This window comes from Pseudoalteromonas sp. BSi20429, assembly GCF_000238895.1.
GTDB classification, from domain to species: domain Bacteria; phylum Pseudomonadota; class Gammaproteobacteria; order Enterobacterales; family Alteromonadaceae; genus Pseudoalteromonas; species Pseudoalteromonas arctica.
On the sequence record NZ_BADV01000022.1, the window covers coordinates 1 to 57671 of the forward strand.

Genomic DNA, 57671 nt, shown 5'->3' on the forward strand with positions numbered 1-57671 from the left:
GACCAAGAATCTTTATATTGTGTGTGAAGATGTTGTCAGTGTGAAAGGCAACTCAAATCCGGTGGATTCACTTCCATAAAGAACGAGTTTGAGTTGTTTTTATTTCCTTTCAATGCCACGTAATGTAAACCAAAAATCTTTATATTGTGTGTGAAGATGTTGTCAGTGTGAAAGGCGGCTCAATTTCGGTGGTGACTGAATTTGAGCTGTTTTTATTTGTGCCACACAATTATTATTCCTTCCAAAAAACCTATAGTTTTATTAAATACTCTGCTTTAAATCATTTTTAATTCAAGCCAACTCAATGTTTTTTATATTGTTATGTTTTATTAACAAAATAGCTTCGAAAGCTTAACCCAAATTAATTGATTTTTAGTTGAACAGAAAATTCTCTTTGTTATACTCACGTTCGAACTTTCAGTAAGTTTTGAAAGTTTGATTGATACGGATCAATTTTCGCTAGGTAAATATGTGCTAGCTGGATTTGATTGTATTTAGCACCTGGTTTTAGGGCTTACAACAGCAATGTTTTTTAAATTTTTCCATTGCAAACTGTATTCCTCTAATTTTGTTATAGTCATTTTAGTAGGTTAATGTTTTTGAACACACTTTCTTTGCATCATACAAATACGGATCTTGCCTCTGGCGAGCCGCAGACGTGTGAGCGCTTGAATAAAGCAGGCAAGGGCGTGTGTGTAGCTATAACTTTATTAGTGTTTAATACTGTAATGTTGCTAAGCGGTGCACTAGAGGATGCCTTCAAGCTTGAAGCGCTATTAAGTGATGGGTTTATTGTAGAGCCGCTGTTACTTACTATTGTGCAATTTTTAGCTCATCCGATCATATCAAGTCAGTTACTTATTGGCCTTTGCTGGCTATTGTTCCATATTTTTCCAGCGCGTCGTGCTGGAATTATCCTCCGTAAAGCAGCCTTTGCTTTTAGCGAGGCTAAAGTTCTTCAGCCAGTGCAAGTTGCACACGGTTGTCGTGCTCCACCTAGCTTTACAGGTTGTCTGTAAGGCTGCATTTTGTTGCTGGTTTTAATTATTTGTTCTTGCTGTAAATAATTAAGGTTAGCTAAAACAAAGTAGCTCAGTGTTTTTTAAACACATTTCAGCCAACCACCACTCACCCAAGTTAACTTTTATTACGTTATATAAATGCGTTTAGAAAGCTGGGTTTGTTGCTAGGTCATTATTGGCATGAGCTTTAGGTTTTGAATAGCCCCCTTATTTTTTATAATTTAATTCCAGTTAACTTGGGTTTTTACCGAAAAATCGTTGCTTTGTTTTTTATTTAAAGCAGCAAATTAGAACTTTTAGGTTTGTAGGATACTCCCTTGTTAATTCGTAACCTTTGTAATATTGCTTTAGCTAGTACAGTGCTGGCGTTGTCAGGCTGTAAAGGCGGGATACTCGATCCAAAAGGGCAGATAGGCATAGATGAGAAAAATTTAATCATCATCGCAACCGTGCTTATGTTGCTTGTAGTCGTTCCCGTTATTGTGATGACTTTGTATTTCGCATGGAAATATAGAGACACGCAAACTCATGAAATTTACGCTCCAAAATGGGCTCATTCAAATAAAATTGAAGCCGCAGTTTGGGCTGTCCCTATTGTTATTGTGATTATTTTAGGTGTTATTACCTGGGTGTCTACCCAAGAGCTAGACCCTTACAAACCAATTGAAGGTAAAGGTAAGCATCTTACTGTTGAAGTGGTTTCATTAAACTGGAAGTGGCTATTTATTTATCCTGAGCAAGGTATTGCTACGGTTAATGAATTAGTGTTTCCGGCTAATGTACCTGTTGAATACAAAATCACTTCAGAGAGCACAATGAACTCGTTTTTCATTCCGCAATTGGGTAGTCAAATATACTCAATGGCCGGTATGGAAACCAAGCTTCACTTAATTGCTAATGAGCCAGGTACATTTAAAGGCTTTTCGGCAAATTACAGTGGTGCAGGCTTTACTGGTATGAAGTTTAATGCCATTGCTACACCTACTCAAGCTGGTTTTGATAAGTGGGTGAGTGATGTAAAAGCGAATTCAAGCGCTAGTAATCTTACTCATGCAAATTATGTTGAACTTGCAAAAGCAAGCGAAAATAACCCAGTTGCTTATTACGGTAAAGTTGATGACGGCTTATTTCATACCATCGTTATGAAATACATGCAGGCACATGGCGATATGAACAAAAAGCAACATGCAATGGGCGAACATGGGCAAATGAGTAAGCAGCATCAAGCAATGGATGAACACTCAATGCCATCATCTCACAGCCAGGGCGAGGAATAATAATGTCGTTATTAGGTAAACTAACAATAGACGCAATTCCGTTTCATGAGCCAATTCTTGTGTTCACGATGTCGGTTATTGCGATAGCTGGGCTTATTATTGCCGGGCTTATTACAAAGTATAAAAAATGGGGCGTGCTTTGGCGCGACTGGATCACGTCTGTTGATCATAAACGCTTAGGCGTAATGTATATTCTTTTAGCACTAATAATGCTGTTCCGTGGTTTTTCTGATGCCATTATGATGCGTGCTCAGTTAGCGCTTGCTACCAGTGGTGCGCCCGGTTATTTACCACCTGAACACTACGACCAAATATTTACTGCCCACGGCGTAATTATGATCATATTTATGGCTATGCCATTTATGATTGGTTTAATGAACATTGTTTTACCACTGCAAATTGGTGCTCGCGATGTTGCATTCCCATTTTTAAATAACTTAAGCTTTTGGTTTACAGCCAGCGGTGCCATTTTAATTAATATGTCGCTAGTGTTTGGTGAGTTTGCTAAAACAGGTTGGGTGGCCTATCCACCGCTTTCGGAGTTGACCTTTAGCCCTGGGGTGGGGGTAGATTATTATATTTGGGCCTTGCAAATATCCGGGCTCGGTACACTTCTAACAGCAGTAAACTTTTTAGCAACCGTGTTTAAAATGCGTGCACCAGGTATGACCCTAATGAAAATGCCAATTTTCACATGGACATGTACGTGGGCAAACATCTTAATTGCAGCATCATTCCCAATTTTAACTGCTGTACTTGCAATGCTAACGCTTGACCGTTATCTCGATTTCCACTTCTTTACCAATGAATTGGGCGGTAACGCCATGATGTACATTAACCTGTTTTGGGCATGGGGTCATCCTGAGGTATACATATTAGTATTACCAGCGTTTGGTATTTTCTCTGAGATTATTTCTACCTTTGCGGGTAAACGTTTATTTGGTTACAAATCGATGGTTTACGCCAGCGGTGCAATCTCAATTTTAGGCTTTATTGTTTGGTTACATCACTTCTTTACGATGGGGTCGAGTGCTAACGTTAACGCGTTCTTTGGGGTAATGACCATGGTTATTGCTGTACCAACTGGGGTTAAGTTGTTTAACTGGTTATTTACCATTTACCGAGGTCGCTTACGTATTAGCGTACCGGTACTTTGGACACTTGGCTTTATGGTTACCTTTACCGTAGGCGGTATGACCGGTGTATTACTTGCTATTCCTGGTGCCGATTACGTACTGCATAACAGCTTATTCTTAATTGCACATTTTCATAACACCATTATTGGTGGTGCTGTATTTGGCTACCTTGCTGGTTTTGTATTTTGGTTCCCTAAAGCAATGGGCTTTAAACTTAACGAAAAATGGGGCAAAGCATCATTCTGGTGTTGGATTATCGGTTTCTTCGTTGCATTTATGCCGTTGTACGTACTTGGTTTCTTAGGTATGACACGTCGTTTAAACCACACTAACAACCCAGATTGGAACATTTGGTTATACATTGCCGCAGGCGGTGCTGTAATTATTATGTTTGGTATTGTTAGCCAAGTAATTCAATTATATGTGAGCTTTAGAGACCGTGAAGCGCTTGACGATACAACAGGCGATCCGTGGAACGGCCACACACTTGAGTGGGCTACAAGTTCACCTCCGCAAATTTATAACTTTGCAACAATTCCACACATCGATGATATTGATGCATGGACCGACATGAAAGAAAAAGGCCAAGCATACCAAGATAAAGCAAACTATAGCCCTATTCATATGCCTAAAAACACATCAGCTGGCGTGTTAATGGCAGCAAGCTTAACAGTATTCTGTTTTGCAATGATTTGGCATATTTGGTGGTTAGCTGTTGTTGGGCTAGTAGGCGCAATTGCCATCTTTATCAAACGTTGTTACACCAGCGATGTTGATTACTATATTCAACCTGATGAAATTGCACGCACTGAAGCTGCGTATAATTCAAGTGGCATTAAGGAGCTAAAAGCGTGAGTACACTTTCTGCAAATTTAGAATCAGTATCGCACGATGATCATGCCCACGCGCATGATCATCACGATACATCGGGTGACACCATATTCGGTTTTTGGTTATACCTAATGACCGATTGCCTATTGTTTGCCTCGTTTTTTGCCACTTACGCTGTGTTATTTATGAACACAGCGGGTGGTGTATCGGGTAAAGATATTTTTGAACTCGACTTTGTAGCAGTAGAAACTGCTGCACTACTTATTAGTAGTATTACCTTTGGCTTTGCCATGATTGCCGCTCAAGGGCAAAAAAAGGCACTAACACTGACTTGGTTATTTGTTACGTTTTGTTTAGGTGCTGTGTTTATTGGTATGGAAGTATACGAATTTCATCACCTAATTGTGCACGGTAATGGCCCACAACAAAGTGCCTTTTTAACATCGTTTTTCTCATTAGTTGGCTTACATGGATTACATGTAACGGCTGGACTAATTTGGATGACCATAATGATGATAGAAGTTGCTAAACGTGGTTTAGGTAAAGCTACCGTAACGCGTTTAAGCTGCTTAAGCCTATTTTGGCACTTCTTAGACATTGTTTGGATTTGTGTATTTACCGTTGTTTATTTGATGGGAGCAATGTAATGAGCCACAGCGAAACGCATGCGTTAAAACAAGCGCAAAGTGATCATCATGATGAATCTCATGGAAGTGTTAAAACTTACTTAATTGGCTTTGTGCTATCGGTAATTTTAACTGCTATACCGTTTTATATGGTTATGGAAGGTGACTTCTCAAAAGCAACAACGCTTTGGAGTATCGTTACTTTAGCTATCGTACAAATTTGGGTGCATTTAAAATACTTTTTACACCTTAATTTTACGACCGAAGATGGTCGTGCAAGTACTTTCTCATTCCTATTCAGTGCTCTGATCATCGTAATGGTTGTTGGGTTATCTGTTTGGATCATTTATGAATCTAACGCAATGATGATGTACTAGGAGTTGAAGATGTTTCGTCGTTATTTATCAGTGACAAAGCCGGGTATTATTATGGGCAATTTAATCAGCGTAGCGGGCGGGTTTTTACTTGCCTCGCGCGGTGATATAGATCCATGGTTAATGATTGCCACATTAATTGGCTTGTCGCTAGTGGTTGCATCAGGTTGTGCTATCAACAATGTTATAGATAGAGACATTGATGTAGCCATGGCACGTACTCGTACGCGGGTAACAGTAACTGGCGAAATGTCGGCCTTTGCTGCACTTAGCCACGGTGTTTTATTGGGCGTTATTGGCTTTGGTTTACTTATCGCCTATACCACTCAAGCCGCGGTATTTTTTGCAGCCTTTGGCTACGTAATTTATGTAGGGGTTTATAGCCTCTACATGAAACGCAACTCAGTATATGGCACTTTTGTAGGCAGCCTTTCTGGCGCTGTACCGCCAGTAGTAGGGTACTGCGCCGTAACAGGGCAGTTCGATATGGGCGCATTAATACTGCTAGTTATGTTTAGCTTATGGCAAATGCCGCACTCTTACGCCATCGCTATTTTTCGCTTTAAAGATTACCAAGCTGCAGGTATTCCAGTATTACCTGTTGCGCAAGGTATCGACAAAGCAAAGCGCCACATTGTGCTTTATATTGCTGTATATGCCTTAGTTGTGATGTTACTGCCAATTACTGGCTACACAGGTGCTGCTTTTATGGCTGTTGCTTGTATTACCAGCTTTTGGTGGTTGCTAATGGCGCTACGTGGTTATCGTCGTAATATTGATATGAGCAGTTGGGCACGTAAAGTGTTCGCATTTTCAATTATTAATATTACAGCGTTAAGTATTGCTATGGCTGTTGATTATCATAGCGTTGCTCCACAGCTATTAACGCTTACCTAATTTAAAATTTTTAACTATTCCAAAGTTAATCCAAAGGCTCGAAAGAGCCTTTTTTTATGCCTAAAATAGCTGTGCAATAGAGCGCTTATTGGCAAGTTCTAGGCTTTGTTTTATACGTGCTCTTACCTCAGGTGATTTATTTTGGCTTAGCTTAAAGTTTCCACTCCAATGAGTGGGAGTAAATTCTATAAAGCTTAATTGTTGATACATTGCTTGGCGACTGCTTTTGGGCACGTCAGTAATATCCCACATTGGATTAAAGGGTTGCTCAAAATAGGTTGTTAGTTGCCGCATTATTTTGTCTTTCTCATTATCGCTTTCAATAATATTCACATTTGCAGTTACTTGTACTGATGAATAAAGCCAGCTCGGCAGTGTTTTATTATTACTATACGAGGGAGATAGATAACAGTTATCGCCACTAAATAGTAATTTCACTGACTGTTTATCACATTGCGTTAGCGGGTTATGTCTTGCTACGTGTGCAATAAATACATTACGTGAGGGCTCATATAATACAGGGACTTGGCATATCTTATTTAAGTCACTTTGCGAGCAGGGCATTAAAATACTCGCTAGAGGGAATTGCTCAACTAATGCCTGCAAACGTTCAATATTATGTTCTTGAAAATATATTGGTGGGTACATTAAAGCTTCTCCTCTAACTGCAACTTAATACTCTGCCAATGCTCGTCAATAATGCTAAATTTTGCAGTGCTTCTGTAACTTCCATCACTTAGCAATCTATCTTTATGGGCTATACCTTCAAATCGGGCGCCTAGTCGAGTAATTGCATTTCGAGATTTTTGATTTTGTTCGTGAGTATTAAATGTTATTCGCACTAAATTCAACGCGTCAAAAGCATAGCTAAGCTGTAAATATTTAGTGTGAGTATTAATATAAGTTTGCTGCCAGTGATGGCTTATAAATGTATGACCAATTTCAGCACTTAAGTTATGTGTATCTAATCTAAATAGTCGTGTAGTGCCTACAACCTCTTTGCTGGCTATGTCTATTATGGCAAATACAATTTGTTCTTTTTTATTAAATTGTGCACTTGTAGTAAACCATTTCTTTAACTGTTCGGGTGTTTTTGTATAGTTGCTTAATACCCATTCCCATATTTTTGGATGTTGCCCAGCTTTATATAAGCCGTTTAAATGCTCATAATTTAATGGCTCTAAAATGACCTTATTTGTTTTATGTATCTGTTGAGTAAACATGTTGCCTCTAAGCTTTGCTATTTACGAGCAACAAATGTACGCTTATTTGGTTTAGTAAAAACAACCAGAATTGGCTTTTTAGCTATACCAGTTTTAAAGGAATAACATGCAACCGCTTAATATTGAATTTAATAACTCAAACAAAGCTAAGTACTTACAAGTTGCAGATGCTTTGCGCGGTTCTATAGTAAAGGGAGATATTGCACCTGGTACAAAACTAAGTTCTGCTCGAGTTATGGCGCAAACGTATAAGTTAAACCGTCATACAATAATGAACGCATTGCAGTTATTAGTAGCCGAAGGATGGCTAGAGTCCCATGAACGCTCTGGGTATAGCGTCACTCAAACACTGCCAATTCAAAGCAGTGTTAACTGTGAGCACACGCCAGTTTTAACACCAAAACCTTATAAATTTGCTACAGAGTTAGCCGTGCCTGTTCCAGCAATGAATTTAAAAGACTACGTATATAATTTCGCAGGTGGACTTCCTGATTTAAATAGCTTTCCCTATAAAGAATTTAAACGCTCTATGAGCCATGTATTCAATCATTTAGATACCAGTAAACTTCATTATGGCGATATAGCTGGAGTGAGTGAGCTAAAAGCTCAGATAAGTGATTACTTACATAAAACTAGAAATTTAAAAGCATCAGACTTACTTGTATGTAATGGCTCACAAGAAGCTTTATTTTTAATTTCAAAGGCATTTATAAGTAAAGATGACTTCGTAGCCGTTGAAACTTTAGGTTACCCGCCAGCACGCAAAGCCTTTGCTGCTTGTGGCGCGCAATTAATAGATATAAAACAAGATGAATGTGGTTTATGTGTTGATGATTTAAAAGCGCAACTTAAACGATATCCAATAAAAATGCTCTACTTAACCCCGCTGCATCAATACCCAACTACCGTTACGCTTTCGCCTACAAGGCGCATGCAAATTTATCAATTATGTTATGAGTATGGCGTAATGATTGTAGAGGATGATTACGATCACGAGTTTCATTATCGCTGTCAGCCATTACAGCCTATGGCTGGGGACGATCCCGCTGGGATTATTATTTACTTATCTACATTTTCTAAAATCATGTTCTCAGGCGCTAGAATTGGCTACATTTGTGCAGCTCCTGAAGTATTAGCACAGTTAACCGCATGGAAGCAGTTAATGAATCATAAAAATGATGTGGTTATGCAGCTAGCCGTTGCGCACTTTATGCAAGAAGGTGGATTTGAGCGCCACTTAAAACGCATGACTAAACACTATAAACAACGTTATGAAGCAATGGACAACACGTTGGCGCTGCTGCAATCACAGGGTTTACCAATAGAGTATAAAAAGCCAGATGGCGGCATGGCAATGTGGGTTAACTTAAATAAAAATACGAGCAATATAAAACAAGCAATGCAAAGTAAAAGCCTATATTTACAAGCAGAATCTGAGTTTTACTTTGCTGATTCAGTAAGAAGTTTAATGCCTAAGCAATATAGTTATGTTCGCTTAGGCTTTGCAGGACAATCAGTTGAGGCAATGAAGCAAGGGCTCAAACTAATCACTGAATATAAGTAACTAGATACCATTAACTATTTCTTAAAATCATCAGCATTGTAATAAAGTGGTTTAAGGGTGCCGCAATTAATAAACTTATAGGTAAGCTCATTTTCAGCTGGGACACGTTTTGAGGTACGAAGCTTTTGCATACACGCATTAACTAAATCGACAAAAATAAGATGGTTATAGCTCGGCGCTTTTTGAATTTTATGAATATAAATACGCTCAGTACCGCTTAGTGTAATCATGTCGTAGTCTTGCCATTGCGATGATTCACTCAAATCTTTTAGTTCTCTGGCATACAGCTGCTTACTCAAGACCAACTCTTTTTTTGAATAAATTAAACTACCACCTTGTTGATAATCACCCTCGTAAATATCGGCAATAATCGTAATTTCTTCACCACGCATTAAATACTGAATATTAAACGCTTGTGGCTTTACGGTGATTAACTCGGCATTTCTAACAAAGCCTAAAAATGGAACATCGGGGTTTCCTATTTTATAAACAACTTGCACATCATTGGGTAAATTATAGGTGGGTAAATTCATTGCAATAATAGATGAGCCTTGATTAACCAAAGCCATAGGATGCTCAGCATTGTAAGCGGGGTCTACCGGTGGAAGTTCTGCTTTTTCTTCTTCAGCTGCGGCAAAGCCACTTAAAGTAATTAGTAATAAAGTAAGTAGTAGGCGCATTACAATCTCAATTAATTTATGAGCTTAAATTGTAGTATAAAAATATATATTACATTGAGTTAATTACACTTAATACTTAACTGCAAAGGATTGTATAAAAGGCTCAAATGAGCCTTTTATACAATTTCAAGGTAATTTCAAGATGGTTTCAAGGTAATCTCAAAGTGACATTAAAGTAATAGCGACTAAATAAGCACTACTTAATTGCTTTTTTTACTTCTCGCCAATCTATTATTTTAAAGTTTTGAGGCTGCTGCGGCATACGGTTATAACCATCTTGTACAACTAAAATACCTTCAGGATAACCCGGAAGGGACTTAGCTGTTACTGTTAACCCGTCGGTTTCTGATGAGCCATCAATACCATTAACCAAATCACTTATTACACTAAACTTACCTGCAAACTCTAAGCTAGGTGTTTTAATGCCCGCAGTACCATTCTTTATTTTATACAGTACGTAGCTGTTATCACCTTGGCTCGAAACAACTAAATAACGTGTTTTGTCGCTGTGGTAAATTTCCATACCTTCAACATCATCAACAAGTTGCTCATTTATGTCTTGTAGCATAACCGGTGTACTTCCTGCCGTTGGCTCTGCACCTATAAACCAAATACCGGCATCTTCTTCGCCTACAAATAATTGTCCTAGTTCATCATCTGCACTACAGCCTTCTGGTTGGCTTGGTAGGTTAAACTCGCGAACAAGTTTGCCTGTTGTTTTTTCGTTATCCTCACTGATTTTATATTGCTGATACAGCCCCGATTTATCATTTACAAATACATAGTTCCCCGTATTTGACGAGTACATACATAAGCCATAAATTTCATCAAGATTGGTAGGAATATCAGTAATGTACTTCACATTATTATTAGCTTGTACTGTAAATACACTAATACCGTTAAGTGTTCGGTTACTGGCGGTTATTAATGTATTGGTACTGTTTTTAATGGTGCTATTTTGTCGCAGGTCCACGTTATTTAAACGACCAACTTCAAGTGACTGTTCAAGCTTGCCATTTAGGCTATATACCATTAGTCCACGGCGTTTATCGGTGCCTAAAATTAAGCTGTTTGCTGCATTTTTAGGGTTAACCCAAATTGCCGGATCGTCTGCTGCATCACCAAATGCTTGAACGGGGGCAGTTTGTGCACTTGCCTTTATTTGAGTAAGTGATTGGGTGCTGGTTTTTAATGATTTTTTGATAGGTGTTACAGGTAATGTACTTTTAATATAAGCGCCTGTTTCGTCGTTATACAGCACTGCCGTTGCCGTGTTGTTACTTGTGTAATTTACCGCTACCGATTCCAAGCTCAAGTCACCATTTAACATCCAGTTATTAAACGCTTTGCCAATTGGATCATAAGCATACACAGTATTGTTTTTGGTACTAGTAAACCAAAGCATACCATCTTGCGAAGCCGAAATAGCTCCTAGTTCACTGTGTAACTCTCCAAAGGGGGCGACTAAAGCAATCGGTTTTTTATCTGCTTGCGATTCAGCGTTCGCGTTTATTGCCCAAATGCCTACTTCGCTTTCACTTACATATAAGGTATTTGTTGTTGTACTTACAGCACAACCCGACGCCTCACTAACGCCAGAAAATTCACGTACATTTACGTTAACCGCTTTATTATTCGCTGTATCAAAAACAATAGTTTCAGTAATTAGCCCGCGTACATCAGGTACAAATGCTGATATTGATTCACTCGCTTTATTAGCAAATAAACACACTGTATCGGGTTGTGCTTGTGGTGGATTAATACGTGTTAGTTCAGTTGTATTCCAGCCACTTTGAGTGTGTTCAAGATTAAATATAACAACGTTATCTTGATTGTTATCAATAGTTGCAACCAAAAATGAGTGTGCTGTTAGCTTAGTGACAGAAAGTGCTTCAAAGTTACCTTTTTTTATAATGCTGCTTTGTTGCGTTTCACTTTCAACTAACACTAAGCCTTTGCTTTCGCTTGCTAGCAACCAATTGTTATTATTTAACCATGCCGCTTGTGAGCCTTGCATGTTATCTGTTGGACCAAATTTAGTACTATTAATGACTACTTTATCGGGTGTGTTTTTTACTGCCGTATTTGTAGTCACGTTACTATTGCTACACGCACTTAATGTACTAAGCACTAAGCTACTTACAATTAAGCTAATAGATGTTTTTAATTTAAAGTTCATGTTGTAACCCTTTATTGGTCAAAGCGCTTTTGAGTGCTGTAACGCACTTTGCCTTTATAGTTAATAGCCGTTGCTTTTAGTGCTTCATTGTTAATCGAAAAGCTCAAAAATCCTGGAGTAGCTTCTGCAAAACGCGTAAATTCACGTTGTTTTACGTAACGCGCTTCGCTACCACCACCAGATACAAAGTGGTCGAGTTTACTGCCATCTATTTGGTTATGTTGCAGGTCATGTTCGTGTCCTGCTATGTATGCTTGCACACCATTTTGCTCAAATATGGGCTCGAGTAAATTACGTAAACCTTCAGTAAGTCCGTAACGTTTTCCACTGCTATAAAGTGGGTGATGACCAACCACTATTTTCCATCGTGCTTGGCTATTTTCGAGCTGGCTATTTAACCATGTTAATTGCGCTTGGCTGTTTTGCCCTTGAGTTGCTTTGTATTTTTCGCGTGTTTTGTATTCAGGATTTAAAGTATTAGTGTCTAAAAACACCATTAATATCTGCTCGCCACCTTTTAAAGTAAAGGTTTTGCTGTAATAGCGTGCAGGTAAATTCCAGCGCTGACTTTTTTTACTGTAATCAAGTTGTGCTTGCGCATTACCTAAATAATCATGGTTACCCAGTACTACATACCAAGGCTCGAATGTATGTGGGCCATGGTAAATATCTTCATAGGCACTTTGCCAAAGCGGGTCGTTAACACTTCCCACGCCATTGGGATAAAAGTTATCGCCAGTTGAAATAGTAAAATCACCATCCGTTTGAAACATCGCTATTTCTAACTGGTGTGCTACGTCTTTTTGATAAAAGTGCCCGTTATGACCCCAATCACCAATAACCGTAAAATTTAAGCTCTTAGGCAGCACCGTCAAGTTGGCAATTTTTTGTTGCTCGTATAATACATCGGTGTACGTTACGTTTGCCAATACGCTTTGTATACTGCATAAGCCAAGTGTTATTAGCAGTAATGTTTTTTTTATCATTATTGTTCTCCCATGTTTGGTAGCGCTAAATAAAGTAATTAGCACTACCTCATAAACTTATTTAAAACGCGTAACGCAGCATAAGTTGATAAACCGGACCCGCTTCTTCAGATTCAATTTCGTACTCATCAAAGCTTCTACTAAACTGATCTTCAACGGTATCAAATTTATTAAAGGTTTCGTCTTTACTTGCATCAAGTAGGTTTGAACCCACCAAGCGTAGCGTTACATCTTCCCAACGTTTTTCTAAAAACACTTCAAAGTCGGCACTGTAAGATGTAGTTATTTCTTCACCTACAATACGTCCATAGGCATCACCTTGCTTGCGGTAAGTTACGCCAAATGCAGCTTTGAGTTTGGGTAAGTCTTGAATAAACCCAACGTTATAAACGTAGTCTGATTGGTCGTTAAATTTGCGAGTTCCAAAAAAATCGGTTACTTCACTATCAAGCCATGAGTAGTTTAAAAATACCCCCGTATTAGGCATGCTAAATGCGCCAAGTGGAGTAGATAAATCAAGCTCAACGCCTTTAACATTACCATCGCCTGTGTTGCGTGGTTGCAGTACAAATGTACCTTCGCCCTCAGAGCCTTCTTGTCCTGTATTTGCTATTTCTATTAGGTCATTTACTTTGCGATAAAATAAATTAATACCTACAACGCCACTTTTTCCTAAGCGATACTCGTAGCCTAAGTCCATACTCCAAGCTGATTCTGGTTTTAATTCAGGGTTTCCTAGTTGGTCGTTATCGCCAAGCTCTTTTTCGATAAGTGCCGGCGTTAAAAAATCAAACTCAGGGCGGCGTAAACTACGCGCAATCGATGCACTTATACGCCCATTTTCGCTAACGTTATAACGAAAGTGTGCCGAGGGGAGGATAAAGTCGTAACTATTATTTTCGGTCACGCCAATTGTTTTATCATTAATTTCAGAATCGGTAGACTCCCAGCGAACGCCCAGCTCCCAAGCAAATAAATCATCTTTGTGCTTAACAAGGGCAAATAAGTCAAAGCGATCTTCTTCTAAAGTATTTACACCACCAGTAACCGCTTCGTACTCGCTATTAAATGCAGCAAGCGTTAAAGGTGTTGCTGCGTATTGATCCCAACTGGTAAGTGCAAGTTCTAATTCGTTTTGCGATTCTAAAATTTCACTGTCGCGTTTTTTATTTTGTAAAAATGCACCAAACTGAATTTCTTTGCTGTCACCCCAAGGTTGGCTGTGTTGCCACTGTAGAGTCCATTCTTTATCATCTATTTCACTTTTAGTTTGCTCTTCTTCAAATATCATGGGCAGCTCTGAGGTATCTAATTCGACTTCTTCCTCATAAACAGACTCTTCAAACCTAGCAAAGCCAAATTTAAACTTACTTGTGCCGCTTAGTAGTGGAAATTCATAAGCGGTATTGATGTTGTAATTAGTTTGGTCAATATATTTAACATTCGCATTATCTGTTTCTAAGTTACCGCCATTTACAATATCGTTATTGGTTGCAGTTGGGTCGTTGTATTCAAATGAACGTTCATCCTCAGTACGCTCTGTATCAACCCACATAGCGCTAATATTAAACTGACTATCGTCGTCAAAAACAATTTCGTAGCTGGAGTTAAGTGACGTGTCGTCGCCATCGCGAGTGTCAGATTGGTCTTCGCGGTTATCAAATTCTTCTGTTTGAAAATTTATATTGTTTTCTGGGCTATCACTGTAGCGCAGGCTGCTTTTTTGTTTTGGGTTATATCTGCCTTGTAAATTTGCACCAAGTAATAAACGTCCACCCGCAAATTCAGTACCGTACACAGCAGCCAAGCTTTCTTTAAATTCACCATCATCATAAAGCAAGCCACCAGCACGCAAGTAACCGCCATCTAAACTGTAACCATCGCGCAATACAATATTTAATGTGCCCGCAATAGCATCGGCTGAGCGGTTAGCACTTGATGAGCGAATAATTTCAACGCGTTCAATTAACTCTGCCGGAATGCGGTCAACAAAAAATGAACGGTCGGCACCTGCGCCAGGTACTTCTTCACCGTTTATAAGCACCTTTGTATAAGCAGGGCTTAACCCCCGCATACGTGCACCATCCGATTCAAGTACATCCGATAAAAATGTAACACTGGGTACTCGTTTTAATGCATCGCCTGCGGTTAAAGGTTCAAAACGTTGAAAATATTCTTGTGAATATTCTAAGGTTGGTGCGAGTTCGTCAGAACGGTTTCTGTAACCAATTTCACCATATACAACAATTTTGTCAGAAACTTCGATATCTTTTTTTGTAGTTTCTTTTGCATCATCTTCTGCATAAGCCGTTAAATTGCATAAGGTTAATGCGGCTACCAGTACTTTTATTTTAAAATGTTTCATTGTATTTGCTCTTGGATATTGCTGGGTTGTTTCTTGGTATGGCGAGCAAGCTAAAGATATTTGATTACGTAAATGTGACAGGGTTTAGGTTAAATACATGTATTTAGAGGTATTTGAGCAATATCTAGAGCGTATTGAGCTTTTATCACTCCTCGTAAAGTCAGGTGTTATGTACCGTGCAGGGCTGTTTTTAAAGTAGGTATCATCTCGTTGTCATATAGCTGAGCTAATATGACCCTGCTAACAAAAACTTGTATGAACTAACTTTAAAACTCATTTATAAACGAGATACCGCACATGCGATTTAACCCCTTTATCAGCCACCGATTATTAATAAACGCTATTATTGCGATGTTTTTTAGCGCTGTGTTTTTAAGTAGTTATTTAGGTGTATTAAAAACTTACGCCAGTATTCAGTGGCTCGATATTATGGGGGAGGGCGGTATTGTATTAATGACTCTTGTATGGATTGCCTCGTTATTAATTTCAAGACCACCGAGTAAAGTAACCACTTACTTAGTAATAGGTGTTGGGCTATTTATGTTCTCGGCAACCCTAGATTTACTTGATGAATGGCTAATGCATCCAGCGCATCAATGGCTCAGTTGGATTGAATCTCTGCCAGCACCTTTAGGCATGTTGTTAACGAGTGTGGGTTTGTATTATTGGCATCAAGAGCAGTACGTATTAAATCGTCAGCTACGCCGCCGTGAAGCGCATTTACGTGAGCACGATAAGGTGTGTTCAGTTACAGGTCTTTATAAGGCGCAGTACCTAGATTCAGCAATTAAAGAGCAACTTACGAGCAAACAACCACTCTGGCTTGGGGCTATTGATATTCGTGATTTTTCGCATTTTAATAGTGAGTTTGGCTTTAGTGAGGGCGACCGGTTACTGCGTGAAATTAGCGAGCTATTGTTAATGAATTGCCGACTAAGTGATGTAGTGTGCCGCTACGCAGGAGATTGCTTTATGGTATTGATGCCAGCCACCACAGAGCAGCAAGCTAAAGAGTTGATGGCACAAATTAAAGGAGCTCTAAAGCATTGTGCATTTAAAGTTGAAGCATCTAAAAAAGCAAAGTTTCAATATGTCACTACCGCCTTAATACAAGGTAATAAGCATAGCAGTACAGGTAAACTAACAAGCCAACTTCATAGTCAATTACAACAAAAAAAGCATCAACAAAAAGTAGCGCTCCGTGCACATGTTTGTTAGCCAAGACGACAAATATTTAAGCGCTCAAGGACTTATTACGTCAGCTGTAGAGCTTGCTCAAAGCCGAAACATAAATTTACATAAGCTGCTACGCGGTACCGGTATTTTTGAACAAGACTTACTTAATTTTCAGCATACATTTAGTGTGTCTCAGCAGGTGCGTTTATTAGCTCAATTTAAGTTGTTGATGAAAAGTACCGACAGTGGTTTTTTACTCGGTAGCCAACTTATTAACGACACTCGAGCCGAAGCTCAGGCATTAATATATAGCGATAATTTAGCTCAAGTATTAAAGCAATTATCACTTTTAAGAATGCAATTAGCGCCTTTGCTGTTTAGCCAAACGTATATTAAAAACGATAATGTTTATATTTATATTCAGCCAGCACATGGACTTGATGAAAGCCTTTACCACTATGTGCTAGAGATATACAGCACTGCATTTTATAGTTTACTTAAACGAGTGAGCGAAAGTTACCCGCATTGTCAGTTCGACTTTGCTTTTAAACGCCCTCGGCATATTCAAGAGTATGAACAAAATTTAGGGCTAAAGGTAAGTTTTGATAAGCCATGTACTCGCTGGGTATTAAATAAAACCATGTTAAGGGCTAAAAACCCGCATGCGAGTCAATTACGATTTATGCAAGCGCAGTCGCAGCTACATAATAAAAGCGTAGTTAGCATGACTTTTATTGAAGCCGTCTGCAGATACTTATACTCTCACCCAAGTGCTAATTTAGAGTGTACCGCAAAGCACTTTGCTATGAGCTCAGCTACATTTAAGCGCAGACTCAAACTCAATGGGGTACGCTTTTCAGCGTTAATAGATGAGCAAAATAAGCACAAAGCTATTTACCTACTTACTCTGTGCGCTAAACATAACGAACAAGTCGCTGAGCATTTAGCTTTTTACGATATACCTAACTTTCGGCGCGCCTTTAAGCGCTGGACAGGCTTAACACCTAATCAGTTAAAAGCGCAATAAGTTACTCAGTTGCCATGTCGATGGAGTGCAACAATGTTCGTGCCTTTAAATGTAGGTTTGCGTCCTCTGGATTTGACGTATTAGTCAGCCAAATTACATTGCCTTCTTTATTTACAAACAATGTAGTAGGTGTGCCTCGTATACCTAATTGCTGTGCTATTGCATCGGCTTTTACGGCTGTTTTAAAAGTATAACCTCTTTCGCTAAGTGCTTTAGCGGGAGTAGCATCGTCATCTTCTTTAAAGCTCACGGCAATAACTTGTAAGCCCATATCATCAATTTTTTGAAGTGCTGGCTGCAGCTTTTTACAGTACGGACACCACGTTGCCCAAAAGTGTAAAACGTAAGGTTGACCTAATAAATCTTGAGTATTGAGTGCAGATCCATCAGCCATTTGTAAATTTAATGTAGGCAGCTTAGGGTATATTTCTTGCGTGCTTTCTTCTTGAGAGTAGCTTGTAAAGCTTATAAAAATTAGTGCGATGGCAATAAATAGTTGCTTCATAATATGTTCGTTCTTATTTTACATATTGAATAAGAACGGGAATTTAACATTTTTATTTCAAACTAAAAGCGAGCGGCTTGCTCAACAACAATAGCATGGCGTTTAGCGAGGCGAAGATGGTCTTTATCATAGCCACCACCTATTACTGTAGCAACGGGTGTGTTGTGTTCAAGGCAGCGTTTTAGCACTAAATGGTCGCGCTTAACTATGCCATCCCAGCTGATATCTAATTTACCCAAGCCATCGCCTTGCCAAATATCAACGCCAGCATCGTAAAGTACCAAGCTTGGGTTTAGCTCTTTAAGTAAATAACTCAAGGTGTCGTCAACTACGGCAAGGTATTCGTCGTCTTTCATGTTATCGGCTAAGCCAACATCTAGATCGCTAGCGGATTTTCTAAAGGGGAAGTTTTTTTCACAATGGATAGAACAAGTATAAGCGTATGCTTGATGCTCTAACATTGCAGCTGTGCCATCACCTTGGTGCACGTCTAAATCAAAAATAAGTACGTTAGTTACTTCACCCGATTCAATTAAAGTTTGCGTGGTAAAGGCTAAATCATTAACCATGCAGTAGCCTGAGCCAAAATCGGTATGCGCATGGTGTGTACCACCGGCTAAGTGGCACGCTATACCGTGTTTGAGTGCTAAGCGGGCTGTTTGTAACGTCCCTTGAGGGGCTGTGAATGTTCGTGCCATAAGCTCTTTTGACCAAGGTAGGCCAATGCGACGCATTGCTTTTTCATCTAAGCGGTTATTCCACAAATCGTGTATGTAATTTTCGCAGTGTATTAGCTCAAGAGGCTCTGGCGTGCCTAATATTGGCTCAACCAGGTTATCGCCAATCAAGCCCAGCTTTGCTACATGCTGATATAAATGTGCAAACTTACTCATTGCAAAACGATGCTTTGGATCGAAATTAAACGAGTAGTTAGGGTGATACACCAAAGGTAAATGTGGATTTAAAGTCATGTTTGCACAAGTTAAAAAGTTTGCACTATGGTAATCAACTAATCCAAATGAGTCTATTCTTGCGTGTCGTGAATCAACATAGCGAGTTCGCGATGTAATAGTTCGTCATCAGCTAAGTTTAGCTCTATTAAACGCTTTAAATAAGTAATGCTGTCTATATCAATATGGTGGCACTTTAAACCAATATGATCCGCTTCTATATGGCACACCACAACCTCCATTTTTATTTCTATTTCGCTTTGAGGCAGCGAAAAACGCAGAACAGCTTGGCTATTTTGGTTGCCAATAAAAGCATCACATTTAGTGATTAATGCGCCATGCAAAGATACATCAAGTAATTTACATGGGTATTGGTGATCATTAAAAATCACTTGTGCATCGGTTGAAAATAAAACACGAGAAAACTGACGACGATTTTGCATAACCTAATTTAGCCTTACTGTTTTTATAATAAATTAAGCATAGCGGGTAATTCTCTACATGCTAGCAGGATATGCTCCTGTAATGCTGGTGGCATAAAAAAGCCCCGCATAAATGCAGGGCTTAGTATTACTGTAATAAATTAGCTCCAGTAAATATTAACCAATTTTTTTGTACTTAATACGTTTAGGTTCAGTTGCTGCTGCACCTAGTGTCTTTTTAAGCCACTCTTCGTATTCAGTATAGTTACCATCAAAGAAGTTAATTTGACCTTCGTCGCGGTAATCTAAAATGTGCGTAGCAATACGGTCAAGGAACCAACGGTCATGCGAGATACACATTACACAACCAGGGAACTCTAAAATAGCGTTCTCTAGTGCACGTAGTGTTTCAACGTCCAAGTCATTGGTTGGCTCATCGAGTAGTAACACATTGCCGCCAGCTTTTAATAACTTAGCAAGGTGTAAACGGTTACGCTCACCACCTGATAGGTCTTTAACAAATTTTTGCTGATCGTTACCTTTAAAGTTAAAGCGACTTACATACGCACGGCTTTGGAACTCAAAGTTACCAATTTTTAGTACGTCTTGACCGTCTGATATTTCTTGGAAAACAGTTTTGCTTTCGTCCATACCGTCGCGGAACTGATCAACAGTAGCAAGGTGTACGCTTTCGCCAACGGTAATGCTACCGCTGTCTTGCTTTTGCTCACCACTGATCATTTTAAACAGCGTTGATTTACCCGCGCCATTAGCACCAATAATGCCCACAATGGCACCTTTTGGCATACTAAAGCTTAAATCGTCAATTAAAACGCGATCGCCAAAACTCTTACGAAGGTTAGTTACTTCAAGCACTTGGTCGCCTAAACGCGGGCCAGGTGGAATAAACATCTCGTTAGTTTCGTTACGTTTTTGGTAATCAGACTGCTGCATTTCAGTAAACTGAGCCATACGTGCTTTTGACTTAGCTTGACGACCTTTAGGGTTTGAACGAACCCATTCAAGTTCTTGCGCAATTGATTTTTGACGTGCTTTTTCAGATTTTTGTTCTTGCTGTAAGCGCGCATCTTTTTGTTCAAGCCAAGAAGAGTAGTTACCTTCCCATGGAATACCTTCACCACGGTCGAGCTCTAATATCCAACCAGCTACATTATCAAGGAAGTAACGGTCATGCGTTACCGCCACAACAGTGCCTTCGTAATCGTGTAAAAAGCGCTCTAACCATGCAACCGACTCAGCATCCAAGTGGTTAGTTGGTTCATCGAGAATAAGCATGTCTGGTTTTTCAAGCAGTAATCGACATATAGCAACACGACGACGCTCACCACCTGAAAGGTGCTCAATTTTAGCATCCCATTCTGGCAGACGAAGTGCATCAGCAGCACGCTCTAAAACGTTATCAATGTTATGACCATCGTGCGCCTGGATAACAGCTTCAAGCTCGCCTTGCTCTTTTGCAAGTGCGTCAAAGTCAGCGTCTTCCATGGCGTATTCGTTATACACTTCGTCAAGGCGTTTAAGTGCGTGTTTAACTTCGCCAACAGCTTCTTCAACAATTTCACGAACTGTTTTGCTTTCGTCTAAAACAGGCTCTTGCGGTAAATAACCAATTTTTGTACCAGGCTGAGGATGTGCATCACCTTCAAAATCTTGGTCAACACCGGCCATAATACGTAGTAACGTAGATTTACCAGAACCGTTTAAACCAAGCACACCAATTTTAGCGCCAGGAAAAAAGTGTAACGAAATATCTTTTAAGATAGTGCGCTTAGGTGGCACAACCTTAGATACTCGACTCATCGAGAATATAAATTTATCAGGTAAAACCATGGAGGAAAGCCTTCAAATAATAATAAAAATTTCAATGTTGTATTGTAGTGGCTGACAGGTGAAACAGTCAACGAATGGCGGGTTTTAAAGCACTAAAGCATGCTTGTAAGTAAAGTATAAAATCATGAATAAATTTCATTTAGACATCTATACATCTAGAGGTTGATATTTTTTACTTTCAGTTCATAATTAAGCTTCGGTTTTTATGAGCAGGAGTAAAGTATGCCAATTACAGTAAAAGACGAGTTGCCGGCAATTGCACGTTTACGTCAAGAAAACGTATTTGTAATGCCAAAAACACGTGCAAAAACGCAAGAAATACGCCCAATGCGTTTGGCTATTTTAAACTTAATGCCTAATAAAGTAGAAACCGAAGTTCAGTTTATTCGCTTGCTTGCCAACTCGCCTTTGCAAGTTAACGTAGAGCTACTGCGCCTCGACACTCACCGCAGTAGCAGTAATTCAGAAGAGCACCTTGATACCTTTTATCGTTATTTTTCTGAGGTTAAAGACAACAATTACGATGCGTTAATTGTAACCGGTGCGCCACTTGCGCATTTAGAATACGACGATGTAGCGTACTGGGATGAGCTAAAAGTCATTATTGATTGGGCTGAGCAACACGTTACCTCTACGTTATTTTCGTGTTGGGCAGCACATGCAGCGTTATATCACCGTTACAATTTAAAGCGCGATTTAAAAGACGACAAACTGTGTGGCGTATTTACCCACCAATGTTACTTTGATCACGGCGCACTGACTCGCGGATTCGACGACACCTTTTTAGTACCGCACTCACGCTACGGCCACATTGATATAAATAAAATAAACGCCTGTGATGAGTTAGTAGTACTGGCAGGTTCTGAGCTAGTAGGGGCTTACTTACTTAAAAATAAATCAGGTAGCCAAGTGTTTATAACCGGCCACCCAGAGTACGACGCCGACTCGCTAAAAGCAGAATACGAGCGCGATTGTAAAAAGAGCCCTAATGCACCAAAACCCGAAAATTATTTTCCGGATGACGATGCAACCAAACAACCTTCAAAAACGTGGCAAAGCCATGCTTTTTTACTTTTTTCGAACTGGTTAAATTACTACGTGTACCAAACCACACCGTATGATATTAATTTAGTTAGCCAAGACGTGAGGACTAACAACTATGCCGAATAACGCTCCTACAAATAATAAGCAAGCCGAAATAAGCGCCGCATTAAAAGAACGCATTTTAATTTTAGATGGCGCTATGGGCACCATGATCCAAGATCATAAGCTAGAAGAAGAAGACTATCGCGGAGAGCGTTTTAAAGACTGGCATGTATTAATTAAAGGCAATAACGATTTATTAAGCCTAACCAAGCCCGATTTAATCACTGATATTCATCGTGGTTTTTTATCAGCGGGCGCCGATATTATCGAAACCAATACGTTTAACTCGACCACTATTTCGATGGAAGATTACGACATGGCAAGCCTAAGTCGTGAAATAAATCTAGAGTCGGCCAAATTAGCACGCGCCATTTGTGATGAATTTACGGCTAAAACGCCAGAAAAACCACGCTATGTAGCGGGTGTTTTAGGGCCAACCTCTAAAACCTGTTCAATTTCGCCAGACGTAAACGATCCGGGTTACCGAAATGTCACCTTTGATAAGCTGGTTACTGCGTATATTGAATCAACACTTGCATTAATGGAAGGCGGCGCCGATTTAATATTAATCGAAACTATATTCGACACCCTTAACGCAAAAGCGGCCTCGTTTGGCGTAGAAGAAGCCTTTGAGCAAGCAGGGCGCACATTACCAGTTATGATCTCGGGTACTATTACCGACGCCTCTGGTCGTACGCTTTCGGGGCAAACAACCGAAGCATTTTATAATTCTATTCGCCATATTAAGCCTATTTCAATTGGTCTAAACTGTGCGCTTGGTCCTGATTTACTGCGCCAGTATGTAGAAGAGTTATCGCGCGTGTGCGAAACCTTTACATCGGTACACCCTAATGCAGGCTTACCAAATGAGTTTGGTGAATACGACTTAGAAGCGGGCGATATGGCAACCGAAATTATCGATTGGGGTAAATCGGGCTTTATTAATATAGTAGGCGGATGCTGTGGCACCACGCCTGCGCATATTCGCGCTTTTGCAAAAGGTTTAGCGGGCGTTAAACCACGCCAACTACCAGAGCTTGAAGTACGCATGCGTTTATCAGGCCTTGAAGCCTGTAACTTAAATTAAGGAGCCAGCATGACCCAACAAATAGCAGTATTTACTAATGTCGGCGAACGTACCAATGTAACGGGTTCTGCCATGTTTAAACGTTTAATCATGGAAGAAGACTTTGAAGCCGCGCTAACAGTGGCACGCGAACAAGTAGAAAACGGCGCACAGGTTATTGATATAAACATGGACGAAGCCATGTTGGATTCAAAAGCCGCCATGGTTAAGTTTTTAAACTTAATAGCCTCAGAGCCTGATATTTCTCGCGTACCAATTATGGTCGACTCCTCAAAATGGGAAGTAATAGAAGCAGGCTTAAAGTGTATTCAAGGCAAGGCAATTGTTAACTCAATATCGCTAAAAGAGGGCGAAGAGCCATTTATTCGCCAAGCTAAAATAATAAAGCGCTTTGGTGCAGCCGCTGTTGTAATGGCGTTTGATACCGACGGGCAAGCCGACACGGCAGACCGTAAGTTCGCAATATGTGCGCGCAGTTATAAAATATTGGTAGAAGATATTGGCTTTGCGCCAGAAGATATTATATTCGACCCTAATATATTTGCCGTAGCCACCGGTATTGAAGAGCACGATAACTACGCCGTAGAATTTATTGAAGGCACACGCCGCATTAAACAAAATTTGCCGCACTGTAAAGTGTCGGGCGGTGTATCAAATGTATCGTTTTCGTTTAGGGGTAATAACCCCGTACGTGAAGCTATTCACTCGGTGTTTTTATATCACGCTATTCAAGCTGGTATGGATATGGGTATTGTAAATGCGGGGCAACTAGCCGTTTACGATGATATACCAGAAGAACTACGTAAAGCCGTTACCGACGTAATACTTAACACCGACTCAGGCGCAGGCGAGCGTTTAGTAGAGCTTGCACCAAAATACTCGGGTATGGCGCAAGCCGAGCGAGTAGAAGATTTAGAGTGGCGCACATGGCCTGTTGCAAAACGCCTTGAGCACGCGCTTGTTAAAGGTATTACTACCTTTATAGATGAAGATACCGAAGAATGCCGCGCCGCAGCAGCTAAACCTATTCACGTAATTGAAGGGCCGTTAATGGACGGCATGAACGTGGTAGGCGACTTATTTGGCGCAGGTAAAATGTTTTTACCACAAGTTGTTAAATCGGCGCGCGTAATGAAGCGAGCCGTAGCCTACCTAGACCCATACATTGAGCTTGAAAAAGAAGAAGGCTCAACTAACGGTAAAATAGTGATGGCGACCGTAAAAGGTGACGTACACGACATAGGTAAAAATATTGTGGGTGTTGTACTGCAATGTAATAACTATGAAGTAATCGACTTAGGTGTAATGGTACCGGCTGATAAAATATTGCAAACCGCCATCGACGAAAAAGCCGATATTATTGGATTATCGGGCTTAATTACCCCATCGCTTGACGAAATGGTACACGTAGCAAAAGAAATGAAACGCCGTGGTTTTGAACTTCCGCTACTAATTGGTGGCGCAACTACTTCTAAAGCGCACACCGCAGTAAAAATTGAGCCGCAATATGACAAAGGCGTAGTTTATGTAAGTAATGCCAGCCGTGCGGTAGGTGTAGTATCTAATTTATTATCAAAAGAGCATAAGCCTGGTTTTTTAGAAAAAACCCAAGCTGAATATGTAAAAGTACGCGAGCAACAAGCGCGTAAAAAACCTCGCTCTAAGCCTGTTACAATCCAGCGCGCACGCGATAACGCAGCACAACTCGATTGGGATAACTACACGCCACCGGTGCCTAAAAAGCTCGGCGTGATCGAGTTTAAAAACGTATCAATTGCCACTTTACGTAAATACATAGATTGGACGCCATACTTTATGACGTGGTCAATCGCCGGTAAATACCCGCGCATAATGGACGATGAAGTAGTAGGCGAGCAAGCGCAAAGCTTATTTAAAGACGCTAACGACATGTTAGACGACCTTGAAAAAGCAGGCAGTTTGCAACCACTTGGCGTAATAGGTTTATTCCCTGCTAACCGCGTTGGGGACGACATAGAAATATACACCGACGAAACACGCAAAGAGCTGTTAACTACCTCGTGCCATTTACGTCAGCAAACCGAAAAAACCGACTTTGCTAACTACTGCCTAGCCGACTACATAGCACCCAAAGGCACACCAGACTATTTTGGCGCGTTTGCAGTAACGGGCGGTTTAGAAGAAGACGACTTAGCAAATGCGTTTGACGCACAGCAAGATGACTACAACAAAATAATGATTAAAGCGGTTGCCGACAGGCTTGCCGAAGCGTTTGCAGAATACCTGCACGAAAAAGTACGTAAAGAGTATTGGGGTTTTGCACCAGACGAAAACCTAGCAAACGATGAGCTAATACGCGAAAACTACCAAGGTATTCGCCCAGCGCCAGGTTACCCCGCGTGCCCAGAGCACACCGAGAAAAAGAAAATTTGGCAGTTGCTCGATACCGAAAAACGCATTGGCATGCAGCTAACTAGCTCGTACGCCATGTGGCCAGGTGCTGCTGTTTCAGGTTGGTACTTCTCACATCCAGAAGCTAAGTACTATGCAGTAGCAGCGGTACAACGCGATCAAGTAGAAGACTACGCTAAACGAACCAATATGACGCTTGAAGAAGCTGAAAGATGGCTGTCACCTAACTTGGGGTATGATCCGGAGTAATAGCGAAGCGGTCAGTTTTTAGCTGTCAGCTATCAGTAAACACAAAGAACAAAAACGAGCCTAATTAGGCTCGTTTTTTTGTTTTTAAATTAGTTTAGTTAGATAGAGGTGTATTATGGTTTTGTCGCATGGCATTAATAAACGTTTTTTGTGAAAAATAATAAAGTCCTTTTTTTGTCTAGATAATCATATGTTTACAAAGAGTTTATTTAGTGAAATTATTAATCAAGCGAATATAAGTAGTTTTGGGATGTTATGACCCCCAAAAATTGAACCTAATAGGCTATTTAATGCTTATGCATAAGGAGAGTGAAGTGAACGATGTAGTATCATTTGCTGATGAAAGTGGAATTTCAAAAGGGTCACCTTGTTATACTATCGGTATTTTAAATGTTCCAAGTGAATATTTAGATGAATTCAATTTTAAAATTGAACAAATTTATAAATCGAGTGGGATTCAAGGTGAAATAAAATGGGAAAAAATAAGAAAAAGCTCAGGACAAATTAATTTATGCTTAAATATCTTAAAGTTTGTACTAAGTAGCCCGTGTACTTTCCATGCTATTGCGGTATCAAAAGCCCCTTATCAAAAATGGCATAGAGATGAAGAAGCGGCTTTTTACACAACGTATAATCAACTTCTAAATCAAAGTAGTAAAGGTTTAAACGCTAACTTTAAAGTATATATAGACCAGAAAAGTACAAAATACCCCAAACAAGATGAAGTAATTCAAATTATTACTAATCATATGCTTGCTAAATTACCAACATCTTCAAAAATTGAGCTTGTATCAATGCAAGACTCTAAGCTTCATTGGGGTTTACAGGCTGTTGATATATTAACTGGGGCAGTTAATACTGGTTATCTTTTATATTTCAACCCCAAATCTGATATGCAAATGGCAAAAAAACTAGCCACTTTTCGAATGGCTTCAATTTTAGGTTGGGATCAATTAGCCTACGATACTAGACCAAATAATATGTTTAACATTTGGCACTTTCCGATAGAAACTAGAGCTATACCAGATACTAGAGATATAGTTCCTAATTTTGCAGTACCAAATGTTAGTAGAGCAGAATACGAAGTTATAACAGGCTCTTAATAAGGTTTTAGACCGACTTTACTTAGGGAGGGTTTTGAAAGATTTACTCGCTTTTGTTCCATTTCGTATTTAATAACAAAAGGGCTCAAATCTTTATTCCAGACATAGTGATGAATTTATTGCTAAAAATATGAATACACAGCACAAATTGGTCACTAATTTTAGTATCTTTGAAATCTGGTACATACATATCCACTCAGGTTTTTCATTTCCAATGACTTTAATTAAAGGGCTATAAATGAAATTTATTAATCACATAGCATTATGTTTATCTCTACTTTTTACATCGAACACATTTGCGCTTGAGCAAAAATATCACGAGTTCGTTTTACCTGTTATTGCAGCCTTTGAAAGTGACGATAAAGCAGCTATTGCCTCGCTTGTTTATTACCCGCTAAAACGACGATACCCGATACCTGACATTAAAAATGAAGCTGAGTTTATTAACCGCTTTGATGAAGTGTTTGACGATGAACTTGTTGCCGTTATTGGCAGTTCTAATATTAATACCGATTGGGAAAGCGGTGGTTGGCGCGGCATTATGCTAAATAACGGCGTCATGTGGGTAGATACTGACGGTAAAATTATTGCTGTAAATACCCAAAATACTAAAGAGCAGGCACTTGCTAAAAGCTTAATCGAACAAGGTAAACAATCCTTGCACGCAAGTATTAATACTTTTGAAAAACCAGTACTCGATTGGAAAACGGCTAACTATCATGTTCGCGTTGATGATTTAGGCGAGCATAATTTTCGGTATGCAGTGTGGGGTATTAATAAAAAGCCAAGTGACAAGCCTGATATGGTTTTGCTAAATGGCGATATTACATTTGAGGGTAGCGGCGGGAATCATCACTATACGTTTAAAAATGGTCGTTATAGTTATGTGCTACAAGTAACCATTATTGGCTGCGATACATCACCACCAGGTTGGCTTGAAGTTTATAAAGACGATGAGCGATTGTTGTCTGAAGATGTTATGAGCACTCATTAATCGCTTTTTATTAGTAAGCATGCGGCTAAAATCTCTATAAAAGTAGCTTTAGCTGCAAGTTAAATGTTATTACTTTATTCTTCTATCCCTTTGTAAAACTTTGTTAATCGCCTCTTTATTTCCGGTTGGTACTCTATATAATGCCGTGTTAATGGAACGTTGCAGTTGTAGTGACGTGATTAAATAAAGAAATACAAAGGATTATGGAATTGATTAAACTATCTTGCCTTACGTTGCTCATGATGAGCGCGTATTCAGTGAATGCCAATACTCACGCTCAGCCTATAAAAAACACTCAAGAAAATACTTACGGTGATGCTGTTTTAATTAACGATCAAAAAATAAATTTTGATAAAGCTCATTTTGAAAGTTTATCTAAAAAACCTCTACTCGCGCCAATTATAAAAAATAATAGCCTTACTCAAGCTGCCTCAGACGAGGAAAGCATAGAGCTTAGCAGCGTATTTCGTGAATTTTCGTTAGGCAACTCAACAGGCCGAAAAGGCTTGTACGTGGCACCTTTGTCGGGTGTGGGTAGTAAGCACATTATATCCGCCCAAGAGAGCAATTTTAATATTATAGAATATGTGAAAGGTGCGTATGAAGTAACTGCTCGCTACGACTTTGATGACTATATTGAAGATACCACGCTAATTAAAGATACAGTGGCAGATACATACTACTTATATGTTTTAGAAAATAACGCAGTACATAAAGTTAATTTAGTCACTCAAGAGATAGAACTAAGTAAAGAGTTTTATTACCCAAGAGCAGCAGATAAGTTTGATATAAATAACGATGGGCAAGATGAGCTTTTTGTTTATCAAAGCAGTAAGCTTTTTGTTCTTAACTCGCTCGATTTATCTGAAATTGCGGTACTTGAAAACGTACCACAAAACTTTGTGACAGGCTCATTTACTGAGGCTAATGCAAAAGAAGTTTTATTTAGTGATGGTGCGGTATATAGATTCGAAAATTCAGAATTTGTACTGCACAAACAACTTAGTGTAAGTATTAATGGCGAGCATTTAATTGCTGTTGATATTAATAACGACGGCTTAGATGAAGTGATTAATGGGCAAAGTTGGTACAGCATAGAAATGCTAAGCCCAAGCACTGAAAGCATTTTATGGACAGCCCAAAGCGACTTAGATATTGATAAAGTAATAGTTGCAGACATCGATAATGATGGTACCGACGATTTAGTTTACGGCGATGGTCAGTGGGGAAGTTTATACGCGCTTTCACTCACAACAGGCGTTGAGTTTTGGAGTATTAATAATCCAGAGCATGGTGTATCGGGTATTGTTGTAGATGACCTTAACGGTGATGGTAAGCAAAATATTGCTTGGGGCTCAGGTTATTCTTCGTCAGGTGAAGATGGTTTTTATATTCACAACACGGATGACAAAACTCAACAGTGGGCTAAAGGCATTAAGTACTACTCAAATAAAGCGTTAGCACTTGCTGATATTAATAACAACGGAAGCTTAGATATACTTTATTCCGAGCGTGACAGTAACGCTTTGCATATAGTAGATACACAAACTAATGAAAAAATCCTTACAAACATAAGCGTTAATAACGATTGGGATAATAATAATTTAGTCACTACTGCTCAGCTGTTTGATGATGGTAAGAATTATATTATTGCTGGCAGCTCTGCTATATACGATGCGAATGTACAGGTGTTTTCACCTGAAACGGGTGAAGAGCTATTTCAAACATATCTTGGCGGCGGAGACTACATTAGTACCTTAACAACGTTAGATATTAATAATGATGGCAAGCTAGAAATAATAGTAGGTAATGGTGCTGAGCATACAGGAAGTGAAGGTACCTTTTTTAAAGTATTAAATGGGCAAACTGGAGAGTTATTAAAAACATCGCCTCGCTTAGGATTTTATTGGGGCGGTATGAGTTCAATAGTAACTGGAAGCTTTCTTAATAACGAAAATATAGATGTGGTTAGTCTTGTTAGTGACTACCTCATTAGTTATGACTACTCTGAAAACACTATCTCTAAAGTTGCTTTAGAACAAAGTTTTAACGGCTTGGTTAATACTGTAATTAATGGAGAAGAAACTTTAGTTGCATCTACCTATAATGGCTCACTTTATAAAGTGGCTTTAAATGGGCAGACAACATTAATTAGTGAAGTGTGCCAAAACTCTTTAAATAACATTGTGTCTGTAAGAGCTGGGTTTGTGCAGTATTCGTGTTCAGATCAGTTTGGTGAATATAACCTAGATAGCAATGTGGTTTCATACACTGTTGAGCGTAATAATAATGACAGTTGGTTAGCAACGTCTACGTATAATAATGTTGATTATACCTTGTTGGCGGGTCGGTCATTGGAGGTGTTTTCTAATCAAGTTACTGAGCCTTTAGCTAAGCCTGAAGCTGTAAGCTACTCTGATCATGTTTTAAAAAGCATACAAATAGATTTACCTGTATCAGATGATATTGATTATGTAGTTTTAAATAAGAGACCAACTCTGGGTAGGGTCGAGTTTACCGACAGACAGGCGGGTCTACTAACTTATATACCTTCGGGGACTGTAGGCATTGACGAGCTTAGTTACTACACAGTAAAAGATCGTTCACGTTCAGCGTTATCAAGCTTAACGTTAGAGCTCACAAATACAGCACCTACAGCAAATAATATGACACTGCAAACTCATTGGAATACACCGCTTAACTTTAATCTAGAAGGTGTGGATGAAGACGCTGAGCAATTAGTATTTCAAATTAAAAATTCGCCTGCTCATGGGCAAATTCAGTTAATGGATTCTGCTTTAGGTAGCGTGACCTTCTCACCAAGTGGTGACTCGGTTGAGCCAGTATCAGTTAGCTTTACAGTGAAAGATTCTTTAGTTGAATCTGAGCTTCATAATGTTGTTATTGAACTAACAAATACAGCCCCACAAGCTCAAAATGTAACATATAACACCTCTTATAAGAGTGAAGTGAATGGTCGCTTTTCAGCATTAGATAGCGACAACGATACACTTGAATTTGAAGTGGTAACTGAGCCAAATTCAGGAACTTTAACATTTGAGCCTGATACTGGATTGTTTAAACTAACTCCTACGAGCGAATCTGATCATGTAGTAACGTTTAGTTATGTAGCTAAAGATAAATTTGATAGTTCAGCAGTTCAAACCGTGACTATAAACGTTGAAGGTAAGCAAGCTGCTGCGGTAGCGACTCCTTCATCTGATTCAGGCTCTAGCTCTGGTGGCAGTATTTATTACTTACTTACGCTGCTATCAGTGGTTTTATTTGGTAGACGCCGTTTTAATTAATAGTTAGAAGCTTATTTACACTATCTAAAACCGCCAAATGGCGGTTTTTTTTATTAATAGTCTTTTTAAACTTTTATTTAGGGCCTGTTTATCTTTCGAGGTTTAACATGCTCTGCCCCAAGGGTTCTGCATAGGGGCAATTTACGCTTTGTTGTTTACAAACCTCCCGCCGCGATTAAATCTCCCCTAGATTGAGTGAACTTCAATCTAAAAAGGTCTGCAGTCCCTAGTCTAATACTAATAATCAGACGTTAATAATTTCAATGTGGTTTAAACGTTCTAATAATTAGTATTTTTATAAAACAGATCTAAGTGGTAGGCTAAAAGTAGTAAGTATAAAATAGTAAGTAATTAAAAATAGTTCTCGCGCAACAAGGAACCCTCCTGTAAAGCGCTTTGCCAAGGAGTTTAGTATGATCACGCTTACCATTAATGGTAATAAACATGAGTTTTCTGGCGATCCGTCAACGCCAGTATTATGGTATCTCCGAGACGAATTGAATTTAACTGGGCCTAAATTTGGCTGTGGTATGGCTCAGTGCGGTGCGTGTACCGTGCATATTGATGGGGTAGCTCAGCGCTCGTGTGTATTGCCTGTAGCGGCAGTAGCGGGTCTTTCAATTACTACAATTGAAGGGTTAAGCGAGCAGGGCGACCATCCAGTGCAACAAGCATGGGTTGAGCATAAAGTACCGCAGTGTGGTTTTTGCCAGTGCGGCCAAATGATGCAAGCTGCAAGCTTATTAGCTGCAAACCCAACCCCAACCGACGATGAAATAGTAAGTAATATGTCGGGTAATATTTGCCGTTGTGGTACCTACCCGCGTATTCATAAAGCGATTAAGTCGGCCGCTAAAACAATGGCGAGTGTTCAGTATTTTGACCCAAATGAACAAGGGGAAGAAGTATGAACCAAGATAACAAATACTTTGATTTAAACCGCCGTAAGTTTTTAAAAACCAGTGCAATAGGTGCGTTAGTACTCGGTACTTATTTTGTAGGCAGTGCGCCAAGAGCATTTGCGGGTGTGTTAGAGCAGCCATCTGAGCTGGCAAAACGCGCAAACTTATTTATTGCACTGCGCCCAGACGGCATGGTTGAAATAACCTGTCATCGCTCTGAAATGGGTCAGCAAATTCGCACCGCGATTGCACAAATAGTTGCCGATGAAATGGAAGCCGCGTGGGATAAGGTTATTGTTATTCAGGGTAAGGGCGACCCTAAATACGGCGATCAAAATACCGATGGCTCGCGCAGTATTCGCTACAACATGCAGCGCCTGCGTGAAATGGGCGCAAGTGTACGTTACATGATGCAGCATGCTGCCGCTAAGTTTTGGAAAGTCGATCCACAAACCTGTACTGCTAATCAACACGTTGTTACACACAGCTCAGGTAAATCGCTTACTTATAAAGATTTAATCGACTTAGCATTTACAATAACGCCACCAGAAGCTGACAAACTAACACTTAAAACACGCAAAGAATGGCGCTACATTAATACCGGCATGGCGCACATAGATTTAGCCGATTTAGTAACAGGCAAAGCTATATTTGCAGCCGATGTACGCGAACCACAAGCGCTGGTGGCTATAATTGAACGCCCGCCGGTAGTAGGCGGTGTTGTTAAGTCATTTGATGCCAGTGCTACAAAAGCGATAAACGGCGTTATAGATGTTATTGAAATTCCTGCACCAAAAGGCGCGCCGCAGTTTCAGCCAAAAGGCGGCATTGCGATTATAGCTAAAAATACATGGGCTGCATGGCAAGGGCGTAAAGCATTAAAAGTCGTGTGGGATGATGGCAAAAATGGCGATTACAATTCAGAAGAATTTAAAAAGTCATTATTAAAAACAGTACAAACTCCACAGGCAAACATACGTGATAAAGGCGATGCCATGGGCGTGTTGGCTAAATCGAGCAATAAATTGGTAGCTGATTATTACGCACCGCATCTTGCTCAAGCACCAATGGAGCCGCCTTGTGCAACAGCTATGTACAACAAAGACAGTGTTGATATATGGGCTGCTACGCAAAATCCACAAGCCGATATGAAAACAGTGGCGGCAATGCTTGGCATGGATGAGAGCAAAATTAACGTTAACGTTACCATGTTAGGAGGCGGTTTTGGGCGTAAATCAAAACCTGATTTTTCAGCAGAAGCAGCTTACCTTTCAATGAAAGTAGGCAAGCCTATTCGTGTTCAATGGACGCGTGAAGACGACATACAACATGGTTTTTACCATGCAGTTTCGGCTCAGCACATTGAAGCATCGCTAGATAAAAATGGCGCAATAGAATCGTATTTACACCGCACCGCGTTTTCACCAATTACCTCTACCTTTTCAGAAGGGGCGACTACGCCAGGAAGCTTTGAACTGCGCTTAGGATTTACCGATAACCCTATTAACACACCTAACATGAAGTTAGAAAACGGTGATGCGCCTGCCAAAGCACGAATTGGTTGGATGCGTTCTGTATCAAATATTTTTCATGCTTTTGCTATTCAGTCATTTATTGGCGAAGCAGCACACAAAGCCGGTCGCGACCAAAAAGACTATTTACTAGACACGATAGGTCCGAGTCGCATTGTTGATGTAACTGAGCAAAATGCCACATACGATAATTACGGTGGCGATAAAGCGGTTTATCCTTTAGATATTGGCAGACTGCGCCATGTTATTGAAAAAGTAACTGACATGAGTAAATGGGGTCGAGAGCTTCCTAAAGGTCGAGGTTTAGGAATAGCAGCACACAGAAGCTTTTTAACTTACGTAGCTACGGTAGTTGAAGTAGAAGTGTCGGATGCTGGCGATTTAAAAGTAATTAAGTCGTGGGTTGCCATTGATGCGGGTACTGTTGTAAACACCGACACTGTTAAAAACCAAACCCAAGGTGGCTCTATTTATGGGATTACAACTGCAATCAGCGATGGTATTACCTTTGATAAAGGGCGCGTACAGCAAAGTAATTTTCATGATTATCGCGTACCGCGTATGAGCGACGCACCTCTTGAGATTGAAGTTGAAATTGTACAAAGCGATGCACCACCAGCAGGGGTAGGCGAGCCATCTACACCGGTTTATGCGCCAGCATTATGTAATGCTATTTTTGCAGCGTGCGGAAAGCGTATTAGGCAGTTACCGATTGGTAACCAATTAAAAGCGTAGCTAAATAACCTACAGCTTAAACAAAAAAACCGCCAAATGGCGGTTTTTTTAAAAGCGGTTAACGCGGTTTAACGACCTTTTTCAAACTCATCAACTTCACGCTCTGCTTCTTCTTTAGATTTACCGTATTGCTGCTGGATTTTACCAACTAGCTCTGTACGGCTACCTTCAATTTTATCTAAATCGTCGTTGGTAAGATCGCCCCATTTTTGTTGAGCCTTACCTTTAAGTTCTTTCCAATTACCTTCGATACGATCGCTGTTCATAAGTTTATCCTTACTTTAGGTTAGTGAATTAACTGTCAGTTATAAAGTAGCAAGCCTTGTACCAATGAATAATAATGGTTTTATTGTTTTCATTATCAGTTGGTTATATTTTTATGTTGAGCGATTTTGTTTTTAATATTGCGCTATTTATTAAAAAATATACATAGCAGCCTGTAATTATTGCTGACATAAATTAGGCCGCTTTGATGTAACTCATTCTTAAATTTTTGTTTTAAGCTAATATGCAGGTATTAAACAAAGTAGTTAACCTGAGTGAGTTATGAATACAAAAACGTGTGAATACGGAGTGGATGACTGCTCATACAAAATGGCAGGTGAGTTAGCAGGTATTACACAATTGGTGAATGCGTTTTACGACAATATGGACGCTTTAAAAGAGGCTGAACATATAAGGAGTATGCATTCAAAAGACTTATTGGCATCGCGTAAAAAACTTGCTTACTTTTTGTCGGGCTGGTTAGGTGGTCCTAAATTATACGCTGAACATTTTGGTAGTATTAACATACCTCAAGCGCACAAACATTTACATGTAGGAATTGAGCAAAGTGATGCATGGCTTTTATGCATGCAAAAAGCGGTTGATGGGCAACCTTACGAAGCACCATTTAAAATTTACTTAATGCAGCAATTACGAGTGCCTGCAGATCGAATTAGAATGGTGTCGGGTAGTTAATAGCAATTATTAATAAACATCTACCGCGGTGTCGCTGCGGTTTTTTGTTACAATGCCTGCAAAGCAATTTAGGGTAAATAGCTGTGCTGCCGGTTCAAGACATATATCAACAACTCGTTACTACATTACAAAGTAATCCTATTACGTTATTACAAGCGCCGCCTGGTGCGGGTAAATCTACGTGGTTGCCGCTGCAACTAATGCGCGATGGGCATTTTAAACGTATTGTAATGCTAGAGCCTCGCCGTTTAGCTGCTCGTAATATTGCCAGCTACCTAGCAAAGTGCCAAAACGAAAGTGTTGGGCAAAGTGTGGGCTTGCGGATTAGGGGCGAGAGTAAAGTAAGCGCTAATACGCGCCTCGAAATAGTTACCGAAGGCATGCTAACGCGCATGCTGCAAAACGACCCCGAATTAAGCGATATTGATTTACTGATATTTGATGAATTTCATGAGCGTTCAATTGCAGCCGATACCTCACTTGCCTTTGCGCTCGAGACCCAAAGTGCGCTGCGTGAAGGTTTAACCATTATGCTTATGTCGGCAACTCTTGATACTGAGCGTTATACAGCGTTTTTTGACTGCCCTGTAATTCAATCAAGCGGTCGCAGCTACCCAATAGACGAAGTATACATACCCATAAAAGATGAAAGCCGCTGGCTTGATGCAATTCCTAGCATAATAAAAAAAGCACTTAATGAGCAAACAGGTAGCGCATTGGTGTTTTTACCTGGGCAATTTGAAATACTACGCGTGCAACAAGCACTGAACGATTTACCCAGTAACTGCATAGTCGCAACGCTATTTGGCGAGCAAGATAAAGCTAATCAGCAAGCTGCTATTGCTCCTGCACCAAACGGTATGCGCAAAGTAGTGCTTACCACCAATGTAGCCGAAACCAGTTTAACTATTGAAGGCATACGCATTGTAATTGACAGCGGCAAGCGCCGTGCAGCGACCTTTAATTTAAAAACAGGGGTCACAGAGCTCACAACACAAAGTATATCGCGCTCCTCTGCTGTGCAGCGAGCAGGACGTGCAGGGCGAATAGAGCCGGGCGTTGTTTATCGAATTGGCTCAAAGCAAACCTTTGAGCGACGTAATAGCCACGACAATCCCGAAATACTCACATCAGACATAAGCCAACTTATGCTTGAGGCAAAGCAGTGGGGAGCCAGTATTGATGAGCTAACCCTACTTGATAAGCCTACTGAGCAACAATGCGAGCAAGCAAGTAACCTGCTCAACATGCTAGAAGCTATTGATAGCAAGGGTAAGCTCACACCGCTTGGCAGTAAAATGTTAGGTTTTGGTGCTGATATTCGTTTGGCGCATATGCTACTAAAAGCACAAATACTTGATGACCAACTCCCTGGTATTTTTAGGCTCGCTATTTATTTAGTGGCATTACTTGAGAGCCGAGTAAACAGTGCAAACGAGTTGAGTTTAGCGTTGCATAGCCAACAGCAACGTCCGCATCCGGTATTTAAACAGCAGTTAAAATATTGGCAAAGCCGCTTAAAAGTAAAAGACGAAAACAGCGAATTAAATACGCATTATATTAGTTTGCTAGTGGCATTGGCATACCCAGATCGTATTGCTAAAAAACGCGGTAATGGTTACCTACTTGCCAATGGTGCAGGTGCTGAGTTAAATGCCGATTACTGGCACAACGACGATTACTTAGCTATAGCAACCATGGGCGGGCACAAAGGAGGGCGTATATTTGCAGCCACCGCGCTTAACCCATTTGAGTTACAAGAATTTTTACCGCATTTATTTAGTGAACTTACTCGCTGTGAGTTTGACGAAAAATCAGCACGTTTTATTCATCAAGATGAAGTAAAGCTCGGGGCTATAACGCTCAGCAGCCAGCCTAGTAAACAAAAACTAGATAAGAGCGAGCGCGCTAAAGCGTGGCTAAACTTATTTGCTAAACACGGTTTTGCATTATTTAACGAGCAACCTGATGCGCAGCAATTGCTGATACGCATGAGCTTAGCAAGTAAGTTATTACCCGATAAATTTCCAAAAACAAATGAGCAACAACTTATTCAAAATGCAGCGCAGTGGCTAGGCGTGTTTTTAGAAGATATTAAAACGCTCACGCAGCTTAAAAAGTTTAACTACTTTGAAGCACTACAAAACTGTTTTGATTGGCAACAACAAACCGCTTTAAAAGCACTGTTACCACTGCGCTTAACGGTGCCAAGTGGCTCAAATATAAAAATAGAATACCAGCTTGATGGCCCCGCAAAGCTAAGCGTGCGTATGCAAGAAGTTTATGGCTTGACCAGTACGCCTATGCTTGCCAACGGTAAACTGCCACTGCTTATGGAGCTGCTATCGCCAGGTAAACGCTCATTGCAACTTACTCAAGATTTAGCGCACTTTTGGGCTAGCAGTTACCGCGATGTGCAAAAGGAAATGAAAGGTCGTTACCCTAAGCATTTTTGGCCAGACGACCCTGCCAACAGCGTTGCAACCAACAGAGTAAAGAGCAAAATGTAGGAGTTATACCAATTTTATTAAAAACATGATCATTTTGTCGTATTAAATAGCGCACTCACTGCGTTAAAAATTATTCATATAGAACAACTATATGTCGTAATTTTTGCCTTGTTATTACGCTATTTTCTTAGCGCTATAATGAACACTAATTTAATGCAATTGGTATTAATTACTTAACGTTATTTGTTTTATTTTTGAGCATATTAATATAGTGTTCCTATAAATGAATCAATATTTTTAACTACAGGGAATAAGTGATGAAGCTACTTTTAACGTTAGGTTTGGCTCTAGTAACTGCTTTTTCGGCTTATGCTGAAAAGCCACTCGACTTAAATGCGTTTGCGCAGCAGTACTATAAAACAATGACCGCCACACAAGCACCTAACGCAGGTGCTAAAGAGCTTGAGGCTTACCTTGCATTGTTAACCGATGATATTGGCAATCAGCATATTCCGTATCAACCGGATGACTCACGTACTCCAGATGGTAAAAAGCAGATGCGCAAAGGTATGAGTTTTTACTTAGGTGCGCACACGTTGTTTGAAAGCACACTGCTTAATACATTTGTGTTTAACGATACAGGCTTTGCTATTCGTTATAAAAACTATGTAAAAGGTATTCATCCGCAAAATAAACAGCCAATTGAGTATACCTCCACAATGATGGAAGTGATTGAAATTGAAAACGGCAAAGTGGCGATGATCCGCAAGTATCACGAATAACAAATAAGGATATATATGAAACATTTACTTATCGCATTATCAATATTAATGCTTAGTGCATGCGTTAGTACAAAAAATGATTTTAGATTTGATGGCTCCACACCAGAGACAACTCAAGTGGGAGTTAATAAAGTTTTAAAAGCATTAAAGCCTCAAGATTCCATGCGTTTTTTAGGCGCTTTAATCGCAATTCAATTTTCTGACGTGCAAAGCTTAGACGATATTATGGGCGACCCGACCATGATGGGGGAAATGAATTACTTTATTATTGGCAAAAAAATAGATGGTTTAAATTATTACGAAGTACTGGAGCTTGCGAGTTCGTCTCCATCAAAAGTTGAATTTTCTGTAGTGGAATAATTTCAGCTTTTTGTACTACTTTAAATGTGTAATACCAATCCGCAATAATACTTAATCATTTTGCGGGGCTAAACGTGTCGCTACCTGCGTTAAAAAATTTTCATTTAGAACAACTAAATAGTGAATTTTTTGCCTAGCTATCAACACGTTTTTCCGCCCTCAAAATAGACCACTTAATTAAGCGAATTGGTATAATTTTATGTCTATATTAAATATATTATTGAAAGGGCTAAAGTTTTAACGCTATAAAATTTAATAGTAAACTTTGTTTATTCCTGCTCATGAATTTATACTACGCTTTAGTAAGAAGCTAATTATTTATTATTTAGGTACAGGGAGTCTAAAATATAAAAATGTAAGCTACTTTGACTTAATTTTACACGATTAGATAGAGACTATGACATTAAGATTTTTTGTAATAATAGGTACTTTGATTTTAATGTGCTTTGTAACAAGTTTATTAGTAGGGTACCGCTATTTCTTTAGCCTGCCGACCATAAACACTAGTATTGAAGATTATCAAAATCGTGAATTATTAAGTCTTAAAATTGCGCTTGATAGAGAGTTTATATTTTTAGAAACACTCAATTATGACTACGCCGTATGGGATGATACCTATAATTACATGGCTGATTTTGACGTAGAATATGTAGATTCAAACTTTGTAGGTGACACCTTCTACTCTCTCAAAATTGATGGTGTGTTTATCTACGATATAAACTTTAATATGGTTTACAGGCAAGCGTATAATTATATTAAACATACTGAGTTTGATGCACCTGATTTAGATTTACAGGTTAATAAATTAAACCGCGCAATTATTCCTAATTCAAAAGCCTCTGAAGACGACAACAGTTTAAGCCATTCTGGTTTTTTGCAAACAGCGGACGGCCCTGTCATGTTTGCATCGCATGTAATAAAGCGAACAGATAAAACAGGTGAGCCTGTTGGTAGTATTGTTTTTATAAAAAAAGTAAGACCGTCGTTGATCAAGTCCTTAGCTGAGATTGCACAAGTGGAGCTTAGCTACTCACAAATAGAACAGGCTAGTTCTTTAAACGATATTGCGACGCTTAAAGGGAGCCTCCAAGGAGAGGACATTGCCACTCAAAGGAAAAGGGTGATTCTAGATATAAACGGTAATCCACTTATTGCTTTGAACATTAAGCACCACCATCAAACACTGCCAGTTTTATTTGATCACTATTTAAAACTTATTTTGTTAATGTTTTTTGTAATGTCACTTTTGAGTTTCTATATTGTAAATCGTTACTTTATTGAACCACTTATTAACGGTGCGTCCGCTATCAATTCAATGCTGGTTAAAAACGATTTACAGCCTCTGAGATTCAGTAATAAATTTTTAGAAATGCGCGTTTTAATTAGCGGGTTTAATGCATTAATTAAACAAGTTAAAGATCAAAATTTTAAGCTTGAAAAAATAAGTAAAATTGATGGGTTAACCCAAATTTACAACAGGCGTGCCTTTGACGAAATTATTGCGGCGCAATGGGAACAGGCTCAACAGCAAAAAAATGCCTTTGGAATAATATTACTTGATGTAGACCATTTCAAAAATTATAACGATTTTTATGGTCACCAAGGCGGAGACAACGTTTTACAAGCTCTTGCCCAAAAGCTAAAGCAAGTAGCTAAGCAAAACACAGGTACAGTGGCGCGCTATGGCGGCGAAGAGTTCATATTATTCTTTAAACAGCTTTCTTATGAAGAGTTTGTAGATATATCTCAGCAATTGCTTTTGGCGGTTAGGGAATTAAATCTACCTCATGAAGCGTCGCCTGTACGTGAATATTTAACAATTAGTGCTGGGTGTGTATTTGCTACAAAAGAAACCTTAAGTAGTAAAAATGTGTCTATGCAATCACTAATTAAAGAAGCTGACATAATGCTTTACGAAGCGAAAAACTCAGGTAGAGATAAAACATCAATCAAATCTATATAATTCAAGTGAATTATTAAAGATGCATCAGCTGTTTTTTATTATAAAACGCTTAAACCTCTTTCCCGCCATGGCTCTGTGCTAGGTCGTCAAGTTCGGCGCAAGTGTAATCAAAACCACTTTCGTCGTATTCGTATGTCACTTTTACACTATCGCCGCCATTAAAAAGTCGTGTTTTTACATCGTTAACCGGCCAGTCTTTCAGCTCGTGTAAAAACCGGTTAGCAACTTGTGAAGATTCAAAACAATAGCGAATTTCTGTTTTCATAAATAATAAAGCTCTGGCTGTTTACCCCTGCAGCTAGTGCATTATTAATGGGGCGTTCATGATTCGGTTACAAAAAATAAAGAGTTAAATTGTAAATTTTGTGTTTCAATAAATGCATCAAACTCGGTACACACTAACGTACTTTAATTAACAAATGATGACGACTTTACATGCATTATAAATTTGCTCTGATCGCAAGCACTGTTTTTATACTAAGCGCTTGCGGTGGTTCAGGCTCAGATGATACGCCAACCGTTAACGGAAATAAAATCCCCATTTTGTCAGTCGCTGATATTCCTAGTGAATTAAGTAAGGGCCAAACAATTGAGCTAACAGCAACAGCTAGTGATAAAGACGGCACTATTACATCGGTTGTATGGCAACAAACGCAAGGGCCTGAACTAATTAGCGGGCCTTTAGAGGCAGTAACCACCTCAGTAACACTGCTAAATGCGCAAAGTTATAAGCCTGTTAATTACGCTTTTTCGGTCACAGCAACCGACAATGAAGGAGCAAGCAGTGTAAAAACGCTGAGCTTTATAGCGCGCAATAATATGGATGAGATTAGCGCCGCACGGTTACTACACCAAGCAACAATGGGGCCTAAGCTTAGTGAAATACAAAACGCACAAGGTTTAAGCGAGCAGCAATGGCTTGATAAACAAATAGCGCTACCTATTAATTATCACCGTGATTATTTAGTAAAGCTAAATGACGATGACGACTTTAAATACATAAGCCGCATAGATGCATGGTGGAAAGCAGTAATGCAAAGTGACGATCAACTCCGTCAACGTGTTGCATTTGCGTTAAGTGAAATATTAGTGGTGTCGGATGAGAACAGTGCCTTAAGAGGGCAACCTGAGGGCATGATCACTTATTACGATTTATTACTAAAGCATGCCTTTGGTAATTATCGTGACTTACTCGAAGATGTCACGCTTTCGCCTATTATGGGAACTTATTTAAGCCATTTGGGTAACGAAAAAGCAGACGATACACTTAATATTCGCCCAGACGAAAATTACGCACGTGAAGTAATGCAGTTATTTACTATTGGCCTTGAAGAGCTAAACCTAGATGGCAGCGCCAAGCTTGATGCACAAGGTAATACCATTGCCACTTACGGACAGGTAGAAATAGAGAGTTTTGCACGCGTATTTACTGGTTGGACGTTTGCCGATAGTGAAACATTTAAGCGTAAAAGTCGTGATTATATTAAGCCAATGGAAGCATTTGACGAGTACCATTCTAGTAAACAAAAAACCTTACTAAACGGTGAGGTTATACCACAAGGTTATGTAGCAGAAGAGTCATTGCAAATAGCCCTCGATAACTTATTTAACCATCAAAATGTTGCGCCGTTTATTAGCAAGCAGCTTATTCAGCGATTAATTACCTCAAACCCAACACCCCAATACGTTGAGCGAGTAGCTAATATATTTATTGATAATGGCGCCGGTGTACGCGGCGATTTAGCGGCTGTAGTAAAGGCTATTTATTTAGATGATGAAGCGCGGCATTTTGGCTCAGTGCTTAATTACCAAGGTAAAATTAAAGAGCCTATTTTAAAAACTGTACAGTTTTGGCGAAATCTCGATGCTAAATCGCCAGCGGGTTATTATAAAACATGGAATTTAATAAATAGCTACGGACAAGGACCCATGCAGTCGGCTTCGGTATTTAACTTTTTTAGGCCTGATTATCAAACCGCAGCTTTGCGAAATGAAGGTATTGTTGCGCCAGAATTACAAATAGCAAACGACGCAACACTGATTGGTACCATGAACGCGCTTTATGCAAGTTTAGTATGGAGTACCGCAGAAGCGCGCAGCGATTTAAATTCAAATAGTATTTATATTTATGTTCAAGACGACATGAATGTTTTAGAGAAAAACGGTGTTAGCGCGCTATTAGCTCAGTACAACACGTTATATTTTGCAGGCGCAATGAGCAGTGACACGCGCCAAGCGTTATTTGATTTAGATGCCTATTTTAATGAAGAGCAATACCGTGAACGGGTTTCGTATTTATTATATATGATTGCTATTTCACCTGAATTTAACGTGCAGTATTAGGAGCGCATAATGAGCATTAATAGAAGAGAGTTTTTGTCGTTATGTGTAAAAGGCAGTGTATCGGCTGCCGCGTTAACGAGCCTGCAATTACAAGCATTAACTGGAGCGACTAATGCAGTTGAGCTAGGAGATTACAAAGCATTAGTGTGTGTGTATTTATATGGAGGGAATGATTCGTTAAATATGCTAGTTCCGCTTGAAGGCGAGCAACGTAGTGTTTACGAGAAAAGTAGGCAGAACCTGGCTGTAGAGAGCCCACTTGAGTTAAGTATTAAAAGCCAGTTTGCCGGTGGAGTCGGTATTCATCCCTCACTTGAACCTATACAAAATGTGTTTGAATCTCAAAATTTAGCATTTATAGGTGGGGTCGGTACTTTACTCGCTCCCACAACATTGAGTGACTATAAAAATAAAACAATAGGTTTGCCTAAGCATTTGTTCTCGCATAACGATCAGCAAGCTGCATGGATGTATGGTCGAGAAAAACAATCACTTAATAGCGGGTGGGGCGCACGACTTTTAGAACGTTTAGAGCTACAAGATGAGTTTGCAGCTAATGTATCACTCGACGGTACTAATTTATGGCAAACGGGAAGTGCTAGCAATGCATTTGCGCTTAACAAAAGTGGCATTAGTAGTATTAACGCGTTTGGAGGGTATCAACCTCGTAGTGAGCACGTAACTTCTATTATGAACCGCTTACTAGGCAATACAAGCCATCCGTTAAGTACAGCTTATGCCAATGGCTTAACAAGTGCGATAAATAACACTCAAGCAATGAACAGCGCGTTAGAAAGCGCGCCTGCACTTATTACCCCATTTAGCGATAATAGTCTTAGTGAGCAATTTGCAGCAGTCGCTAAAACAATTAGCGTACAGGCAAGATTGAGCACTCAGCGCCAAGTGTTTTTTGTTTCTATGGGGGGGTATGATACGCACGATAACCAATTAACAACGCACCCTGCTTTACTAAATACGTTAGCTCAAGGGTTAAGTGAATTTGATAGCGCGATGAAAGAGCTTGATATGGCAGATAAAGTGACTGCGTTTACTATGTCTGATTTTGGTCGCACGTTGACCTCAAATGGCGATGGCACTGACCATGGTTGGGCAGGGAACCAAATAGTAATGGGCGGCGCAGTAAAAGGCGGCAATATATATGGCGAGCTACTAACTCAACATTTGGATGGCCCACAAGATACCGGTGGCGGGCGTTTAATTCCAAGTGTTGCTAATGAGCAGTACTTTGCCACACTGGCTCAGTGGTTTGGTGTGCCAAGCTCTGAGCTTGTTGATATCTTTCCAAACTTGAGTAACTTTGATCACACAACATTGGACTTTTTTGTGTAATTAGTCGCTAATAGTAATCTAAAAGCACTTGTTAGTAGTATAAGCTACCGGTTGATAGTGCTTATCTGTTTTAATAATAAAAATCACACAATATAGGAATCATAAAATGAAAGTTTTAGTGAGCTTAGTTAGTTTAATCGCTTTTTTACTCGTCATACTGCCGGGGCCTTTGTATAAATTTGGTATTGTAGAACTGAAGGTTGCGTTTACGGGATTTAGATTTGGCGTTTACGCTGGTGGCGCTGCATTGGTGCTACTTATAATACAAGCGCTATTTATGCGTAAAACGTTAACGCTAAGTAGTGGTGTTATTGCACTTGTATTTTCGGTTGTGGCCATTGCTATGCCACTTAATATGATGAACAAGGCTGAAGGCGTACCGGCAATTCATGACATTTCAACTGATTTAGTTAATCCACCAAAATTTGTAGCAATTGCACCACTGCGTGCAAATGCATCTAACCCAGTAGAATACGCGGGTGAAGAAACGGCAGTACAGCAACGCAAAGCATACCCTGAGCTGGTAACTTTAAGCTTTGCACAATCTAAAGCCGATTTAATGACAGCAAGCGAACAAGCAGTTAAAAATCTTGGCTTTGCATTGGTAAGTGCAAATACGGCTACAGGTATTGTGGAAGCTACCGATACAACAACGTGGTTTGGTTTTAAAGACGATGTGGTTATTCGTATTAAAGATGAAGGCAGCCAACGTTTTGTTGATATTCGTAGTAAGTCGCGAGTAGGGCGTAGTGATTTAGGAAAAAATGCAGAGCGCATTCATTCAATTATTAATGAATTAAACAGCTTACTTGCAAAATAATTAAATTTAGCTCCCTAGTCCTAACGATTAAGCCCAAACACTGTTTGGGCTTTTTTTGTGCCTATTTTATATTGTCAGGTTCTATTCACAGGCTATGTACTATGCTGTTGATGATTTAAATTTTTAACCACTATGGAGTTATTATGAAAACAGTAGGATATGCAGCAAAAAGCCAAGGTTCTGAATTGACAGAGTTTTCTTTTGAGCGCCGCGATTTACGAAATAACGATGTAGAAATTGAAATTTTATACTGTGGTGTGTGCCATTCAGATTTACACGCCGTACGAAATGATTGGGGTGGCAGTGACTACCCATTAGTACCTGGGCATGAAATTGTTGGTAAAGTTATGTCGGTAGGTAGCGACGTTAAAAAATACAAGCAAGGCGACACGGTTGCTGTTGGTTGTATGGTTGATTCGTGCCAAAGCTGCGATCAATGTGATAACGATGAAGAGCAATTTTGCCGCGAAGGTATGATTGGTACTTACGCAGGCAAAGACCGCATTAGTGGTGAAATGACCCAAGGTGGGTATTCTAAACATGTTGTTGTACGCGAAGAATTCGTACTTTCCGTACCAGAAAATTTAGACCTTTCTCGCGTAGCACCGCTACTTTGTGCAGGTATTACTACTTACTCGCCACTTCATAAATGGGGCGTAAAAAAAGGTAGCCGTGTTGGTGTTGTTGGTCTAGGCGGACTTGGCCATATGGCCGTTAAAAATGCAGTTGCAATGGGCGCAAGCGTTACGGTAATTGGCCGTAGTGAGTCTAAAAAAGATGATGCGGTTAAATTGGGTGCTCAGCATTACTTAGTGTCATCTAATGATGACGAAATGAAAGACTCGCAATCTGCCTTTGACGTCATTATAGATACGGTACCTGTAAAACATGATTTATCTATTTACACACCACTACTTGATGTAGATGGTACTTTAGTTATTGTAGGCCAAGTTGGTCCTGTAGATGAGCTAAGCACGGTGCCATTATTAATGGGTCGCCGTCGTATTGCAGGCTCACTTATTGGTGGTATTGCACAGACGCAACAAATGCTCGACTTTTGTGGTGAAAATAACGTGCTACCTGAGTGCGAAATGATCAACATTGACGAAATTAACACTGCATACGAGCGTATGGAAAAGTCAGACGTACGATACCGCTTTGTTATTGATATGGCATCGTTAAACGCTTAATTTACTAAGGCCTGTTTATCTTTCGAGGTTAAATTTGCAGCAGACTGTTTGGTATTTAGGCAAGGCAGAGCCTATGTAGTGTGGTTATTCCCCGTAAGTAGGCGATAACGCAGCATAAATGCCAAACATGCGCTGCCCTTTGGGTTCTTTCTAGGGGCAATTTACTCTTTGTTGCTCGGTTTTTACTTATTCTTACATGGATGTAAGCCAGTAGAATAACGCAGGAGCAGTTATCGAGCCCACTAGGTTACAAACCTCATGCCGCGATTAAATCGCCCCTAGATTGAACAAATTTTGAACCTGAAAGGTCAACAGGCCCTAGGTAAATTAAAAATAAAAGAGCCGCTAATTAGCGGCTCTTTTTGTATTTTAAATTAATCTGAACTCAAGTTAATTAGTAGCTTGCGCTGTTGGTTGCTGTTTATTTAGTTGTAAGTAACTTAGTAGCCACATACCCAAACCACCTAAAAATAATGCAGCTGCTACGTAACCTGTTTGATTAGGTGCAGCACCCTGTGCTATTGCAATTCCACCGACCCAAGGGCCTATAGCATTGGCAGTATTAAATGCGCACTGTACTAAGGCACCAATCATAGCGTGGCCTTCGGGTGCAACGTCCATTAAAAGCGTTTGAATCAGCGTAGCCAAGCCCACACTGCAACCAATAAAGAAGATCACTGCATAAAGAGCCCAAATATTATGGCTTGCCGTTACATAAGCAAAGGCAAATACAATGGTACATACAAGCGCAAGGCCAGTCGTTTTAATTGCTGATTTATCGGCTGCTTTACCCAGTACATAGTTACCGAGCGTACAACCAATACCAAACATTACCATTGCGATAGAAATAGTATATGGGGCTGTTTTTGTTACCACTAAGATGGTGTCGGCAATGTAAGTATAAATACAAAATACCCCGCCAAAGCCAATAATTACAATACCCAAAATAGACCAAACCAGTTTGTTTTTAAGTACGCCAAACTCGTTTAGTAAGTTAGAAGGCTTAGCGTTATCTATATTAGGCACTACTTTATAAACAAAAATAAAAGCAATAAATGCAAGCACTGCAGCGCCGGCTAAACAATACCGCCAACTAAGGTTTTGACCCACAAGTGTTACAACAGGCACACCAACAATAGTGGCCACAGTTAAACCCATAAACACCTTAGACATAAAGCTAGCACGCTTACCTTTTGGGGCAATATCCGATGCTAATAAAATAGCCGCGCCAAAATATGCACCATGAGGTAAACCACTTAAAAATCTAAATATTACAAGCTGCTCAAGCGACGTTGCCATCGCGCTTAATCCGTTTGAGACAAACATTAAGCTTATAAATATGAGCAATGCTTTGCGCTTTCTCATATTAGCAGTGGTAAGCATTAAAATAGGGGCGCCCACTACAACACCAATGGCGTAAGCACTAATTGCATAGCCACTTTGTGATGGCGTTGAGCCAAATGTTTCGCTAATTAGTGGCAGCATAGGCATCATCGAAAACTCAGATAATCCTAAAATAAATGTGCCTAGCGCTAATACGAGTAAAATAGCGGTTCTGTTAAGTTGACTAGATGCCGACGTTACATCTGATGTCATAGATGATCCCTTAAGGTTTAATTTTAAAAATGAAACTGCACAATAGATCTTGAATAGGACATATTATGTGTATGCTTAAATTTTGGTGTGAGAGGGTAGTCTGTGAGGGCGCTATTTTAAGTTAAAAAAAGTACAGAGTCATGCATAAATTAGTGGTTTTATTAGGTTTTTAAAATGTTAATTAGAAGAAAATACTACTTAACATTTATAAAATAAAAAAACTATTTATAAAGCATATATATATAAGATATTAAATATTAGCCGAAAGGTTATTTAAAGCTTATATTTACAGTACAGCTACATATTGATATCACATTAATTTGCTAATTTTTGTACTAATTTACTCCTTAAGGTTTTTATATGTTTGGTATTTCTAAAAGAAACGCAAAAATTGAAGAAATGGAGCTTCAATTAATTCAAAAACAATCTATTTTATCGGCAATTAATAAGCACGTTGCTTATATAGAGTTTACACCTGATGGAATAATATTAGACGCAAACCAGTTGTTTTTAAAAACGATTGGGTATAGCAAAGAGAAAATAATTGGTAAGCATCATCGTATGTTTTGCGAACCTGAATATGCAAAGTCAAACGAATATAGTCAATTTTGGCAAGCATTAAAAACAGGGAATTCTAAAGCAGGCTCGTTTTTAAGGTACAAAGCTAATGGCGATAAGCTTTGGCTTGAGGCAACTTACTTTCCTGTAGAAGAGCGCGGCGTAGTCACCAAAGTTATTAAAATAGCCTCTGATATTACGACCAGTTACATACAAAGAAAAGCGCAAGAAGCTATTGCAAATGCACTCGACAAAGCCTTGGCTACAATAGAGTTTACCCCAGAGGGTAATATTTTAAAGGCGAACCAAAACTTTTTAGCAACAATAGGTTATAGCTTAAAAGACATTGTAGGCAAGCATCATAAAATGTTTTGTACTAAATTGTTTTATGAGAAAAACCCACGCTTTTGGAGTGAATTAGCGCAGGGGCAGTTTAAGTCAGGAAAATTTAAACGTATTGCCGCCGACGGTTCAGAAATTTGGTTAGAAGCAACTTATAACCCAATTTTAGATAGCAAAGGTAATGTAATTAAAATAATTAAGTTTGCATCAAATATTACCGATCGAATTAACAATAACAGTGCAGTGACAGAAGCCGCTGCAATAGCACATGAATCGGCGGTAGCTACTGCTACAACCGCTAAAAAAGGCTCTGAAATACTACAAAACTCTATAGCGAACTCCGACGCCATTGTAAGCCAAGTACTTAAATCGGTAGATTTAATAAAAAATCTTAATGAACAGTCTGCGGTCATAGGCTCCATTGTTTCGACAATTAGCAGCATTGCGGATCAAACTAATTTACTGGCACTTAATGCCGCAATAGAAGCAGCGCGTGCTGGTGATTATGGTCGAGGTTTTGCTGTAGTAGCTGATGAAGTAAGGCAGCTTGCAGCCAGCACGAGTCGCTCTACTAATGAAATAGCAAGTGTTGTTAAAAATAACCAAGAGCTCACTAATGATATATCAAAGCAAATAACGTCAGTTTCAGACTCATCAAAACAAGGAAGAGAGCTTATTGCTAATGTGTCTGAGGTCATTAAAGAGATTGAACGTGGAGCCGATATTGTTTCTCAAACGGTAGCTAAGTTAAATACTTAGTTAATTGCATGTTCCTATGTTTAAAGCTGCCTTCTTATGTGCTCAAACACACCTAACAACATTCTAAATTGATAAAGTGCGACAATATGTCGCGCTTTTGCTTTTGCAACTCACACTATAATTACGCCAATTATTACAGTGGCATAAATTAACAATGGTTTATAAAAGCAAAACTCAAAAAACATATTTACTAACTCCTGTCGCACTTTTTATTAGCGGTGTGCTATCTCCTTTTGCATTTGCCGACGATACGCCTTTAGAAGTGATTGAAGTACACGGACATGCTCAAAATAAGCATTTAGCACTTGGTTCGTCAGAATCGTTATTAAGTGATTTAGGTGTCGATTTTTCAGCAGCGGGCGGCGTATCTAACTTACCTATTTTAAATGGTTTAATGGGCGACAGAGTTAAAGTGTTAGTTGATGGTGCAGATGTAACCGCTGCATGCGCTAATCATATGAACCCGCCACTTTCGTATATCTCGGCTAATCAAATTACGTCTTACAATGTGGTTGCAGGCGTGTCGCCAGTAAGCGCGGGCGGGGATAATATTGCCGGTGTAATAAGCGTTAATTCTATTTCACCACAGTATAGCGATAGCAATGAATTAGGTTGGCACTCAGGTTATGTGTCAGCAAAGTACAGTAGCGTTGATAACGGACGTAAACTTGGCGTTGGTGCACGTTTAGCAAGTGACACGTTTAGCCTTAATTATCAGGGTTCGTTTAGTGACGCAGATAGTTATGAAGACGGTAACGGCGATGTAGTATTAGATACATTGTATCGAGCACAAAATCATAGTTTAACCGCAGCTATGCGCGATGATAAACAGCAATTAGTTATAAAGCTAACGCATCAAAAAATCCCGTATCAGGGATTTGCAAATCAGTATATGGATATGACCGATAACACCAGCTACGGTGCAATAGCTCAATACAAACGCTCCTTTGAAAACAGCGAGCTTGAAGGGCAAGTTAACTGGCATAGCGTAAAGCACGAAATGGGTTTTTTCAGTGAAGAAAAAACAGGCATGATGCGAATGAAAACCGATGCACAAGATATAAGTACGCAGCTTAAATGGCGTATTGCGCTTGATAAAAACAGCAGTATTTTACTCGGTCAAGAATATTACAATTACAGTATTGATGATTGGTGGCCAGGTATTGAAGGCTCAACCATGATGGGACCAGGCGATTACGTAAATGTAAATAACGGTAAACGAGAGCGCATAGCGGCATTTGCTGAATTTGAGAGCCAAGTAAATACAAAGTTATGGTTAAACGCAGGCGTACGTATTGAAAGTATTAATACCCACGTTGGAGAGGTTCAATCTTACAACGATGACATGAGCATGACGGATATGGACGATATGAGCGACATGGGTAGTATGGAAAGTATGACCATGAGCGATACGTCTACAGATAATACCATTGCTGCACAGAACTTTAATGCTGGCGACAGAGATAAAACCGACACTATAGTTGATGCTAACTTATTAATTAATTACCAAATAACAAATTATGATGAGCTGCAATTTGGTCTTGCCCGTAAAAACCGAGCACCTAATTTATACGAGCGATATAGTTGGGGTGTAAGTACCATGGCAACCACCATGATTGGTTGGTATGGCGATGGTAATGGCTACATTGGTAATCCTGATTTAGACGTTGAAACAGCGCATACAATAAGTGCTACTTATATTAAATCGGCTAAAGATGATGGTTGGCGATTAAGCACCAATGTTTGGTATACAGATGTGAGTGACTATATTGATGCTGATATTGTAAGAAGCTTCAATAGTTATGATTTGGACAACACTGCGCGTAACATTTTTCAGTTTACTAATGTAGATGCTATTTTGTATGGTGCAAAAATAGATTTAACAGCCAATATTTATGAATCTAAGGATTTAGGTAACTGGCAGTTACACGCTAATGTTGCTAATACGAGAGGCAAGCGCGACGATACTAATCAGCCACTTTATCAAATTAAACCACTGCAAACTCAGCTAGGTATTAGCCAGCAAATAGGTCGATTTGAAAACGCATTATCTTGGCAGTGGGTCGATACTAAAAGCCGTGTAGATAATGATCGTTTTGAAAACCAAACAGACAGCTACAGCCTGGTTAATTTAAGCTCTAAAGCCACATGGGATTCATTAACGCTAAGTGCTGAAGTGAGTAACGTGTTTGATGAGTATTACCAGCTCCCATTAGGTGGTGTAAGTGTTGCGGCACTTAAACAAGATAGCAGCAACGGGTTTGAACAACTTGCTGGGCAGGGTCGTTCATTTAATGTAAGCGTTAGTTACGCGTTCTAACTAAACTAAATTATTAAAAATAAAGCAAAAGCCATAACTGTGTTATGGCTTTTTTTGCGTTTTAATATGTAAGCCGTAAACTTATTTTTATGAAATATTTGTATGCAAAAAGCGTTCTATTAAGCACGCATGTACTAATTTTACAGCGTTATTTTAAGGCAATGCAGTAAAAAGCAGTAACTTGTTCATCACCCAATAATTAGGAAATACAGTGTTTAAGCAATTTAAAAATAAAGTGATGGGTGCGCCAACAGCTATGGCCGGTTTAGCTTTGGGTATTGCTAGTATGGGATGGGCATGGGAAAACGTTTTTAATTTAAACTCCCAAGGGCAATTTTTGGGAGCGGTACTAGCTGGCGTATTAGTTTTACTTTTGGCTGCTAAGTTTTTACTACACCCTCATTTATTAAAAGCCGATTTAGCACACCCAGTTGCAGGAAGTGTGATCCCTACATTTGCAATGGCTAATCTTGTTATTTCAAACTCAGTTGGGCAATTTAATTCATTAGCTGGCGACATTATGTGGGTTTTAGCTTTTGTGCTGCATCTCACATTTTTGGTGAGTTTTTTATACCAGCGAGCAAAAAAGTTTAACTTTGAGGATATGGCGCCCAGCTGGTTTGTGCCGCCAGTGGGGATAATTATTGCAGATGTTACTTTTTCGGGAAATCCGACATTAGCGTGGTTAGCTTATAGCGCACTGGTGATTGGTATATCAACGTACAGTATTATGCTGCCAATTATGTTTTATCGCTTTTTATTAGCATTAAAAAGTGACTACGAAATACAGCCAACACTTGCCATTTTAGCAGCGCCTGCCAGTTTAACATTAGCGGGGTATTTTCATATTGTAGCTAATCCATCACTCTTTATAGTGGGCGCATTATTTATATTAGCGATAATAAAAACACTGATTGTTTATGTGTTATTTATAAAGTTATTACGCAGACCTTTTACGCCTAGCTACGCTGCCTTTACGTTTCCAATGGTTATTGGGGCAACTGCATTATTTAAAATGGCTGATTGGATGCAAAGTATAAACCTCGCAATGCCATATGTAGATACAGTTAATTACTTAGCTACGTTTGAACTTATAGTTGCCTCGGCAGTAGTTGGTTATGTAAGTGGTCGGTACTTTTGCCACTTTAAACTATCAAAGCAACAGGTAACGTAGAGTTACTCTTGGGTTGCCTGTGGCTCATTACTTTCTTGTTCAGCTAGTTTTTCGCGCTCAGCTTTTGACACATAACCAGGTTTGTTGCTTTTATGTAGTTTAGCGTTAGTGCGTTTATCTTTCTTTTGAAATTTAGTGACGATTTTTTTACGACGGTTCACAATTAAATACCCTGTTAATTTTAAGTCGCGCATTATACAGTCATCCTCATAAAAGCTGCTATATAAATATTCAGCTTAAGTTACCTGTGTGTTTAGCGTAAAGAGCTATAAGTAAGCGCTTCATAGCGTTATAATTACCGCTCTTAGTTATTAATTAAATGGGAATTGTTTTGAAAAAGTTAGCTTTAGCCAGTATTGCTTTATTTGCGTTTGGTGCTCATGCGCAGTTAAATAAAAATATTGATAGCGTTGCCGATTACGCAGTAAATACCTACCAAAATGCTCAAATACACACACTAACTAACTTAGTGGCTTTTCCGACCGTTAATAAGAGCGATATTGCCGCTCCTCAAAATCCCGATTTTATTGGCTTTAAAGCACTTTTAAAAATGAAAGCCGCAGAGCTTGGTTTTGACTATCAAGATTTAGGTTACACCGTATTAATAGGTATGGGCGAGCAAAGCGAAAAAGTAACGGTAGTAACCCACGGCGACGTGCAACCTGCTAATGCTAGTAAATGGAAACAAAGTCCTTTTATTATTGATACATCTGAACCGGGAAAATTAGTTGGTCGTGGTACGGAAGACGATAAAGGTGCAATAGCAACAGCGCTTTACGCCATGAAAGCAATTAAAGATAAAGGCATAACGCTTAATAACCGTATTGAGCTGATGATTTATCTTGCTGAGGAGTCTGATTGGGGTCCGCTTACTCAATTTATGAAAACGTATGAACAACCAAAATATGCAGTAACGATTGATGCATCATACCCTGTAGTGGTTGCTGAGAAAGGCTGGAGCTTAATTGCACCTACCTTTAATGCAACATCGCCACAAACGGGTTTATATGTAAAGGACGTAACTGGCGGTGCGTTTAGAAGCCAAATTCCAGAAGATGCCAGCTTAGTACTTCACAATGCAGACGCTGCACTTATTAATACATTAAAAGCAAAAGCCAAGACATTAAATAAAGTTGAGTTTAACTTTAGTGAGCAAAATGATGCCTTAACAATAAGTGTTAAAGGTATGTCAGCGCATTCATCAGAGCCGGAGTCGGGTATAAATGCGATTGCGTATTTAGCTGAGTTATTTAAAGGCGTGGAGCTTGAAAATAACAGTGACGGTGAGCTAATCGACTTTGTGAATCAGTTAATTGGTTTAGATATTCATGGTAAACAGTTTGGCGAAATAGCTTACAAGCACGACTTTATGGGCCCGATGACAGTGGCACCAACCGTTATTGAGCGCGATGGTAATGCGCTAACACTTGCTGTAAATGCACGTCGCCCTATGGGTAAAGACGAAGCTGTATTACAAAAGCAAATTGATGATGCGCTCGCTAATTGGCAAGCCACTAACAATGTAACGCTTGCCAACATAGAAACAATTATTGGCACACCTATGCTGCTTGATAGCGCGCCGCATGCGCAAAAGCTGCTTGATATTTTTAAGCATTTTACGGGCGACGAAAAAGCTGACTTTGTATCAATAGGTGGTGGCACTAACGCAAAGCTGTTTGATAATGCGGTATCGTTTGGTCCTTCAATGCCGGGTAAGCGCTACACAGGTCACTCAGAGCATGAATTTATGACACTTGAGCAACTTGAGCTTAATTTACGTATGTACACAGCGATGATGATAGAGCTAGGTAATATGTAACCTAAAGTTATTTAGAAAATGCCGCCTTGTTTAACTGAACTGACCCAGCAAGGCGGCTTTTTTGTGTTTATTAAAATTGGGCTACAAAGCTAAGATTATATACATCATAGTTATCATTATCAGTGTAATTAGCTGTGAAGTAGTAGCTATCATTAATAAAGTACTTACCTTCAATAACTAAATCAGAGTCGTTTGAGCCAATACCGACTGCAACATGTTTATTAAAGTAATAGTTTGCGAGCACATTAAAAACTGAGTCGTCGCCAACATCTAGGTAGTCAACATTTATAGCAAAATAACTGTCATCGTAAAGATGGGCAAAGTAACGTGATGATAGGTCCCATGACTCTGTTTCATCATCTGTTTCAACAGTAAAACCAATGTAGTCGGTGTCATTAATTTCATGATTATATTGAGCTTTAAATAAATAAACTGTATCGCTATATTCATAATCTAACATACGAACAGATACTTTTAGTGAATCAGCAAATAAGTAACCTAAACCAAGTGAATAGTTGTCGGCATCACCAATATTAGGTAGTTCAAAAGTTGCAAAAGCATTGCCGTAAAAGCCTTCTCCAAAAATACCTTTTCCACTATAACCATCTGAATTAAAATAATTTAAGCCTATATTACTATCTGTATCCAAGTAGCCATAATCATCCCACACACCTGAGTTTTGCTGTTCCTCAAAGTAATAGTGAGTTGATAACCCGTACACATCATCACTGTAATAATCAGAATCAATTTTTGCGTAGTTTATAGAGTTAAACCATTGTTTTGATTCTGACTGCTCGACGTTTGCAGACGCTGTACAGCTAAGTGCGAGTAAAGTGAGTGGCATTAAAAAGCGCATAAGTATCCCTTCTTATAATTAAGTAAATTTGTTACTAGAATGGGTATTATATTTATGAGGTTTTATAAGGCAATTAAATGATTGTAATAAAGTGTTTGGGTATTGTAGATTTTCCTAATTAAAAACGTAGGTTACCTCAGGCAAGTTTTCAAAGCTTGGTTTGGCAAATAAATACCCTTGCATAAGCTCAACACCTGCGTTTTTAAGCCATGTATATTCTTCTACTGTTTCAATCCCTTCAGCCAGTGCGATAATATTTAAATCGCGAAACATATTTAAGCAATGAGTTACTATTAATTGGCGTTTTTTGTCGTTGCTTATATCGCGTATTAGCGCCATATCTAGCTTAATAATATCTGTTTGAAAATCAGCCAGCAGATTTAAACCAGAATAACCTGCACCAAAGTCATCAGTGGCGGTTTTAAATCCGAGAGACTGATAGTAATCAACAATGCGTTTAATGTGTGCGGTGTCTTCTATTTTTTCAACTTCAGTAAATTCAAACATAATATTTTGAATTGGGAAGTTATACTTTTTTGCCGCTTCTAGTGTGGTGCGTATACATCGCTCTGGTTTATAAATAGCATTAGGTAAAAAGTTAATGCTTAGCATTGATGTTATGCCCAGCTTTGAGGCTAGTTGAATGGCTTTAATACGACAAAGCTGATCAAATGCATAGCGGTTGTCTTCATTCACTTTTGAAATGATTGAATAAGCAGACTCGCCATTTAAACCCCTAACTAGTGCCTCATAGCCATAAATAAGATTAGTTTTACAGTTTATAATCGGTTGAAAAGCCATAGAAAAATCAAATTCGAGATCGTTAGCGTCAGCACAGTTACTACACGTAACTTTTTCGCAATCTTTTGATTTTTCGCTCATTTAGCTCATCCTTTTATGTTTATTTGTTTAGGTTAGTTGAGATTAGATTCTAACACAAATAGATTAAAGTATTGTTTTTTATGTTTTTATACATAATAAATAACTATGTAATTAAATGAAAAGTGATGACTAATGTCAGATCACTTAGTGACATTTAGCAGGTGTGTACGCTGCTTATTAAAACAATAATAGCGACATACATTACTTGGAGAATATAAATGAGCAATACAGTGACATTAGGCAAAAAAATTAAAGGATCTTTACTTATTTTAACTTTGCTAAGCGTTATAAATTTACTAACTTCGCCTAGTTATATGTGGGTAGTATGGCCAGCAATTGGGATGGGAATAGGGCTTGTAGTAAGTACTTTGAGTAGGAATAAACCTAAAAATACTTCTTTATAATAAGCAAGCCAAGTAATTACTTGGCTTGCTTAGTAAGGAACTGTCTAAACAGTTAAGTCTAAATAGTTAAGTCTAAATAGTTAAGTCTAAATAGTTAAGTCTAAATATTTAAAATGCTGATTGAAGTGTCGCATCTAGTGATATTTCGGTATTTAAGAGCTTGGAAATAGGGCAGCTCTTTTTGGTTTGCTCACATAAGGCTTGA

At 39.3% G+C, this 57671-nt stretch carries 48 protein-coding genes (1 of these 48 running past the window's edge); 31 read left to right on the forward strand and 17 right to left on the reverse strand.

Translation table 11 applies throughout. The annotated features are described in order from the left end of the window. Nucleotides 1-599 precede the first annotated feature (599 nt). The 6 genes from P20429_RS15525 to cyoE all read left to right on the forward strand — a co-directional run bounded on the left by P20429_RS15525 (nt 600) and on the right by cyoE (nt 6163). Nucleotides 600-1019: a hypothetical protein gene (locus P20429_RS15525; RefSeq protein ID WP_007581161.1), complete on the forward strand. Its 420-nt coding sequence runs from the start codon at nt 600-602 to the stop codon at nt 1017-1019. 320 nt (nt 1020-1339) lie between these two features. Further along, nucleotides 1340-2299 carry a ubiquinol oxidase subunit II gene (cyoA, locus tag P20429_RS15520; protein ID WP_007581164.1) on the forward strand — a complete coding sequence of 320 codons (960 nt, stop codon included), beginning with the start codon at nt 1340-1342 and terminating at the stop codon, nt 2297-2299. Nucleotides 2300-2301: 2 nt separating this feature from the next. Next, complete coding sequence (gene cyoB, locus P20429_RS15515) at nt 2302-4290, forward strand: cytochrome o ubiquinol oxidase subunit I (RefSeq protein ID WP_007581166.1); 1989 nt, start codon at nt 2302-2304, stop codon at nt 4288-4290. Next, on the forward strand, nt 4287-4913 hold the full coding sequence (cyoC, locus tag P20429_RS15510) for a cytochrome o ubiquinol oxidase subunit III (RefSeq protein ID WP_007581168.1): 627 nt from the start codon (nt 4287-4289) through the stop codon (nt 4911-4913). Before cyoB ends, cyoC begins: the two co-directional genes overlap by 4 nt. Next, nucleotides 4913-5269 carry a cytochrome o ubiquinol oxidase subunit IV gene (cyoD, locus tag P20429_RS15505; RefSeq protein WP_007581170.1) on the forward strand — a complete coding sequence of 119 codons (357 nt, stop codon included), beginning with the start codon at nt 4913-4915 and terminating at the stop codon, nt 5267-5269. Before cyoC ends, cyoD begins: the two co-directional genes overlap by 1 nt. 9 nt (nt 5270-5278) lie before the next feature. Further along, entirely contained in the window at nt 5279-6163 is an 885-nt protein-coding gene (gene cyoE / locus P20429_RS15500; RefSeq protein ID WP_007581172.1) for a heme o synthase, read from the forward strand. Between the two features lie 60 nt (nt 6164-6223). Here cyoE and P20429_RS15495 read toward each other — a convergent pair whose 3' ends face one another. Further along, entirely contained in the window at nt 6224-6811 is a 588-nt protein-coding gene (locus P20429_RS15495; protein ID WP_007581174.1) for an FMN-binding negative transcriptional regulator, read from the reverse strand. Then, nucleotides 6811-7386 carry a GNAT family N-acetyltransferase gene (locus P20429_RS15490; RefSeq protein ID WP_007581176.1) on the reverse strand — a complete coding sequence of 192 codons (576 nt, stop codon included), beginning with the start codon at nt 7384-7386 and terminating at the stop codon, nt 6811-6813. Before P20429_RS15490 ends, P20429_RS15495 begins: the two co-directional genes overlap by 1 nt. 106 nt (nt 7387-7492) lie before the next feature. Between P20429_RS15490 and P20429_RS15485 the strand changes: the two genes are divergently transcribed. Next, nucleotides 7493-8950: a PLP-dependent aminotransferase family protein gene (locus P20429_RS15485; RefSeq protein WP_007581181.1), complete on the forward strand. Its 1458-nt coding sequence runs from the start codon at nt 7493-7495 to the stop codon at nt 8948-8950. A gap of 14 nt (nt 8951-8964) precedes the next feature. On the opposite strand, the gene P20429_RS15480 is transcribed toward P20429_RS15485, so the two are convergent. The 4 genes from P20429_RS15480 to P20429_RS15465 form a co-directional block, all read right to left on the reverse strand. After that, a complete protein-coding gene (locus P20429_RS15480) occupies nt 8965-9630 on the reverse strand; it encodes a hypothetical protein (RefSeq protein ID WP_007581183.1) in 666 nt (221 codons plus the stop codon). Nucleotides 9631-9826: 196 nt separating this feature from the next. Then, nucleotides 9827-11809 (reverse strand): phytase, encoded by a 1983-nt coding sequence (locus P20429_RS15475; RefSeq protein ID WP_007581186.1) that lies wholly within the window; start codon nt 11807-11809, stop codon nt 9827-9829. 11 nt (nt 11810-11820) lie between these two features. Continuing rightward, complete coding sequence (locus tag P20429_RS15470) at nt 11821-12795, reverse strand: metallophosphoesterase (RefSeq protein ID WP_007581188.1); 975 nt, start codon at nt 12793-12795, stop codon at nt 11821-11823. A gap of 61 nt (nt 12796-12856) precedes the next feature. Then, nucleotides 12857-15160 (reverse strand): TonB-dependent siderophore receptor, encoded by a 2304-nt coding sequence (locus P20429_RS15465; protein WP_007581190.1) that lies wholly within the window; start codon nt 15158-15160, stop codon nt 12857-12859. Between the two features lie 297 nt (nt 15161-15457). Here P20429_RS15465 and P20429_RS15460 point away from each other — a divergent pair, with 297 nt between their 5' ends. Together P20429_RS15460 and P20429_RS15455 are read left to right on the forward strand one after the other, a co-directional pair. Next, a complete protein-coding gene (locus tag P20429_RS15460; protein WP_007581193.1) occupies nt 15458-16378 on the forward strand; it encodes a GGDEF domain-containing protein in 921 nt (306 codons plus the stop codon). Further along, nucleotides 16362-17363 (forward strand): AraC family transcriptional regulator, encoded by a 1002-nt coding sequence (locus tag P20429_RS15455; RefSeq protein ID WP_081473423.1) that lies wholly within the window; start codon nt 16362-16364, stop codon nt 17361-17363. The genes P20429_RS15460 and P20429_RS15455 overlap by 17 nt, the downstream gene beginning before the upstream one ends. 1 nt (nt 17364) lies before the next feature. Here the strand turns inward: P20429_RS15455 and P20429_RS15450 are convergent, their stop codons facing one another. The 4 genes from P20429_RS15450 to ettA all read right to left on the reverse strand — a co-directional run bounded on the left by P20429_RS15450 (nt 17365) and on the right by ettA (nt 21091). Continuing rightward, the gene (locus tag P20429_RS15450) at nt 17365-17868 is read right to left on the reverse strand and encodes a TlpA disulfide reductase family protein (RefSeq protein WP_007581197.1); all 504 of its coding nucleotides are present in this window, start codon (nt 17866-17868) and stop codon (nt 17365-17367) included. 62 nt (nt 17869-17930) lie between these two features. Then, a complete protein-coding gene (locus tag P20429_RS15445) occupies nt 17931-18839 on the reverse strand; it encodes a histone deacetylase (RefSeq protein WP_007581199.1) in 909 nt (302 codons plus the stop codon). A 53-nt stretch (nt 18840-18892) separates the two neighbouring features. Further along, nucleotides 18893-19261 carry a PilZ domain-containing protein gene (locus tag P20429_RS15440; protein WP_007581201.1) on the reverse strand — a complete coding sequence of 123 codons (369 nt, stop codon included), beginning with the start codon at nt 19259-19261 and terminating at the stop codon, nt 18893-18895. A gap of 156 nt (nt 19262-19417) precedes the next feature. After that, nucleotides 19418-21091 carry an energy-dependent translational throttle protein EttA gene (ettA, locus tag P20429_RS15435; RefSeq protein WP_007581203.1) on the reverse strand — a complete coding sequence of 558 codons (1674 nt, stop codon included), beginning with the start codon at nt 21089-21091 and terminating at the stop codon, nt 19418-19420. Nucleotides 21092-21313: 222 nt separating this feature from the next. Here ettA and metA point away from each other — a divergent pair, with 222 nt between their 5' ends. The 8 genes from metA (at nt 21314) to P20429_RS15395 (ending at nt 34538) form a co-directional block, all read left to right on the forward strand. Beyond that, on the forward strand, nt 21314-22261 hold the full coding sequence (metA, locus tag P20429_RS15430) for a homoserine O-succinyltransferase (RefSeq protein WP_007581204.1): 948 nt from the start codon (nt 21314-21316) through the stop codon (nt 22259-22261). Then, entirely contained in the window at nt 22251-23324 is a 1074-nt protein-coding gene (locus tag P20429_RS15425; RefSeq protein ID WP_007581206.1) for a homocysteine S-methyltransferase family protein, read from the forward strand. The genes metA and P20429_RS15425 overlap by 11 nt, the downstream gene beginning before the upstream one ends. A gap of 9 nt (nt 23325-23333) precedes the next feature. Further along, nucleotides 23334-25964 carry a methionine synthase gene (metH, locus tag P20429_RS15420; protein ID WP_007581209.1) on the forward strand — a complete coding sequence of 877 codons (2631 nt, stop codon included), beginning with the start codon at nt 23334-23336 and terminating at the stop codon, nt 25962-25964. Between the two features lie 314 nt (nt 25965-26278). Then, nucleotides 26279-27067: a DUF3800 domain-containing protein gene (locus P20429_RS15415; RefSeq protein ID WP_007581211.1), complete on the forward strand. Its 789-nt coding sequence runs from the start codon at nt 26279-26281 to the stop codon at nt 27065-27067. A 238-nt stretch (nt 27068-27305) separates the two neighbouring features. Further along, nucleotides 27306-28061 carry a hypothetical protein gene (locus tag P20429_RS15410; protein ID WP_007581213.1) on the forward strand — a complete coding sequence of 252 codons (756 nt, stop codon included), beginning with the start codon at nt 27306-27308 and terminating at the stop codon, nt 28059-28061. Nucleotides 28062-28270: 209 nt separating this feature from the next. After that, entirely contained in the window at nt 28271-31369 is a 3099-nt protein-coding gene (locus P20429_RS15405) for an Ig-like domain-containing protein (protein ID WP_139047171.1), read from the forward strand. A gap of 413 nt (nt 31370-31782) precedes the next feature. After that, on the forward strand, nt 31783-32280 hold the full coding sequence (locus P20429_RS15400) for a (2Fe-2S)-binding protein (protein ID WP_002958127.1): 498 nt from the start codon (nt 31783-31785) through the stop codon (nt 32278-32280). Then, complete coding sequence (locus P20429_RS15395) at nt 32277-34538, forward strand: xanthine dehydrogenase family protein molybdopterin-binding subunit (protein WP_007581218.1); 2262 nt, start codon at nt 32277-32279, stop codon at nt 34536-34538. Before P20429_RS15400 ends, P20429_RS15395 begins: the two co-directional genes overlap by 4 nt. A 68-nt stretch (nt 34539-34606) precedes the next feature. Here the strand turns inward: P20429_RS15395 and P20429_RS15390 are convergent, their stop codons facing one another. Further along, the gene (locus tag P20429_RS15390) at nt 34607-34804 is read right to left on the reverse strand and encodes a CsbD family protein (protein ID WP_007581220.1); all 198 of its coding nucleotides are present in this window, start codon (nt 34802-34804) and stop codon (nt 34607-34609) included. Between the two features lie 280 nt (nt 34805-35084). On the opposite strand from P20429_RS15390, the gene P20429_RS15385 reads away from it, so the two are divergent. The 5 genes from P20429_RS15385 (at nt 35085) to P20429_RS15365 (ending at nt 41053) form a co-directional block, all read left to right on the forward strand. Then, nucleotides 35085-35498 (forward strand): group II truncated hemoglobin, encoded by a 414-nt coding sequence (locus tag P20429_RS15385; RefSeq protein ID WP_007581222.1) that lies wholly within the window; start codon nt 35085-35087, stop codon nt 35496-35498. A gap of 83 nt (nt 35499-35581) precedes the next feature. After that, the gene (gene hrpB, locus P20429_RS15380) at nt 35582-38008 is read left to right on the forward strand and encodes an ATP-dependent helicase HrpB (RefSeq protein ID WP_007581224.1); all 2427 of its coding nucleotides are present in this window, start codon (nt 35582-35584) and stop codon (nt 38006-38008) included. A 257-nt stretch (nt 38009-38265) separates the two neighbouring features. Next, the gene (locus P20429_RS15375) at nt 38266-38730 is read left to right on the forward strand and encodes a nuclear transport factor 2 family protein (protein ID WP_007581226.1); all 465 of its coding nucleotides are present in this window, start codon (nt 38266-38268) and stop codon (nt 38728-38730) included. 15 nt (nt 38731-38745) lie between these two features. Further along, a complete protein-coding gene (locus P20429_RS15370; RefSeq protein WP_007581228.1) occupies nt 38746-39090 on the forward strand; it encodes a DUF6694 family lipoprotein in 345 nt (114 codons plus the stop codon). Between the two features lie 397 nt (nt 39091-39487). Next, nucleotides 39488-41053 (forward strand): diguanylate cyclase domain-containing protein, encoded by a 1566-nt coding sequence (locus P20429_RS15365; RefSeq protein WP_237715145.1) that lies wholly within the window; start codon nt 39488-39490, stop codon nt 41051-41053. A gap of 49 nt (nt 41054-41102) precedes the next feature. Here P20429_RS15365 and P20429_RS15360 read toward each other — a convergent pair whose 3' ends face one another. Continuing rightward, entirely contained in the window at nt 41103-41318 is a 216-nt protein-coding gene (locus tag P20429_RS15360) for a hypothetical protein (RefSeq protein ID WP_002958138.1), read from the reverse strand. Nucleotides 41319-41488: 170 nt separating this feature from the next. On the opposite strand from P20429_RS15360, the gene P20429_RS15355 reads away from it, so the two are divergent. The 4 genes from P20429_RS15355 (at nt 41489) to P20429_RS15340 (ending at nt 46756) form a co-directional block, all read left to right on the forward strand. Beyond that, complete coding sequence (locus P20429_RS15355; RefSeq protein WP_007581234.1) at nt 41489-43396, forward strand: DUF1800 family protein; 1908 nt, start codon at nt 41489-41491, stop codon at nt 43394-43396. 9 nt (nt 43397-43405) lie between these two features. Further along, nucleotides 43406-44746, forward strand: a complete 1341-nt coding sequence (locus P20429_RS15350; RefSeq protein WP_007581235.1) for a DUF1501 domain-containing protein — start codon at nt 43406-43408, stop codon at nt 44744-44746. Nucleotides 44747-44852: 106 nt separating this feature from the next. Beyond that, entirely contained in the window at nt 44853-45566 is a 714-nt protein-coding gene (locus P20429_RS15345) for a DUF1499 domain-containing protein (RefSeq protein ID WP_007581237.1), read from the forward strand. Nucleotides 45567-45709: 143 nt separating this feature from the next. Beyond that, complete coding sequence (locus tag P20429_RS15340) at nt 45710-46756, forward strand: NAD(P)-dependent alcohol dehydrogenase (protein ID WP_007581239.1); 1047 nt, start codon at nt 45710-45712, stop codon at nt 46754-46756. 390 nt (nt 46757-47146) lie between these two features. Here the strand turns inward: P20429_RS15340 and P20429_RS15335 are convergent, their stop codons facing one another. Then, nucleotides 47147-48352 carry an MFS transporter gene (locus P20429_RS15335; RefSeq protein ID WP_007581242.1) on the reverse strand — a complete coding sequence of 402 codons (1206 nt, stop codon included), beginning with the start codon at nt 48350-48352 and terminating at the stop codon, nt 47147-47149. A gap of 360 nt (nt 48353-48712) precedes the next feature. Here P20429_RS15335 and P20429_RS15330 point away from each other — a divergent pair, with 360 nt between their 5' ends. The 3 genes from P20429_RS15330 (at nt 48713) to P20429_RS15320 (ending at nt 53505) form a co-directional block, all read left to right on the forward strand. Further along, nucleotides 48713-50011, forward strand: a complete 1299-nt coding sequence (locus tag P20429_RS15330; protein ID WP_007581244.1) for a PAS domain-containing methyl-accepting chemotaxis protein — start codon at nt 48713-48715, stop codon at nt 50009-50011. Between the two features lie 154 nt (nt 50012-50165). Next, nucleotides 50166-52331: a TonB-dependent receptor gene (locus P20429_RS15325; RefSeq protein WP_007581246.1), complete on the forward strand. Its 2166-nt coding sequence runs from the start codon at nt 50166-50168 to the stop codon at nt 52329-52331. Nucleotides 52332-52542: 211 nt separating this feature from the next. Next, complete coding sequence (locus tag P20429_RS15320) at nt 52543-53505, forward strand: TDT family transporter (RefSeq protein ID WP_007581248.1); 963 nt, start codon at nt 52543-52545, stop codon at nt 53503-53505. A 2-nt stretch (nt 53506-53507) separates the two neighbouring features. Here the strand turns inward: P20429_RS15320 and P20429_RS15315 are convergent, their stop codons facing one another. Next, nucleotides 53508-53699, reverse strand: coding sequence for a DUF2986 domain-containing protein (locus P20429_RS15315; RefSeq protein WP_007581250.1), 192 nt, complete (start codon nt 53697-53699; stop codon nt 53508-53510). A gap of 137 nt (nt 53700-53836) precedes the next feature. Between P20429_RS15315 and P20429_RS15310 the strand changes: the two genes are divergently transcribed. Then, nucleotides 53837-55324, forward strand: a complete 1488-nt coding sequence (locus P20429_RS15310) for a dipeptidase (protein ID WP_007581252.1) — start codon at nt 53837-53839, stop codon at nt 55322-55324. Between the two features lie 70 nt (nt 55325-55394). Here P20429_RS15310 and P20429_RS15305 read toward each other — a convergent pair whose 3' ends face one another. Then, complete coding sequence (locus tag P20429_RS15305; RefSeq protein ID WP_007581254.1) at nt 55395-56180, reverse strand: putative porin; 786 nt, start codon at nt 56178-56180, stop codon at nt 55395-55397. A gap of 114 nt (nt 56181-56294) precedes the next feature. Next, nucleotides 56295-57062, reverse strand: a complete 768-nt coding sequence (locus tag P20429_RS15300) for an EAL domain-containing protein (RefSeq protein ID WP_007581257.1) — start codon at nt 57060-57062, stop codon at nt 56295-56297. Between the two features lie 218 nt (nt 57063-57280). Between P20429_RS15300 and P20429_RS15295 the strand changes: the two genes are divergently transcribed. Continuing rightward, complete coding sequence (locus P20429_RS15295) at nt 57281-57466, forward strand: 2TM domain-containing protein (RefSeq protein WP_007581259.1); 186 nt, start codon at nt 57281-57283, stop codon at nt 57464-57466. Nucleotides 57467-57574: 108 nt separating this feature from the next. Here the strand turns inward: P20429_RS15295 and P20429_RS15290 are convergent, their stop codons facing one another. Further along, nucleotides 57575-57671, reverse strand: partial view of an OsmC family protein gene (locus P20429_RS15290; protein ID WP_007581262.1) — the 3' portion only. The gene runs 341 nt beyond the window's last position; only the last 97 of its 438 coding nucleotides appear in the window; its start codon lies off the right edge, out of view — the gene reads right to left on this strand; the stop codon is at nt 57575-57577.

Coding starts and splice junctions, on each gene's coding strand:
- cyoB (WP_007581166.1), top strand. CDS start 2,302: ATGTCGTTATTAGGTAAACTAACAATAGACGCAATTCCGTTTCATGAG.
- cyoD (WP_007581170.1), top strand. CDS start 4,913: ATGAGCCACAGCGAAACGCATGCGTTAAAACAAGCGCAAAGTGATCAT.
- cyoE (WP_007581172.1), top strand. CDS start 5,279: ATGTTTCGTCGTTATTTATCAGTGACAAAGCCGGGTATTATTATGGGC.
- P20429_RS15495 (WP_007581174.1), bottom strand. CDS start 6,811: ATGTACCCACCAATATATTTTCAAGAACATAATATTGAACGTTTGCAG.
- P20429_RS15490 (WP_007581176.1), bottom strand. CDS start 7,386: ATGTTTACTCAACAGATACATAAAACAAATAAGGTCATTTTAGAGCCA.
- P20429_RS15485 (WP_007581181.1), top strand. CDS start 7,493: ATGCAACCGCTTAATATTGAATTTAATAACTCAAACAAAGCTAAGTAC.
- P20429_RS15480 (WP_007581183.1), bottom strand. CDS start 9,630: ATGCGCCTACTACTTACTTTATTACTAATTACTTTAAGTGGCTTTGCC.
- P20429_RS15475 (WP_007581186.1), bottom strand. CDS start 11,809: ATGAACTTTAAATTAAAAACATCTATTAGCTTAATTGTAAGTAGCTTA.
- P20429_RS15470 (WP_007581188.1), bottom strand. CDS start 12,795: ATGATAAAAAAAACATTACTGCTAATAACACTTGGCTTATGCAGTATA.
- P20429_RS15465 (WP_007581190.1), bottom strand. CDS start 15,160: ATGAAACATTTTAAAATAAAAGTACTGGTAGCCGCATTAACCTTATGC.
- P20429_RS15460 (WP_007581193.1), top strand. CDS start 15,458: ATGCGATTTAACCCCTTTATCAGCCACCGATTATTAATAAACGCTATT.
- P20429_RS15450 (WP_007581197.1), bottom strand. CDS start 17,868: ATGAAGCAACTATTTATTGCCATCGCACTAATTTTTATAAGCTTTACA.
- P20429_RS15445 (WP_007581199.1), bottom strand. CDS start 18,839: ATGACTTTAAATCCACATTTACCTTTGGTGTATCACCCTAACTACTCG.
- P20429_RS15440 (WP_007581201.1), bottom strand. CDS start 19,261: ATGCAAAATCGTCGTCAGTTTTCTCGTGTTTTATTTTCAACCGATGCA.
- ettA (WP_007581203.1), bottom strand. CDS start 21,091: ATGGTTTTACCTGATAAATTTATATTCTCGATGAGTCGAGTATCTAAG.
- metA (WP_007581204.1), top strand. CDS start 21,314: ATGCCAATTACAGTAAAAGACGAGTTGCCGGCAATTGCACGTTTACGT.
- P20429_RS15425 (WP_007581206.1), top strand. CDS start 22,251: ATGCCGAATAACGCTCCTACAAATAATAAGCAAGCCGAAATAAGCGCC.
- metH (WP_007581209.1), top strand. CDS start 23,334: ATGACCCAACAAATAGCAGTATTTACTAATGTCGGCGAACGTACCAAT.
- P20429_RS15410 (WP_007581213.1), top strand. CDS start 27,306: ATGAAATTTATTAATCACATAGCATTATGTTTATCTCTACTTTTTACA.
- P20429_RS15400 (WP_002958127.1), top strand. CDS start 31,783: ATGATCACGCTTACCATTAATGGTAATAAACATGAGTTTTCTGGCGAT.
- P20429_RS15395 (WP_007581218.1), top strand. CDS start 32,277: ATGAACCAAGATAACAAATACTTTGATTTAAACCGCCGTAAGTTTTTA.
- P20429_RS15390 (WP_007581220.1), bottom strand. CDS start 34,804: ATGAACAGCGATCGTATCGAAGGTAATTGGAAAGAACTTAAAGGTAAG.
- P20429_RS15385 (WP_007581222.1), top strand. CDS start 35,085: ATGAATACAAAAACGTGTGAATACGGAGTGGATGACTGCTCATACAAA.
- P20429_RS15375 (WP_007581226.1), top strand. CDS start 38,266: ATGAAGCTACTTTTAACGTTAGGTTTGGCTCTAGTAACTGCTTTTTCG.
- P20429_RS15370 (WP_007581228.1), top strand. CDS start 38,746: ATGAAACATTTACTTATCGCATTATCAATATTAATGCTTAGTGCATGC.
- P20429_RS15365 (WP_237715145.1), top strand. CDS start 39,488: ATGACATTAAGATTTTTTGTAATAATAGGTACTTTGATTTTAATGTGC.
- P20429_RS15360 (WP_002958138.1), bottom strand. CDS start 41,318: ATGAAAACAGAAATTCGCTATTGTTTTGAATCTTCACAAGTTGCTAAC.
- P20429_RS15355 (WP_007581234.1), top strand. CDS start 41,489: ATGCATTATAAATTTGCTCTGATCGCAAGCACTGTTTTTATACTAAGC.
- P20429_RS15350 (WP_007581235.1), top strand. CDS start 43,406: ATGAGCATTAATAGAAGAGAGTTTTTGTCGTTATGTGTAAAAGGCAGT.
- P20429_RS15345 (WP_007581237.1), top strand. CDS start 44,853: ATGAAAGTTTTAGTGAGCTTAGTTAGTTTAATCGCTTTTTTACTCGTC.
- P20429_RS15340 (WP_007581239.1), top strand. CDS start 45,710: ATGAAAACAGTAGGATATGCAGCAAAAAGCCAAGGTTCTGAATTGACA.
- P20429_RS15335 (WP_007581242.1), bottom strand. CDS start 48,352: ATGACATCAGATGTAACGTCGGCATCTAGTCAACTTAACAGAACCGCT.
- P20429_RS15330 (WP_007581244.1), top strand. CDS start 48,713: ATGTTTGGTATTTCTAAAAGAAACGCAAAAATTGAAGAAATGGAGCTT.
- P20429_RS15325 (WP_007581246.1), top strand. CDS start 50,166: ATGGTTTATAAAAGCAAAACTCAAAAAACATATTTACTAACTCCTGTC.
- P20429_RS15315 (WP_007581250.1), bottom strand. CDS start 53,699: ATGCGCGACTTAAAATTAACAGGGTATTTAATTGTGAACCGTCGTAAA.
- P20429_RS15305 (WP_007581254.1), bottom strand. CDS start 56,180: ATGCGCTTTTTAATGCCACTCACTTTACTCGCACTTAGCTGTACAGCG.
- P20429_RS15300 (WP_007581257.1), bottom strand. CDS start 57,062: ATGAGCGAAAAATCAAAAGATTGCGAAAAAGTTACGTGTAGTAACTGT.
- P20429_RS15295 (WP_007581259.1), top strand. CDS start 57,281: ATGAGCAATACAGTGACATTAGGCAAAAAAATTAAAGGATCTTTACTT.